This window comes from Streptomyces sp. NBC_00483, assembly GCF_036013745.1.
Lineage (GTDB): Bacteria > Actinomycetota > Actinomycetes > Streptomycetales > Streptomycetaceae > Streptomyces.
On sequence record NZ_CP107880.1, the window covers coordinates 9,635,480 to 9,692,179 of the forward strand.

General features: G+C 70.8%; 51 protein-coding genes. 22 read left to right on the forward strand and 29 right to left on the reverse strand.

Annotated elements, in window-relative coordinates:
* Positions 1-6 precede the first annotated feature (6 nt).
* Genes OHA73_RS43075 through OHA73_RS43085 form a run of 3 tightly spaced genes read left to right on the forward strand, consistent with a single transcriptional unit; the run spans position 7 to position 3,569 of the window.
* Positions 7-579: a helix-turn-helix domain-containing protein gene (locus tag OHA73_RS43075; protein WP_266724624.1), complete on the forward strand. Its 573-nt coding sequence runs from the start codon at positions 7-9 to the stop codon at positions 577-579.
* 51 nt (positions 580-630) lie between these two features.
* Positions 631-2,070 (forward strand): NAD(P)/FAD-dependent oxidoreductase, encoded by a 1,440-nt coding sequence (locus tag OHA73_RS43080; protein WP_327658109.1) that lies wholly within the window; start codon positions 631-633, stop codon positions 2,068-2,070.
* The gene (locus OHA73_RS43085; RefSeq protein ID WP_327658110.1) at positions 2,067-3,569 is read left to right on the forward strand and encodes a peptide MFS transporter; all 1,503 of its coding nucleotides are present in this window, start codon (positions 2,067-2,069) and stop codon (positions 3,567-3,569) included. The genes OHA73_RS43080 and OHA73_RS43085 overlap by 4 nt, the downstream gene beginning before the upstream one ends.
* Before the next feature lie 18 nt (positions 3,570-3,587).
* Here the strand turns inward: OHA73_RS43085 and OHA73_RS43090 are convergent, their stop codons facing one another.
* Positions 3,588-4,454, reverse strand: coding sequence for a helix-turn-helix transcriptional regulator (locus OHA73_RS43090; RefSeq protein ID WP_327658111.1), 867 nt, complete (start codon positions 4,452-4,454; stop codon positions 3,588-3,590).
* A 139-nt stretch (positions 4,455-4,593) separates the two neighbouring features.
* Between OHA73_RS43090 and OHA73_RS43095 the strand changes: the two genes are divergently transcribed.
* Together OHA73_RS43095 and OHA73_RS43100 are read left to right on the forward strand one after the other, a co-directional pair.
* Positions 4,594-5,430, forward strand: coding sequence for an SDR family oxidoreductase (locus OHA73_RS43095; protein ID WP_327658112.1), 837 nt, complete (start codon positions 4,594-4,596; stop codon positions 5,428-5,430).
* 28 nt (positions 5,431-5,458) lie between these two features.
* Positions 5,459-5,869, forward strand: coding sequence for a (R)-mandelonitrile lyase (locus tag OHA73_RS43100; RefSeq protein WP_327658113.1), 411 nt, complete (start codon positions 5,459-5,461; stop codon positions 5,867-5,869).
* A 21-nt stretch (positions 5,870-5,890) separates the two neighbouring features.
* Here OHA73_RS43100 and OHA73_RS43105 read toward each other — a convergent pair whose 3' ends face one another.
* Positions 5,891-6,862, reverse strand: a complete 972-nt coding sequence (locus OHA73_RS43105; RefSeq protein WP_327658114.1) for a 2-hydroxyacid dehydrogenase — start codon at positions 6,860-6,862, stop codon at positions 5,891-5,893.
* A 181-nt stretch (positions 6,863-7,043) separates the two neighbouring features.
* Here OHA73_RS43105 and OHA73_RS43110 point away from each other — a divergent pair, with 181 nt between their 5' ends.
* Positions 7,044-8,360, forward strand: coding sequence for an MFS transporter (locus tag OHA73_RS43110; protein ID WP_267073408.1), 1,317 nt, complete (start codon positions 7,044-7,046; stop codon positions 8,358-8,360).
* 63 nt (positions 8,361-8,423) lie between these two features.
* Complete coding sequence (locus tag OHA73_RS43115; protein WP_327658115.1) at positions 8,424-9,176, forward strand: IclR family transcriptional regulator; 753 nt, start codon at positions 8,424-8,426, stop codon at positions 9,174-9,176.
* 12 nt (positions 9,177-9,188) lie between these two features.
* Here OHA73_RS43115 and OHA73_RS43120 read toward each other — a convergent pair whose 3' ends face one another.
* The 10 genes from OHA73_RS43120 to OHA73_RS43165 form a co-directional block, all read right to left on the reverse strand.
* Positions 9,189-9,878, reverse strand: coding sequence for an SRPBCC family protein (locus OHA73_RS43120; protein ID WP_327658116.1), 690 nt, complete (start codon positions 9,876-9,878; stop codon positions 9,189-9,191).
* Entirely contained in the window at positions 9,869-10,408 is a 540-nt protein-coding gene (locus OHA73_RS43125; RefSeq protein ID WP_267073405.1) for a (2Fe-2S)-binding protein, read from the reverse strand. Before OHA73_RS43125 ends, OHA73_RS43120 begins: the two co-directional genes overlap by 10 nt.
* Positions 10,405-12,798, reverse strand: coding sequence for a xanthine dehydrogenase family protein molybdopterin-binding subunit (locus tag OHA73_RS43130; protein WP_327658636.1), 2,394 nt, complete (start codon positions 12,796-12,798; stop codon positions 10,405-10,407). The genes OHA73_RS43125 and OHA73_RS43130 overlap by 4 nt, the downstream gene beginning before the upstream one ends.
* 17 nt (positions 12,799-12,815) lie before the next feature.
* Positions 12,816-13,664, reverse strand: coding sequence for an FAD binding domain-containing protein (locus OHA73_RS43135; protein WP_327658117.1), 849 nt, complete (start codon positions 13,662-13,664; stop codon positions 12,816-12,818).
* Complete coding sequence (locus OHA73_RS43140) at positions 13,627-15,066, reverse strand: MFS transporter (protein ID WP_266724646.1); 1,440 nt, start codon at positions 15,064-15,066, stop codon at positions 13,627-13,629. The genes OHA73_RS43135 and OHA73_RS43140 overlap by 38 nt, the downstream gene beginning before the upstream one ends.
* Positions 15,067-15,247: 181 nt before the next feature.
* Positions 15,248-16,006 carry a maleate cis-trans isomerase family protein gene (locus OHA73_RS43145; protein ID WP_327658118.1) on the reverse strand — a complete coding sequence of 253 codons (759 nt, stop codon included), beginning with the start codon at positions 16,004-16,006 and terminating at the stop codon, positions 15,248-15,250.
* Positions 16,007-16,084: 78 nt separating this feature from the next.
* Positions 16,085-17,530, reverse strand: a complete 1,446-nt coding sequence (locus OHA73_RS43150) for an alpha/beta fold hydrolase (RefSeq protein ID WP_323187358.1) — start codon at positions 17,528-17,530, stop codon at positions 16,085-16,087.
* Between the two features lie 4 nt (positions 17,531-17,534).
* Positions 17,535-18,185 (reverse strand): isochorismatase family protein, encoded by a 651-nt coding sequence (locus OHA73_RS43155; RefSeq protein ID WP_267073401.1) that lies wholly within the window; start codon positions 18,183-18,185, stop codon positions 17,535-17,537.
* 60 nt (positions 18,186-18,245) lie between these two features.
* Positions 18,246-19,517 (reverse strand): FAD-dependent monooxygenase, encoded by a 1,272-nt coding sequence (locus OHA73_RS43160; protein WP_267073400.1) that lies wholly within the window; start codon positions 19,515-19,517, stop codon positions 18,246-18,248.
* 40 nt (positions 19,518-19,557) lie between these two features.
* Complete coding sequence (locus OHA73_RS43165) at positions 19,558-20,589, reverse strand: hypothetical protein (RefSeq protein ID WP_266724654.1); 1,032 nt, start codon at positions 20,587-20,589, stop codon at positions 19,558-19,560.
* 357 nt (positions 20,590-20,946) lie between these two features.
* Between OHA73_RS43165 and OHA73_RS43170 the strand changes: the two genes are divergently transcribed.
* Entirely contained in the window at positions 20,947-22,161 is a 1,215-nt protein-coding gene (locus tag OHA73_RS43170; protein WP_327658119.1) for a beta-ketoacyl-[acyl-carrier-protein] synthase family protein, read from the forward strand.
* A 58-nt stretch (positions 22,162-22,219) separates the two neighbouring features.
* Here OHA73_RS43170 and OHA73_RS43175 read toward each other — a convergent pair whose 3' ends face one another.
* On the reverse strand, positions 22,220-22,984 hold the full coding sequence (locus OHA73_RS43175; RefSeq protein WP_327658120.1) for a class I SAM-dependent methyltransferase: 765 nt from the start codon (positions 22,982-22,984) through the stop codon (positions 22,220-22,222).
* 27 nt (positions 22,985-23,011) lie between these two features.
* Positions 23,012-23,629: a DUF1707 SHOCT-like domain-containing protein gene (locus OHA73_RS43180; protein ID WP_327658121.1), complete on the reverse strand. Its 618-nt coding sequence runs from the start codon at positions 23,627-23,629 to the stop codon at positions 23,012-23,014.
* A 129-nt stretch (positions 23,630-23,758) separates the two neighbouring features.
* On the opposite strand from OHA73_RS43180, the gene OHA73_RS43185 reads away from it, so the two are divergent.
* Positions 23,759-24,400, forward strand: coding sequence for a maleylpyruvate isomerase family mycothiol-dependent enzyme (locus OHA73_RS43185; RefSeq protein ID WP_327658122.1), 642 nt, complete (start codon positions 23,759-23,761; stop codon positions 24,398-24,400).
* A 72-nt stretch (positions 24,401-24,472) separates the two neighbouring features.
* Here the strand turns inward: OHA73_RS43185 and OHA73_RS43190 are convergent, their stop codons facing one another.
* The 3 genes from OHA73_RS43190 to OHA73_RS43200 form a co-directional block, all read right to left on the reverse strand.
* A complete protein-coding gene (locus OHA73_RS43190) occupies positions 24,473-25,855 on the reverse strand; it encodes a phosphatase PAP2 family protein (RefSeq protein ID WP_443063187.1) in 1,383 nt (460 codons plus the stop codon).
* 141 nt (positions 25,856-25,996) lie between these two features.
* The gene (locus tag OHA73_RS43195; RefSeq protein ID WP_327658638.1) at positions 25,997-26,635 is read right to left on the reverse strand and encodes a GntR family transcriptional regulator; all 639 of its coding nucleotides are present in this window, start codon (positions 26,633-26,635) and stop codon (positions 25,997-25,999) included.
* A gap of 71 nt (positions 26,636-26,706) precedes the next feature.
* Positions 26,707-28,212, reverse strand: coding sequence for a chlorohydrolase family protein (locus OHA73_RS43200; protein ID WP_327658123.1), 1,506 nt, complete (start codon positions 28,210-28,212; stop codon positions 26,707-26,709).
* A 264-nt stretch (positions 28,213-28,476) separates the two neighbouring features.
* Between OHA73_RS43200 and OHA73_RS43205 the strand changes: the two genes are divergently transcribed.
* The 6 genes from OHA73_RS43205 (at position 28,477) to OHA73_RS43230 (ending at position 35,733) form a co-directional block, all read left to right on the forward strand.
* Positions 28,477-29,514, forward strand: coding sequence for an ABC transporter permease (locus tag OHA73_RS43205; RefSeq protein WP_323187368.1), 1,038 nt, complete (start codon positions 28,477-28,479; stop codon positions 29,512-29,514).
* A 42-nt stretch (positions 29,515-29,556) separates the two neighbouring features.
* Positions 29,557-31,299 carry an ABC transporter substrate-binding protein gene (locus OHA73_RS43210; RefSeq protein ID WP_266724666.1) on the forward strand — a complete coding sequence of 581 codons (1,743 nt, stop codon included), beginning with the start codon at positions 29,557-29,559 and terminating at the stop codon, positions 31,297-31,299.
* 6 nt (positions 31,300-31,305) lie between these two features.
* Positions 31,306-32,307, forward strand: a complete 1,002-nt coding sequence (locus OHA73_RS43215) for an ABC transporter permease (RefSeq protein WP_266724668.1) — start codon at positions 31,306-31,308, stop codon at positions 32,305-32,307.
* The gene (locus tag OHA73_RS43220) at positions 32,307-33,365 is read left to right on the forward strand and encodes an ABC transporter ATP-binding protein (protein WP_327658124.1); all 1,059 of its coding nucleotides are present in this window, start codon (positions 32,307-32,309) and stop codon (positions 33,363-33,365) included. The genes OHA73_RS43215 and OHA73_RS43220 overlap by 1 nt, the downstream gene beginning before the upstream one ends.
* On the forward strand, positions 33,362-34,450 hold the full coding sequence (locus OHA73_RS43225) for an ABC transporter ATP-binding protein (RefSeq protein ID WP_327658125.1): 1,089 nt from the start codon (positions 33,362-33,364) through the stop codon (positions 34,448-34,450). Before OHA73_RS43220 ends, OHA73_RS43225 begins: the two co-directional genes overlap by 4 nt.
* Positions 34,451-34,518: 68 nt before the next feature.
* Positions 34,519-35,733, forward strand: a complete 1,215-nt coding sequence (locus tag OHA73_RS43230) for an amidohydrolase (RefSeq protein ID WP_327658126.1) — start codon at positions 34,519-34,521, stop codon at positions 35,731-35,733.
* A 76-nt stretch (positions 35,734-35,809) separates the two neighbouring features.
* Here the strand turns inward: OHA73_RS43230 and OHA73_RS43235 are convergent, their stop codons facing one another.
* Both OHA73_RS43235 and OHA73_RS43240 read right to left on the reverse strand, forming a co-directional pair.
* Positions 35,810-37,045: a metal-dependent hydrolase family protein gene (locus tag OHA73_RS43235; protein ID WP_327658127.1), complete on the reverse strand. Its 1,236-nt coding sequence runs from the start codon at positions 37,043-37,045 to the stop codon at positions 35,810-35,812.
* 9 nt (positions 37,046-37,054) lie between these two features.
* Positions 37,055-38,470 (reverse strand): MFS transporter, encoded by a 1,416-nt coding sequence (locus OHA73_RS43240; RefSeq protein ID WP_327658128.1) that lies wholly within the window; start codon positions 38,468-38,470, stop codon positions 37,055-37,057.
* A 188-nt stretch (positions 38,471-38,658) separates the two neighbouring features.
* Between OHA73_RS43240 and OHA73_RS43245 the strand changes: the two genes are divergently transcribed.
* Both OHA73_RS43245 and OHA73_RS43250 read left to right on the forward strand, forming a co-directional pair.
* The gene (locus OHA73_RS43245; RefSeq protein ID WP_327658129.1) at positions 38,659-39,540 is read left to right on the forward strand and encodes a MurR/RpiR family transcriptional regulator; all 882 of its coding nucleotides are present in this window, start codon (positions 38,659-38,661) and stop codon (positions 39,538-39,540) included.
* A 148-nt stretch (positions 39,541-39,688) separates the two neighbouring features.
* Positions 39,689-39,865, forward strand: a complete 177-nt coding sequence (locus OHA73_RS43250; RefSeq protein ID WP_327658130.1) for a hypothetical protein — start codon at positions 39,689-39,691, stop codon at positions 39,863-39,865.
* A gap of 29 nt (positions 39,866-39,894) precedes the next feature.
* Here the strand turns inward: OHA73_RS43250 and OHA73_RS43255 are convergent, their stop codons facing one another.
* From OHA73_RS43255 to OHA73_RS43280, 6 genes are all read right to left on the reverse strand, one after another.
* Positions 39,895-40,215, reverse strand: coding sequence for a DUF6191 domain-containing protein (locus OHA73_RS43255; RefSeq protein ID WP_267073388.1), 321 nt, complete (start codon positions 40,213-40,215; stop codon positions 39,895-39,897).
* 117 nt (positions 40,216-40,332) lie between these two features.
* On the reverse strand, positions 40,333-42,366 hold the full coding sequence (locus OHA73_RS43260) for a glycoside hydrolase family 31 protein (protein WP_327658131.1): 2,034 nt from the start codon (positions 42,364-42,366) through the stop codon (positions 40,333-40,335).
* A 44-nt stretch (positions 42,367-42,410) separates the two neighbouring features.
* Positions 42,411-43,247 carry a carbohydrate ABC transporter permease gene (locus OHA73_RS43265; RefSeq protein WP_327658132.1) on the reverse strand — a complete coding sequence of 279 codons (837 nt, stop codon included), beginning with the start codon at positions 43,245-43,247 and terminating at the stop codon, positions 42,411-42,413.
* An 8-nt stretch (positions 43,248-43,255) separates the two neighbouring features.
* On the reverse strand, positions 43,256-44,215 hold the full coding sequence (locus OHA73_RS43270) for a carbohydrate ABC transporter permease (RefSeq protein ID WP_327658133.1): 960 nt from the start codon (positions 44,213-44,215) through the stop codon (positions 43,256-43,258).
* A 20-nt stretch (positions 44,216-44,235) separates the two neighbouring features.
* Complete coding sequence (locus OHA73_RS43275) at positions 44,236-45,462, reverse strand: sugar ABC transporter substrate-binding protein (RefSeq protein ID WP_327658134.1); 1,227 nt, start codon at positions 45,460-45,462, stop codon at positions 44,236-44,238.
* A 104-nt stretch (positions 45,463-45,566) separates the two neighbouring features.
* Entirely contained in the window at positions 45,567-46,568 is a 1,002-nt protein-coding gene (locus tag OHA73_RS43280) for a LacI family DNA-binding transcriptional regulator (protein WP_327658135.1), read from the reverse strand.
* A gap of 265 nt (positions 46,569-46,833) precedes the next feature.
* On the opposite strand from OHA73_RS43280, the gene OHA73_RS43285 reads away from it, so the two are divergent.
* Entirely contained in the window at positions 46,834-47,697 is an 864-nt protein-coding gene (locus tag OHA73_RS43285) for an ArsR/SmtB family transcription factor (protein WP_443063188.1), read from the forward strand.
* 50 nt (positions 47,698-47,747) lie between these two features.
* Here OHA73_RS43285 and OHA73_RS43290 read toward each other — a convergent pair whose 3' ends face one another.
* Positions 47,748-48,509, reverse strand: coding sequence for a class I SAM-dependent methyltransferase (locus tag OHA73_RS43290; RefSeq protein ID WP_266724685.1), 762 nt, complete (start codon positions 48,507-48,509; stop codon positions 47,748-47,750).
* A gap of 130 nt (positions 48,510-48,639) precedes the next feature.
* On the opposite strand from OHA73_RS43290, the gene OHA73_RS43295 reads away from it, so the two are divergent.
* From OHA73_RS43295 to OHA73_RS43310, 4 genes are all read left to right on the forward strand, one after another.
* Positions 48,640-51,180 carry a PEP/pyruvate-binding domain-containing protein gene (locus tag OHA73_RS43295; RefSeq protein WP_327658136.1) on the forward strand — a complete coding sequence of 847 codons (2,541 nt, stop codon included), beginning with the start codon at positions 48,640-48,642 and terminating at the stop codon, positions 51,178-51,180.
* A 61-nt stretch (positions 51,181-51,241) separates the two neighbouring features.
* Positions 51,242-51,607, forward strand: a complete 366-nt coding sequence (locus tag OHA73_RS43300) for a hypothetical protein (protein ID WP_327658137.1) — start codon at positions 51,242-51,244, stop codon at positions 51,605-51,607.
* Between the two features lie 99 nt (positions 51,608-51,706).
* Positions 51,707-52,960, forward strand: a complete 1,254-nt coding sequence (locus OHA73_RS43305; protein ID WP_327658138.1) for a MalY/PatB family protein — start codon at positions 51,707-51,709, stop codon at positions 52,958-52,960.
* A 136-nt stretch (positions 52,961-53,096) separates the two neighbouring features.
* Positions 53,097-53,393, forward strand: coding sequence for a WhiB family transcriptional regulator (locus OHA73_RS43310; RefSeq protein WP_267073742.1), 297 nt, complete (start codon positions 53,097-53,099; stop codon positions 53,391-53,393).
* Positions 53,394-53,414: 21 nt separating this feature from the next.
* Here the strand turns inward: OHA73_RS43310 and OHA73_RS43315 are convergent, their stop codons facing one another.
* The 3 genes from OHA73_RS43315 to OHA73_RS43325 all read right to left on the reverse strand — a co-directional run bounded on the left by OHA73_RS43315 (position 53,415) and on the right by OHA73_RS43325 (position 56,498).
* Positions 53,415-53,855: a VOC family protein gene (locus OHA73_RS43315; protein ID WP_266724692.1), complete on the reverse strand. Its 441-nt coding sequence runs from the start codon at positions 53,853-53,855 to the stop codon at positions 53,415-53,417.
* 80 nt (positions 53,856-53,935) lie between these two features.
* A complete protein-coding gene (locus OHA73_RS43320) occupies positions 53,936-54,358 on the reverse strand; it encodes an AraC family transcriptional regulator (protein ID WP_327658139.1) in 423 nt (140 codons plus the stop codon).
* Positions 54,359-54,440: 82 nt separating this feature from the next.
* A complete protein-coding gene (locus OHA73_RS43325) occupies positions 54,441-56,498 on the reverse strand; it encodes a TerD family protein (protein WP_443063245.1) in 2,058 nt (685 codons plus the stop codon).
* Positions 56,499-56,700 lie beyond the last annotated feature (202 nt).

Consider the following 56,700-nt stretch of genomic DNA (forward strand, 5'->3'; position numbering starts at 1 on the left):
CCGGCCATGGCGAACGATCACTCCGGCCCCCCGGCCGAGGTCGGCGCACGGCTGCGCCGCCGCAGGAAAGCTCTCCATCTCACCCTGAAGGAAGTGGCTGAGCGGACAGGGCTCACGGAGGGGTACCTCTCGCAGGTCGAGCGCGATCAGGCGAACGCGAGCGTGCGCACGCTTCAACGGCTGTGCGAGGTACTGAAACTGACGGTGGGTGACCTGTTCGACCAGGCGGGGAGCGCGGCCGGGCCCGTCCTTCGGTTCCGTGACACCCACGGGATGTCGTTCGGCAAGGGTGCCACGAAGATCAAGCTCACCCCCGGGGCCTTCGACCATCTCGAAGTCCTCCTCGGTCACTTCACGTCCGGTGGCTCCACGGGCGTCGAGCCGTACACGCACGGCAGCTCGGAGGAGTTGCTGCTCGTCCTGACCGGCGAGGTGGACGTGTGGGTGCGCGGCCAGCACCACCGGCTGTCCGCCCTCGACTCCATCCACTACCGCAGCAGTGACCCCCACCGCGTCGCCGAGGCCACGGGCACCGACGAGGCCAGGGTCCTGTGGGCGATGGCACCTCCCACCTACTGAGCGCCCACTCAGCGCCCACTGGGCGTACGCACGTGCACGAAGGAGTCACCGATGACCGCCTACCGCAACGGCGAGATATCGCACTGGATGCAGGCCTCCCGGCCTTCACCGGCCGCGGGCACCCCGCCTGAACGCGACGACCAACTACCCGACGGGACACAGGACTTCGTCATCGTCGGCGGCGGTCTCACCGGCCTCTGGGCCGCCTATCACGCCGCTCTGGAACACCCCACCGCGAAGATCACCGTCCTCGAGGCCGAAGAGGTCGGCTACGGAGCCTCCGGGCGCAACGGCGGCTGGCTCTCCCCGCTCATCCCCGGCAACCGCGCCGTCTACGCGAAGGCCGCCCGCAAGCGGGGCCAGGACGGCGCCGCCGCCGTCGCCGCGTTCCAGCGCGCGATGGACGGCGCCGTCGACGAGGTCCTCCGCGTCCTCGACAAGGAGGGCATCAAGGCGGACCAGCAGCGCGGCGGACACCTGCGCGTCGCCACCACCCCCGCCGCGATGAAGCGCCTCGAACTCACCCACGCCGCCGACCTCGCCAACGGCTACCGCGCCGACGACCTCCAACTCCTCGACGCAGAAGCCGTCAAGGAGCGCATCGCGATCGGTCCCGCGCTCGGCGGCCTGCACAATCGCACCACGGCGCGCGTCGGCCCGGCCAAGCTCGTCCACGGGCTCGCCGACGTCGTGACCGCCAAGGGCGTACGCATCCTGGAGTACACCCGCGCCACCCGCATCGCACCCGGCGCCGTCACCACACCCCGCGGAACCGTGCGCGCCACCACCGTCCTGACGTGCCTGGAAGCGTATTCGGGACAGGTCGAGAGCGACGTCCCCGCGCTCGGCGCCCGCGAGGTCATCCCGGTCAACTCCTCGATGATCGTGACCAATCGGCTCCCCGACGACGTGTGGGAGCGGATCGGCTGGGAGGGGCGGGAGTGCCTGGGCGACGCCGCCCACACCTTCGTCTACGCCCAGCGCACCGAGGACGGCCGCATCGCCATCGGCGGCCGCGGCACGCCGTACGCGTTCAACTCCGGCATGCCCGGTGAGGGCCGCGTGGACGCCCGCACGGTGCGCACCCTGAGCGAGCGGATCCAACTCTTCTTCCCCGACGTGCGGTTCACCGTCGACCACGCCTGGCGCGGCGCGATCGGAGTGACCCGCGACTGGTGTGCCGGAGTCACCTTCGACCCGGCCACCCGCATCGGCGTGGTCCGCGGCTTCGCCGGACACGGGGTCACCGCCACCCAACTCGCGGCGCGCACCCTCCTGGACCGCGCCGAGGGCCGGGACACCGACCTCACGCGGCTGCCGTGGAACGACCACGACTCGGGCCGCTGGGAACCCGAACCGCTGCGCTGGATCGGCGTCCACGCGATGTACCGGCTGTTCGGCGTCGCCGACCGCTGGGAGGAGAAGCGGCACTCCCACAGCACCTCGCTCATCGCCCGCGTCGGTTCGAGATTGGCAGGACTCAGCGAATGACCGGAACTCCCGTGCCCGACACGGCACTTCGCGAAGACGGCGCACGCCGGGATGCGGCCGATGAGCGGTCCCTGCGGCGCGGCCTGTGGAGCATGGCCTTCACCGAGCTGTGGGAACGCTATTCGTTCTACGGACTGCAGGGCATCCTCTCCTTCTACCTGCTGTACAAGGTGGCCGACGGCGGCCTCGCCCTCGACCCGGCCGTCGCCTCGGGCATCGTCGGCGCGTACGGCGGCGCCGTGTACCTGTCGCAGATCCTGGGATCCTGGCTGGGGGACCGGCTCGTCAGCCCCCGGGACATGGTGCTGTACGGCGCCGTGGTCATCACCGCCGGACACGTGGTGCTCGCGTTCGCCGCGGGTGTCACCGGACTCGCGGCCGGACTGGTGTGCATCGTGCTCGGCACCGGCGCGCTGAAGACGAACATCACCTCGATCGTGGGCTTCGTCCTGGACCAGCACCCCGACGAGCGCTACCGCGATGCCGGATTCACGTACTTCTACATGGCCATCAACATCGGTGCGGTGGTCGGCCCGCTCACCACAGGGCTGGCGCAGAACGAGCTCGGCTTCCACTACGGCTTCGGGCTCGCCGCGATCGGCATGGCCGGCGCGCTCGTCCAGTACCTCCTGTCGATGAAGCACCTGCCCGCGCGGGCCCACACCGTCAACAACCCGCTCCCGGCGGGCCGTCGGCCACTCGCCGCGCTCGTGGCAGTGGGCTTCCTCGCGGTGGTGGGCGGCGCCGTCGGCGCCGGGCTGCTGCGGGCGGAGAACCTGTCCACGGTGGTGACTGTGGCCGCGCTCGTGGCCGCGGCCGTCTACTTCCTGACCATGACCACCTCGAAGGCGGTCAGCCGCGACGAGCGCCGCCGCGTCCTCGGCTATCTGCCGCTGTTCCTGGCCTCCGGTATTTACTTCGGGTTCCTCTTCCAGAAGTTCACCGCGATCTCGATCCTCATCACCGAGCGCATCGATCTGCACATCGGCGGCTGGACCTTCCCCGTCGCCTGGATCACGACGGTCAGCCCGCTCGCGGCGGTGCTCATCACGCCGCTGATCGCCCGGCTGTGGACCCGCCTCGGGGAGCGCCAGCCAGGTCCGGTGACCAAGGTCGCCATCGGCCTTACCCAGATCGGCTGCGCCTATCTGTTCCTGCTGGTGCTGTCCGAGGCCACAGGAAACGCGCAGATCCCGCTGTTCCTCATCCTCGTCTTCATGGCGGCGGCCGGTTCTTCGGAGGTCTTCGTCGGACCCATCGGCCTTTCCCTGGCCACCCGGATCGGCCCGAGCACCTTCCGCTCCCAGATGGTCGGTCTCAACTTCCTTACACTCGCCCTGGGTTCATCCCTCGCGGGCCTGCTCGGCCAGCTGTTCACGGCGATCGACAACGCCTCGTACTTCACCATCACGGCCGTGTGCGGCATCGGGATCGGGCTCGCGCTGATCGCCACCCGCAAGCCGCTGGGCCGGCTGCTGAACGCGGGTCTGGAGAGCTGACCGGCGTGCCTGGTGTCCCTACTGCTCGACGGACGTCTCCGGCGTCGCAGCCCACGCCGCGAGCAGCTGCAGCTTGTCGTGGTCCGGGGTGTTCGGCGCGCTGCTGTACGCGGTGAGGGTGAGGCCCGGCTGGGCGGGGAGCTCCATGGCGTCGAAGTCGAGGGTGAGCTCGCCCACGACGGGGTGCCGGAAGGACTTGCGGCCGGTGCGGTGCAGGCGAACGTTGTGCTTCGCCCACGCCACGCGGAACTCGTCACTGCGGGTGACGAGCTCGCCGATCAGGCCGGTCAGACCGCTGTCGCCGGGCGCCCGACCGGCCTCGGTGCGCAGCAGCGACACCGTGGTGTTCACGGACTCCTCCCACTCGGGGAAGAAGTCGCGCCCGGCCGGGTCGAGGAACTGGAAGCGGGCGATGTTGACCGGCTCCCGGGACGCGTCCGCGTAGAGCGGGCTGTACAGGGCGCGGCACAGCGGGTTCGTGGCGAGGACGTCCAGGCGGCCGTTGCGGATGAAGGCCGGGCAGTCGCTCATGGAATCCAGCACGCGCACCACACTGTCCGGCAGCGGCCCGCGGCTGCGCTTGGTACGGCGGGCCGGGCGCTTCGCGGCGGCGCGCGCCAGGTCGTACAGGTGCGCGCGCTCGGCGTCGTCGAGCTGGAGCGCGCTCGCGACGGAGTCGAGGACCTCCTCGGAGGCGCCGGCCAGATGGCCGCGCTCCAGGCGCACGTAATAGTCGATGCTCACCCCCGCGAGCAGCGCGACCTCCTCGCGCCGCAGCCCCGGCACGCGCCTGTTCCCGCCGTACGCGGGCAGGCCCGCCTGCTGAGGGGTGATCTTGGCGCGGCGGGAGGCCAGGAACTCGCGGATGTCGCTCTCGGTGCTCACGTTTCCAGGCTAAGGCGGGATGTGCGCATGTGGGGGGTCCTGTCAGTACCTGTAACGGCAGACCCTTCTCCACTCCGGTGACCTGCGGTTTCCTCGATATCGGCAGCTACGCAGGAAGAACAGCCACAGGAGCAGCAGCATGACCAGAGTCTTCTTCATCACCGGCGCGGGCCGTGGCCTCGGCGCCGACATCGCGCGCCGCGCCCTTGCCGCGGGACACCAGGTCGTGGCCACAGGCCGCCGGCCCGAGCGCGTCGTCGAGGCGCTCGGCGGCGAGCAGGACAACCTGCTGGCCACCGCCCTCGACATCACCGACCCCGAGGCCGCCGAGCGTGCCGTCCGCGCCGCCGTGGAGCGCTTCGGGCGCATCGACGTGCTGATCAACAACGCGGCGAACTTCTACGCCGGGTTCTTCGAGGAGCTCAGCGACGCGCAGGTCCGCGCGCAGATCGAGACCAATCTGTTCGGCCCGATGAATGTCACCCGCGCCGCCCTGCCCGTGCTGCGCGCCCAGCGCTCCGGGCACGTCATCACCATCTCGTCGCTCGCCGGCGCGATCGGAGTCGACTTCTGCGTGGCGTACTCCGCCGCGAAGTTCGGAGTCGAGGGCTTCATGGAGAGCCTGCGCCACGACGTGGAGCCGTTCGGTATCCGCACCACCATCGTCGAACCGGGCTTCTTCCGCACCGAGCTGCTCGTCGACGCCTCCACCACGTACGCGGAGGGCTCCATCGACGACTACGCCGAGCGCACCGCCGCCACAAAGAAGCAGTGGGAGTCCATGAACGGGCAGCAGTCCGGCGACCCTGCGAAGCTGGCGGATGCCCTGCTCAAGGTGGCCGACCTGGAGGAGCCGCCGCTGCGCTTCGTCGCGGGCGACGACTGCCTCGCCGCCGTCGAGGCCAAGGCGAACGAGCTGCTCGCCCAGGTGGCGGCCTCCCGCGAGCTGGGCTCGGGCCTCGACCACACCTCCTGATCCCACGACGACCGCAAGGAAACGCGCCATGGAACACATCACCAGCACCCCCACCGTGAAGACCCCCGCCGAACGCTTCACCGGCGATGTCTACCTCAACCTCATCGAGGCCCCGGCCGCCCCCGCCCACCTCGCCGTCGGACACGTCCGGTTCACCCCCGGCGCCCGCACCAACTGGCACTCCCACGCCAACGGGCAGACCCTGCACATCACCGACGGCGTCGGCCTCGTCGGCACCCGCGAGGGACACGTGGTGCGCGCGAGCGCGGGCGAGACCATCAAGTGCCCGCCCGGCGAGGAGCACTGGCACGGCGCCACCGACACCACGTTCATGGCGCACATCGCCATCGTCGTCGGTGACTCGGGTGGCGATGGCACCACCTGGCTGGAGCCGGTCACCGACGAGCAGTACGAGAGTGCGCTGGGAGCGACCTCCTGATAGCGGACTTCACGTCCCCGTCTACTCCATCGCGTTGACCAGAGGTTCGCCGCTCGCCCAGCGGCGCACCTGGTCGACGATCAGGCGCTCGGCGCGCGGCCGGAACGTCGCCGAACCGCCGCCCACGTGCGGCGTGATGAGGACGCCCGGCAGCGCGCGCAGCGGGTGGTCGGCGGGGAGCGGCTCGGGGGACGTGACGTCGAGGGCCGCGCGGAGCCGGCCGGTGCGGGTCTCGGCGAGCAGCGCGTCGGGGTCCAGGGTGCGGCCGCGGCCGATGTTGACGACAAGCGCGTCGTCGGGGAGCGCGGCGAGCTCGGCCGCGCCGAACAGGCCCACCGTGGACGGGTTCTCGGGCAGCACGAGCACCGCGATGTCCACCTGCGGCAGCAGCTCCGGCAGGTCCGTGACCGCGTGCACGTCGCTGTCGGGGCGGGCGCGGCGGGCCACGCGCACGACGGTGGCCTCGCACGCGAGCAGGCGCTGTTCGAGCGCCGCACCGATCGACCCGTAGCCCACGATCGCCACCCGCGAGTCCGCGAGGGAGCGCGTGAAGTGCGGCTCCCAGCGGCCCCCGTCCTGGTCGCGCACCCACCGCGGCAGGTCACGCTGCGCGGCGAGGGTCAGCGCGAGGGCGTGCTCGGCGGCGCTCGCGTCGTGCAGCCCGCGCCCGTTGTGCAGCGCCACCCCCTCGGGCAGCAGCGGCCGCAGCTTCTCCACGCCCGCGCTCAACGACTGCACGGCGCGCAGCCCCGTGAGCTCGGGGAGCAGCTTCGTGGCCTCGGGCGTCGCGTACGGCATCACCCAGTAGCCGATCCGGGCGAGCTGCTCCGCGTCGAGCCCGAACGGTGCCACTCCGTCCCACACATGGACGCGCACGCCGTCCGGCCAGGGGCCGTGCGCACGGTCGAGACCGGGCCAGGGCACCAGCACATCGGGCGCCTCGGAACCGGGTCCGGTCCGGTCGGACAGGTGGGTGGAGTCATGGCTGGGCATACATGCACCTTTCCGGGCGGCATCGGCCGAAGCGCGGCAAATCACGGATCCGCCAAGGCTGTTGACCTGGCGACGCGTCGACCCTAACGTCTTTCCGTCCCACAGAACACTTTCCACCCCACGGAAAATTGCCTCGGGAAAGTGTCTCGGAAACCCTCACGGAAAACAGGAGGTGTGACGGATGACAGCGACGTCGTCCCGCGCCGCACGCGGCAGTGGATTCTGGTCGTCCACGCGGACCAAGCGCATGATCCCGATCGCGTTCGTCACGTACTCGCTCGCCTACCTGGACCGGTCGAACTACTCGATCGGCTCGGCGGGCGGCATGGCCGATGACCTCAACATGTCCAGCGGCATGGACGCGCTGGTCGCCGCCTCCTTCTTCCTGGGCTACTTCTTCTTCCAGATCCCCGGCACCATCTACGCCGAGCGCCGCAGCGCCCGCCGCCTCGTCGCGTACTCGACCATCGCCTGGGGCGTGCTCGCCGCCGTCCAAGGCATGTTGCACAGCCCGGCCATGCTGGTGGCCGTCCGCTTCCTGCTCGGCGTGGTCGAGGGCGCGGTCATGCCGTCCATGGTGATGCTGCTCGGCCGCTGGTTCACGCAGCGCGAGCGCGGGCGCGCCAACACCTTTCTGATCCTGGGCAACCCGGTCACCGTGATGTGGCTGTCCGCCGTCTCCGGGCTGCTCATCGAGGCCACCAGCTGGCGCGAGATGTTCATCATCGAGGGCTTCCCTGCCGTGCTGTGGGGCCTGCTCTGCCTCAAGATGATCAAGGACCACCCCACGGAGGCCACGTGGCTGCCCGAGAGTGAACGGGCCGAGCTCGACGCGGAGTTGGCGAAGGAGCCCACCGTCGCCGTCGCCCGCACCGCCGAGTACCGCAAGGTGCTCTCCTCGCGTCCGGTGCTCATCCTGGCCGCCCAGTACTTCTGCTGGTCGATCGGCGTGTACGGGTTCGTGTTCTGGCTGCCCTCGATCATCAAGGAGGCGTCGGGCCAGGGCATCGGCGCCACCGGCCTGCTCTCGGCGGTCCCGTACCTCTTCGCCTCGATCGCGATGCTCGTCAACTCCCAGCTCTCCGACCGCAGTGGCAGGCGCGGCCTGGCGATCTGGCCCTGGCTGGTGGTCGCGGCCCTCACGCTGTACGGCTCCTACCTCGCGCACTCCTCGTTCGCGATGTCGTTCGTGCTCCTGATCGTCGCCGGCCTGTGCCTGTACGCGCCCTACGGGCCGTACTTCGCGCTCGTCGCCGACCAGGCGCCCAAGAACGTCTCCGGAGCGGCCATCGCCCTCGTCAACTCCTTCGGCGCGCTCGGCTCGTTCGTCGGCACGTACCTCGTCGGCTGGATCCGCGGCAGCTCCATGGGTGACATGGGCGCCTTCGCCGTCATGGCGATCGGCACGCTGATCTCGGCCGCGCTGATGGCCTTCGTACGACGGCCCGCGGCGCTCGAAACACCGGCTGCCAAGGTCGGCGAACAGCACGCCACGTAAGCTTCGGCAGCGAACAGACAAGCAACTCGGCGACGAAGGCACAGGTGGGGGCGGGCGTGAACCATGAGCGATGACATGCTCGGCCGCGGGCTCAGGCTGCTCACCACGCTCTCCCGCCACCCCGAGGGCCTCGGCGTCAGCGCCGCCGCGCGCGCCGCGCAGCTGCCGGTGAGCAGCGCCCACCGGCTGCTCGCCCGGATGACCGAAGAGGGCTTCGTCGTCCACGACTCCAGCGCACGCACCTACGCCCTGGGGCTGCGCGCCCTGGAGCTGGCGCACGGCTTCCATCGGACGCCGGCCGGGTTCAACCATCTCCTCGGCCCCATGCGGCAGTTGGCGGAGCGCACGGGCCTCGTCGTCATCGCGGGCATCCTCGACGGCGACCAGGTCCTCCTCGTCCGCTCCGTGCAGGGCAGCCAGCACCTGCAACTGCGCAGCGACGAGGGCACCCGCAACCCCTGGCACGCCACCTCGCTGGGCAAGGCCCTCGTCGCGGCCCGGCCCGAGGCCGACCAGGAGCGCCTGCTGGCCGGTCCGCTGCCGCGCAGCGCGCCCAACACGCTCAGCGACCCGGACGAGCTGCGCGCCGAACTGGCCCGCGTCCGGGAGCTCGGCTGGGCGGAGGCCGAGGAGGAGAACGAGCGCGGGGTCCGCTCCATCGCCGTGTGCGTCCCCGCCGCCGACCCGGACGGCGGGCCGCCTCAGCTCGCCCTCTCCCTCGGCGCCACCGTCGTCCTCACGGGCCGCGAGGAACTCCACGACATGGTTCCGCTGTTGCAGACGGCGGCGCGGGAGGCGGCGGCGTACGGCAGGTGACCGTCGTACGGGTCACCCTTGCCGGCGCAGGTCCTTCACGCGCAGGTCCTTCAGCTGGGCCGACTGTGCCCGCAGCTTGCCGAACAGCCACCCCTGGACGAGCCCGACGGCGAGACCCGCTGCGGCCGGGCCGTACTTGGCCAGGAGCGGTCCCGCGACCAGCGACAGACCGTCGAGTTCGGCGGGTGCGGTGGGAGTCCCGGTGGTCGCGGCCTTGGGCTGTGCCGTCGAGACGGGGGCGGCACCCGTGGCGGACCCCTGGTCGAGCAGCAGATTCCCGAGGTTCTGCGCGAACTGCTGAAGGATCCGGTCCGAGACCGTGGCGATCGCGCCCTTGCCGAACTGGGCCAGCTTGCCGCGGATCAGCAGATCCGTACTGAGCTCAAGACGTGCGCCCTCCGGGGCCTCGCCGATGTCCAGGACCACCTCGGCCTCGGCGTCACCGTTGCCGTGGGTGTCGGCGCCGCTCGCGTGCACGCGCAGCCGGCGCTTCTCCGCGTCGACCTCCAGGAACCGCACGGTGCCCGCATACGCGGCGCTGATCGGTCCCACCTTGACCTTGACCGCGCCCCGCCAGGCATCGCCGTCCCGGCCATCGAGGGCCGCGCCCGGCATGCAGGACGCCACCTTCTCCACGTCGCTGACGAGCGCGAACACCGCGTCCGGGGCGGCGTTGACGACGACGGTGTTGGTCAGCTGCATGCTGTCTCCTCGATTGCGGTGCAGGTCTTGGCGCAGCCGGCGCGGCGGGCCGTGGCGCAGGAGTCGATCGCCTCGACGATGGTCTGGTAGCCGGTGCACCGGCACAGGTTGGCGGCCACGACCTCCCGGATCTCCTCCTTGGTGGCCTCCGGACGCTCGGCGAGGAAGCCGTCCGCGAGCATCAGGAAACCGGGTGTGCAGAAGCCGCACTGCAGGCCGTGGTGTTCGGTGAACGACCGTTGCAGATCGTTGAGTTCACCGGTCGCCGGGTCCGCGAGGGACTCGACGGTACGTATCCGGGCGCCCTCGGCCTGCGCGGCGAACATCAGGCAGGCCCGCGCGGGCCGGTCGTCGACCAGGACCGTGCAGGCCCCGCAGATGCCGTGCTCGCAGCCGACATGTGTGCCGGTCAGACGCAGATCGTGGCGGAGTACGTCGACGAGGGTGCGGCGCGGCTCGGTGATCACCTCGTGCTCCTCGCCGTTGACGTTCAGGGTGAGCAGGAGCAGGTTGTCCGGGGTGGTGGTCATGAAGTGGGCTCCAGGTTCAGGGCGCGGTGCACCGTCTCCGGGGTGATGGGGGTGTGGTCGAGTTCCACAGCCGTCGGCCGCAGCGCGTCGTTGACGGCGTTGAGGACCGCGGCGGGCGCGCCGATGGTGCCGCCCTCGCCCGCGCCCTTGGCGCCGGTCTCGTTGAACGTGCACGGCGTTTCGAGGTGGTGGATGAGCACGTCCGGGATCTCGTGGGCGGTCGGCACCTTGTAGTCCATGAAGCTGGTCGCCGACGGCTCGCCCTGCGCGTCGTACGTCACCTGCTCGAAGAGCGCGCCCGCGATGCCCTGGGCGATGCCACCACGGCACTGCCCCTCCACGACCTGCGGGTTGATGGCGACGCCGCAGTCCTCGACGCACACATAGCGCAGGATCTCCACCTGCCCGGTGCCCTGGTGGAGTTCGACGACGACGGCGTGGGTGGCGTTGGAGAAGGTGCCGTCGTTGAACACGTCGAAGGTGGCGGTGGCGCTCAGTCCCGGCTCGATGTCACGGGGCAGCAGGTGGGCGCGCAGATACGCGATGTCGGCCAGCTCCTCGTACGTGAGGAACGCGGGGTCACTGCCGTCCTTGCGCCGCACGCCGCCGCGCGTCAGCTCCACCTCGGCCGGCTCGGTCTCCCAGAGCGCCGCCGCGATCCGGCACAGCTTCTCGCCGAGCTTGGCGGCGGCGATCCGTACCGCGCTGCCGCCGATGGTGACGGAGCGGCTGGCGAAGGTGCCGTAGCCGTACGTGACGCGGTCGGTGTCGCCCTGATGCAGCTTCACCTTGCCGAGTTCCAGGCCGAGTTCGTCGGCGACGATCTGCGCGAACGTCGTCTCGTGGCTCTGCCCGTGGCTCATCGTGCCGCTGGTGACGGTGACCGCTCCGCTGGTGTCCATCCGCACCTCGGAGATGTCGAAGCCGGGGACGACCTGCATCTTGCGCTGGGCGAAGGCCGTGGACCCGTATCCGGTGCGCTCGCTGAAGCAGGAGTAGCCGATGCCGAGGTACCGGCCCTCGGCCGCCGCGGCCGCTTGCTTCTCGTACCAGCCCTCGTCCTTGACGAGCCGCTCGCACAGGTCGAGCGACTCCAGGTAGGAGCCCGGGTCGTACGTGATGTTGTTGACGCCCGTGTACGGGAACTCGGTGATGACGTTGCGGCGACGGATCTCGACCGCGTCGAGGCCCAACTCGCGTGCGGCGCGCTCGAAGAGACGCTCCATCACCATCACGTACTGCGGACGGCTCACTCCGCGGTACGGGGCGGTGGGCGCCTTGTTGGTGGTGACCGCACGGCCGCGCACCCGGTAGGCGGGCACCTTGTAGACGCCGGGCATCTCCGCCGAGGCCATCAGCGGCTCGATGCCCGCGGTGAACGGGTAGCAGGAGTACGCACCCATGTCGCACACCACGTCCGCGTCGAGCCCCAGGATGTGCCCGTCCGCGTCGAAGGCGGCCCGCACGTCGTAGTGCTGCTCGCGGGCGAGGAACGACGCGGAAAGCGCGTCCTTGCGGTCCTCGATCCACTTCACGGGCCGGCGCAGGCGCAGCGCGGCGGCTGCCGCGGCGATCTCCTCGCGGCCCACGACACACTTCTGGCCGAAGCCGCCGCCCATGTCGGGCACCACGACCCGCACCGCCCGCTCGTCCAGGCGCAGACACCGGGAGGCCACCGTCCGTACCTGGTGCGGTACTTGGGTGCAGGTGTTGAGGACGAGCTGTTCCTCCCGGTCGTCCCAGTGGGCGACGGCCCCACGCGTCTCCAGGGGGAGCGCGTTCTGCCGACCGGTCCGCGACTCGACATGAACGACACACTCGGCGGCGTCGAAGACCTCGTCGATGCCCTCCGTGGCGAACAGGGAGACGTCCACCAGGGTGTTGCGCGTGGCCTCCTCGTGGACGAGCGGGGCGCCGGGCGCCAGGGCCTCGTTCTCGGAGGTCACCGGGGGCAGCGTCGTGTAGCGGACCTTGGCCGCCTCCAGGCCGTCCTCCGCGGCGTACGCGTCGCGCGCCACCACGATCGCGACGGGCTCCCCGACGTAGCGCACCCGGTCACGGGCGAGCACCGGCATGGCCGTGGGCACGAACTCCGAGCGGGGGCGGCCGAGTTCGGCCGTGATGTCCGTCAGCTCCAGGTCCTCGGCGGTGAAGGCCGCGACCACGCCCGGCACCTCACGCACCGCCGTCAGATCGACGGAGGCGATCTCGCCGTGCGCGACCGTGCTGCGCACGAACTGGGCGTGCAGCATGCCGGGCAGCGCGATGTCGTCGACGAACCGGCCGCGCCCGGAAAGGAGTCGCGGGTCCTCACGGCGTGCCACCGACCGCCCGGTCAACCGCCCCTTGTCGTCTGCCGGGTGTGTCTTCGGCGCATCCGGACGCGTCATGGGCGAATCGGGGTGTGTCATCGGCTCATCGCCTCCTCACAGGCACGCAGGACCAGCGTGCGGACAAGCTGCTTGCGGTAGTGCGCGCTGCCCGAGGCGTCCGACGGGGGCTCGACGGCATCGGCCGCCGCCTCGGCGCAGTCGGCGAAGGTGCCTCCGTCCGCGAGCACCGCCTCCGCCTCCGGCACCCGGACCACCGAGGCCGCGACCCCGCCGAGCGCCACCCGGCCGCCGTGCACCGAGCCGTCGGTGACATCGAGGTCCACGGCGGCGGACACCAGCGCGAAGTCGCCCTGGCGCTCGGCGAACTCGGTGAGCGCGGCGTGCGGGGCCGGGCGCGGGAAGACGACCTCGACCAGCAGCTCGTCGGGATCGAGCACGCTGGTGTAGTAGCCGAGGAAGAAGTCCCCGGCCGCGACGCGGCGCTCACCGCGTGGCCCGCGGGCCACGAACTCCGCCCGGAGCGCGAGCGCGAGCAGACACCACTCGGCGGTGGCGTCGGCGTGCGCGATGCTGCCGCCGATCGTGCCGCGCGTCCGGATGGGAAGGTGCCCGATCCACCGCATGGCCTCGCGCAGCACCGCGAACTCGCGGCCGAGCACACCCTCCGGGTCGCTCTCCACCGTGTGATGGGTGGTGAGCGCCCCGATGTGCAGCGCACCCGTGGTGTCCCGGTGCATGCCGTCGAGTTCGCGCAGGCCGCCGATGTCGACCAGGTGGCCGGGCCGCGCGAGCCGGAAGTTCATCATGGCGACCAGGCTCTGGCCGCCGGCGATGACCTTCGCGTCATCGCCGAGCTCGGCCAGGAGCCGGGTGGCGCCGTCGACGTCACGAGCCCTGTGGTAGCCGAAGGGGGCTGGTTTCATGGTTCTCCTGGTCTTCCTGGTTTTCCTGTCGCGGGGATGGCCGGCCGCCGCCGTCGTGGTCCGTGTCGTCCAGCTCCCGGCCCTTCGTCTCCGGCGCCGCCACGGCCATCCAGCCGACGGCGAGGAGCACGGCCGCGCCGAGCACCGCGAACGTCAACGGAAGGCCCAGCAGGGGCCACAGCACCGAGCCGAAGAACAGCGGGGCGAACCCGGTGAGTGCCCGGCTGACCGAGGAGGCCCAGCCGAAGCCACTGGCCCGCAGTTCGGTCGGGTACAGCTCGGAGACGTACGCGTACAGGGCGGGGATGGCGAGTTGGGCGAGGAAGCCGAACACGCCGATGGTGATGACCGAGCCGGTCGGCATGTCCCGCACGATCGCGAAGATCACGAGGGCGAGCGAGGCGACCGGGGCCGAGACACCGATCAGCCACTTGCGGCCGACCAGGTCGACCAGGGCCGTCGAGACGAGGACGCCGATGATGCCCACGCCGCTCATCAGCGTCGTGCTCATGAAGGCGGCCGTGTCACCCTGCCCCTCCTCCTTGAGGATCGACGGCATCCAGCTCAGCGCCGCGTAGTAGACGAGCATGATGGTGGCGAACAGCAGCCAGGCCGCCGAGGTGATGCGCGGGCTGAACGACCAGATGTTGCGCAGCTGTTGGGCGGCCGCGGCCACCCCGCGCGGACCCTCGTCCGGTACCGGCTCGGGGATGACGTACGGCTCGACGGGCGCGCCCGTGCGGGCCACCAGGTCGTCGATGACGGTCCGTGCCTCGGCCTCGCGGCCCTTCTTCGTCAGGTAGATGGGTGACTCGGGGATGCCGCGGCGCGCCCAGAACAGCAGCAGCGCGGGCAGCACCATGGTGGCGAGCATCCAGCGCCAGTTGCCGTCGAGGGACAGCATGCCCGTGGACACGAGCCCGCACAGGGTCACCCCCACCGGCCACCAGGCGTCGAGCGCGGTGAGGACCCGGCCCCGGTACTTGCGCGGCGAGAACTCGCCCACCAGCGCGTAGTCGACCGGGATGCAGCCGCCGAGCCCGACTCCCGCGAGGAACCGCAGCAGCAGGAAGACCGGGTACGTGGGGGAGAGCGCGCCCAGGACCGAGAACAGGGCGAAGATCAGCAGGGTGACACTGAACGCCTTCTTGCGGCCGATCCGGTCCGCGACCGCGCCCCAGGCGATGGCACCGACGGCCATGCCCACCAGGTTGGCGGTGGCGACGAGCCCTCGGGCACCGAGGGACAGGTCGAAGTGCTGGCCCAGGAGCGGCATGAGGAAGCCGTTCAGGGCGATGTCGTACGCGTCGAAGAGGTAGCCGAGACCTCCGATGATGAAGATCTTTCCCTGGACGTTCCATCTCCAGGGGAGATCCTGAACGATCTGATCGCCTGTTCTCACGTGCGCTCCACAGGGTCGTGTCGGGGACGAACTGCGACGGGAGGTGCCTGAGTTGCTGATGAGGCGGGGGAGCGGGCGGTGCGGGTGCTTCGGGGGAGACAGTCAGTGCGCGGACTGAGGTAATCCGAGCACGTACGAATTTGCTTGGCAAGGGGTCGCGCACGGAGTTAACACGGCGGTTTCACGGCGCGGTCGGTCCGGCCAGCAGGCGGCCCGCGTTCGGCGCCAGCGGCGGCAGGCCCAGCTCGGACAGGATCCGGTACGCCGTGGCGGTGGCCGCCGACAGGACCGGGAGCCCCAGCTCGTCCTCGACCGGCTGGATCGCCGGCAGGGACGGCATCTGTACGCAGGCGGACAGCACCAGCGCGTCCGCGTCGCCGAGCTTCAGGCGCTTGTAGTGCTCGCGCAGGTCCTGCGGGTCGAGCCGGGCGACGGCCAGGTTGTCCGGCACCTCCAGGCTCAGCGCGTCCACCACCTCGACGCCCGCGTCCTCGATGTAGTCGGCGACCTTCTGGGTCAGCGGCTTCATGTAGGGCGTGACGATGGCGACCTTCTTGGCGTCGAGCGCGGCGATCCCGTCGAGCAGTGCGCCGGCGCTGGAGACCACGGGGACCAGTGCCTCCTGGGCGCGCAGCACGTCCTTGATCTCGTCCTCGGCCGTGCAGTGGTGGCCCGGGCCCTGCGCCATGATGGCGACGAGGCAGGCCGTCGCCACGACGTCCGGCCGGGCGTCGGCCAGCTCCAGGACCGCGCGCTCCGTCTGCGCGTTCATCGCCCGCAGCTCTTCGGGGGTGACGTGCTTCATGCGCATCCGGCTGCTGTGGAAGACGAAGCGGTCCTCCGGGGAGACGGCCTCGCGCGCCCGCATCAGGCGGGGGAGTTCGGTCTCCATCGTGAGGTTCGAGCTGGGGACGATCATCCCTATGTGATGGTCTGTCATGATTCGCTCCAGGTTTTTGGGCATGCTTGATGAGGGCGGGGGCCTGCATGTCCTCTTCGGGCGGGTCGGTGGCGGAGGTCAGTGCTGCTGACCGAGCCGCTCCCAGTGGTCGGCGAGCACCGCCAGGTGCCGCAGGACGTCGGCGCGCTGCTCCGCCGGGATCGGCCGCAGTAGCTCCTCGTCCAGCTTGCGGGCCCGCAGGTTCGCGTCGTGCACGGTGGCGCGGCCCTCCTCCGTGAGGTTGAGGAGCTTGCGCCGCGCGTCGGCGGGGGAGGGGGCGCGGGACAGCAGGCCCCGGTTCTCCAGGCGCCGGGCGACGTCGGCCATCGTCGAGGTGTCGAGCGCGGCGAGCGCGGCGATGGAGCGCTGGTCGCAGCCGGGGTTCTCGCCGATGATCTGCAGGACGGCGAACTGCGGCCCGGTCAGCGTCGCGTCGACGTCGTGCAGCCACGCGGCGAGGTACGCCTGGTACAGCCGGCGGGCCAGGAAGCCCGGCGCGTGGGTGAGTTCGTCGGGCGCGGCGACGTCGTCGGCCTGGCTGGGGGTGGAGGGCGAGGTCATGGCACCGCTGTCGTGTGGAGGGATCGAGTGGGCCTCCGGCTCCGGGGAGAGGGTCTGCCGCAGCGCGGTGCGCAGCAGGTCCAGGGCCGTCGCCGGGTTGTCCCAGAAGACCATATGTCCCGCCGCGGGGATGCGAACCATGCGCGCCGCCGGGTTCGCGGCGGTGGCCTCCGCGGCGCCCTCGGCGGTGACGACCGGGCTGTCGGCCCCGTACAGCAGCGTCGTGGGGCCCGGCACCTGGGGCCACCAGGCGAAGAAGTCCTCGCTCTCGAAGCCCCGGTGGGCGCGCTCGATCGCCTCCAGGCCGCAGCTGGCGAGCCAGCGGGCCCGCAGCTCCAGCTCCCGGCGCGGCCACGTCGGCCAGAAGCCGCCGACCTCGTCGGCATCCGTGCCGCGCTGGGCTTGCGACAGCTGGCGCGTGAACGCCGCGAGCGTGGTCGGGTAAGGCCCCCGGCTCGGGCCGCTCATCGGCGGGTCCACCAACAGCGTTCCACCGAGCGGGACATGGCTCCGCACAGCGGTGGCGGCGGCGATCCGGGCACCCATGGAGTGTCCGAAGAGCACGGGGTCCGCCAGCTCCAGCTGCTCGATCACGGCTTCCGTGTCGGCGGCGAGGGCGTCGAGCGAGTGGTCCTCCGCGTCGTCACTGAGGCCGCGGCCGCGGATGTCGAGGACCAACGGCCTTGCCAGGTCCGTCAGTTCACGGGCGACGAAGTCCATGGTGATCGCCGGGCTGGTGATGCCGGGCAGGATCAGCAGGGGGACGCCTTCGCCGCCGTAGTCCAGCACGTGCAGCCGCACGTCCCCGCTGCGGGCCCAGCGGCTGACGGCCGGGATGTCGGCGAGGTCCGCGAGGCCGGGCTGCGTCAGGTAACGCTCCGGCCGTCGGGCCTCGCGGTCCTGAGCGGCATCCTGTCCGGCATCCTGCGCGGCATCTCGTGCGGCTCCGGAAGACGCGTTCATGATCTCAAACCCCCTTCGTCGTCAGGTACTTCACCATGTCCTCGTGGCCCACGACATCCCCGTACTTGGCCTGGATGTCGAAGAGCGCCGCCTCATGCGGCCCCGCGGCCCGGTCGCCACAGGCCTCGGCGGGCACGAGGACCGGCCAGCCGTACTGCACCGCGTCCACCGCCGTGGCCCGCACACAGCCGCTCGTCGTGGCGCCGCAGACGACCGCCGTGTCGCAGCCGAGGCCGGTGAGCAGGGAGGCCAGCGCGGTGCCGAAGAACGCCGACGCGCCCTTCTTCACGATGAACTGGTCCCCCTCCTCGTACGGCAGTCGGGGGTCGAGGGCGACGGCCTCGCCGCCTTCGCGCAGCGCCCGCATGCCGGGAGCCTTGGCGAGCCAGGTGACCGCGTCGCCCTCGGCCTCGGCGGCCGTGTAGGCGATGACCGTCCACACCACGGGTACGCCGCCGGTGCGGGCCGCGCGCACCAGCTCCGCCGTGGCCTCGACGGGGGCGGTCAGATCGCTGCCGGTGGTGAAGCCCGGCTCGGTGAAGCCGCGCGTCAGGTCGACCACGATCAGGGCGGGACGGTGGCCGCGGGCGACGGCGGCGCCGAACCCGGCGCGTTCGTAGACGCGGTCGGTGGCGGGGTCGTACGGGGTGGGCACGGGACCTCCAGGGCGCGGGATCTGGCCAGGGATCGGCTCATCTGGCCGGGGGGAATCGGCTCAGTGGTGGTGGCGGTAGGCGAAGGACTCGTCGTCGGAGGTGTCCAGCGGGGTGCCGCGCCACAGCCAGTCGTAGGACACGTCGGACTCGCCGTCGTAGCGCTCGCCGAGCTTGGCGTCGCGGGCCTGCTGCTCCGGACCGTCGGGGAAGCGGTAGAAGACCTGGTTGCGCAGCGAGGCCTGCTGCACCATCCCGGCGTGCCGGGCGCGGCGGTTGACGTACCGCTGCAACGCGCCGGGGATCCCCTCGCGGGTCACCGCGCCCAGCTCCTCGGCGAGCACGGCCCCGTCCTCCATGGCCTGCGAGGCACCCTGCGCCTGGTAGGGGAGCATCGCGTGGCAGGCGTCGCCGAGAAGGGCCACGCGGCCGTCGACCCAGTTCGGGTCGCGGCGGCGGTGGTAGAGCGGGAAGCAGGTGATGTCGCCCTTGGCCTTGGCGAGCATGGCCGGCGCGCGGTCGTCCCACTCCGCGTAGGCGTCGACGAGCATCTCGGTAGTGCCGGAGAAGGTGGTCTTCTCGCCGTACTCGTCCTTCCACGGGACGCAGCCGACGATGTTGAGCCACTCGCCGCCGCGGATCAGGTAGTGGACGAGATGGCGCCCGGGCCCGTACCAGATGGTGCTCTGGTAGCGGTCGAAGAGGAAGCGGGTGGCCGGGTCGGCGTGCAGCAGCTCGCCGGGTATCAGCGTGCGGAAGGCCATGTCGCCGGAGAAGACCAGGGTGTCCTCGGCGCCGATGAGGTCGCGGACGCGGGAGTGGATGCCGTCGGCGCCGACCAGCACGTCGGCCTCGTGCCGGGTGCCGTCGTCGGTGACCGCGACGGGACGGTCCGGGGACGTACGGTCGAGTTCCACGACGCGCGCCCCGGTGACGATCTCGACGGCGGGCCCGGGGCCCAGCGGGTCGGTGCACGCGTCGAGGATGGTGCGGTGCAGATCGGCGCGGTGGTAGTGCCAGTAGGGGGCGTTGAACTCCTCCTGGACACGGCGGCCGAGCGGGGTGAGCCCGATGATGCTGCCGTCCTGCCAGCGGCGGCGCACCTGGTCCTGCGGCTCGGTGCGGATGGCCTCCAGCTGCTTGCGCAGGCCGAGCCGCATCAGGACCCGGCTGGCGTTCGGTGCGGTCTGGATGCCGGCGCCCACCTCGCCGAGTTCGGCGGCCTGTTCGAGGACGGTGACGCGCAGTCCCTTGTGGCGCAGGGCCAGGGCGGCGGTGAGGCCGCCGAGACCGCCGCCGACGACGGTGACTTCGTAGGACTGGCTGAGAGGCAAGACTCCTCCAGGGATGCTGCGTTGGGGTGGGGGACCGGGCTCAGCCTTCGACGAGGTGTCCGCCGGTGACGACGTCGGTGCCGTCCAGGCTGACGGTGCAGCCGCGCATCGCGATGTCGAGGTGGGCGTAGGAATCGCGCTGGAGGTGCGGGTGCGGACCCGTGGACCAGAGGAAGTTGCCGGCGAAGGCGCGGGCGTCCATGCCCATCAACTCGTCCTTGCCGTACATCGCGGTGGCGAACCAGTCGGCGGACTTCATCAGGCCCCAGCCCATGTGGGAGAGGCTGCGGGCCCACTTGTCGTGCGAGTCCTCGAAGAAGGTGTTCAGCAGCTTGGCCTCGGCGCCGCCGGTGACCTCCTGGATGTGGCCACCCGAGACATGGAGCGTGACGGGACGCTGGACGTACTCCTTGAACGGCAGCAGGATGTCGCCCTCCGCGAGCACGATCCGCCCGTCGGAGATCTCCGGCCAGCACAGCACCATGGTGCTCGGCCAGTGGTCCCAGCGGCCCGGGTCGTCGGCGAAGCCGGTCTGGAACTCCGGGTGGGAATCGGCCAGTTGGACCGTCAGGTCCGTGCCGGCCTCGGAGGTCACGCGCATGACGGAAGACGTACGGACCCGGTCCACGCCCTCCTGGACGCGCACCTTGTCCTGCTCGTTCGGCAGGTTGCGGATGAGGACGTCGGGCGCGTCGCAGACGAAGATGATGCGGGTGCCGGTCTTGAGGATGTCCTGTTGCAGCGGGGCGTGGATGAAGCCCTCGCGGGTCAGGTCCACGACCAGGTCGGCCGCCTTCAACAGCTCCTGCGCGGCAGTGTCGTTGAGGACGGATACGAGGCCGGGCCCTGCCCCGGTGTGGGTGCTGGGCAGCGGGGCCGGGCTGCCGCCGGGCACCGTGGCGGACACGACGTGGGCGCCGAGGCTCTTGGCGGCCCCGAACGCGGCGGCGACGTAGTCACCACGGCTGCCGGGCTCGGAGAGCACGACGACGTGCTCTCCCTCGCGGACCTTGCACAGCTGAAGTTCACGGGTGAAGGCGTCGAGGACGTCGACGGACGAGAAGTCGAACATCGGGTGTTCCTCCGGGAGACGAGCGCGGACGTACTGGGCACGTGCGGATGGTGCGGAGGGTGCGAGGGCATGCGGGATCACCGCGGCGGACGCCGTACGGGGGCGCCACCGGGGGTTCTGGCGAACCCGCCTGCCGAGATAATCCGAGCACGTACGATCTGGGAAATCAAGGGGCGGGTGGCGGGGGTGGGTGCGCGGGACGGTGTGGGCGTGCAGGGAGGTGGTTGTGGTAACCCGACAATGTCTCGCGGTGGAATCGGTCGACTCCTCGCCTGATGGGCCTGCTGCTGGCTGGCAAGATCGCAGGGAGGTCAGATCGGCAGCTATGTAGCATCTGAACAATGCAAGGAGGCTCGGGTGACTGGGAACGGTCATGTGCAGGTGACGGGCGTCGGCGCGATGACGCCGCTGGGAGCCGATGCGCCGACGACGTGGGCGGGGCTGCTGGACGGCACGTCGGGGGTGCGGCTCCTGGAGGAGGAGTGGGCCGCGGAGCTGCCCGTGGGTGTCGCGGCCGGACTCACCGTGGACCCGGCGTCGCTGCTTCCGCGGCCCGAGGCCAGGAAGCTGGACCGCGGTGAGCAGATGGCCCTCCTCAGCGCGCGCGAGGCATGGCAGGACGCCGGCGCCCCGCAGGTCGAGCCGGAGCGGCTCGCCGTCGTCATCGGCACTGGGACCGGCGGTGTGCTCACCACGCTGGGGCAGGACGACATCTTCGAAGCCTCCGGGATCCGCCGACTTTCACCCTTCACCGTCCCCATGCTGATGCCGAACGGGCCCGCGGCCTGGGTGAGCATGGACCTGGGTGCGAAGGGTGGCGCCAGGACCCCGGTGAGCGCGTGCGCGTCCGGGGCGGAGGCCCTCGCCATGGGGCAGGACCTGATCCGCGCCGGGCGGGCGGACGTGGTGGTCGCCGGTGGTGTGGAGGCGTGCCTGCACCCCTTCACCCTGGCGGCGTTCGCCCAGATGAAGGCCCTGTCGACGCGGTCCGACGACCCGGAGGCGGTGTCCCGCCCCTTCGACGTCGAGCGGTCCGGGTTCGTCATGGGCGAGGGCGCGGGCATGATGGTGCTCGAACGCCCCGAGTTCGCGCGGGCCCGCGGCGCACGCGTCCACGGCATGCTGGCCGGCAGCGCCGTGAGTTCGAGCGCCGACCACATCACGGCATCCGACGCGGACGGCCAGTCCTTCGCCATGGAACTGGCGCTGCGCGACGCCGACGTGACTCCGGCGGACATCGGGGTCGTGCACGCCCATGCCACGTCCACGGAGTCCGGTGACGTGGCGGAGGCCGAGGCGATCGGCCGCACGATCGGCAGGCACGCCGCGGTCACGGCGACCAAGTCGATGACCGGTCACATGCTGGGAGCGTCCGGGACGGTGGGCGCCATGGCCGCGTTGTTCGCGCTCAGGGACGGGGCGTTGCCGGCCACGCGCAACCTCGACACACTCGACCCGCGCGTGGACCTGGACGTGGTCTCCGGTGAGCGGCGCTCCGGGCAGTGGTCGGCGGCGCTGGCCAACTCGTTCGGGTTCGGCGGGCACAACGTGAGCCTGGTCTTCACGGGCTGACATCGGCCTGGTCTTCACTGGCTGACGTCAGTCCGGTCCTCACCGGGCGAGGAAGGTCCTACACACCGGCGCGGGCGACGAACAGCGGTTGGAAGAAGCCGGTTTCCTCCGGCGCTCGCCATGCGCGGTCGACGAACCCGGCTTCCGCCGCGAGCCCGGCAAGCCGCTCCTGACCGAGCGCCCAGTAGGAGGTCCGGCGCACCCGGACCCGCCAGTCTTCCCTCGCGTCCGGGAGGAGCTGGAAGTGCTCCAAGTCGTAGTGCTCGCCGTCGTCCTGCCAGTGCCAGAGCTGAAAGGTGACCGTCCGCCCCTCCTCGGAGCGGTGGACCTGCGGGGGCATCGACGCGGGGTGCTCGCGCAGCAGGTCCTCGTACGGGCGCGTGCTGGCCAGCAGCAGTCCGCCGGGGCGCAGTACGCGGCGCATCTCGGTGAGGCCGGTGCGTACGTCCTGCTCGGTGAGCAGGTGCGGCAGCGCGTTGTCGGCGCACACGACGACGTCGAACCGGCCGTCGGTGAAGGGGAGTTGCCGCATGTCGGCGGCGGCGGTGTGCAGCGGCAGCCCCCGGCTGGAGGCCTCACAGGCGGCGCGGGCCGTGGCGCGAGGGCTGATGTCGGTCCCGGTGACGCGGTGTCCGTGCAGGGCCAGGCCGATGGCCTGCGTGCCGATGCCGCAGGAGCAGTCGAGTACCGCGGCGCCCTCCCGGCCGATCACGGCGTCCAGGGCCGCGCCCTGCCGCCGGGCGCTCGCGTCCCAGTCCGGGTAGATCAGGTGGTAGTCGTCGGCCAGTTCGTCGTAGAAGCGCGCCACGGTGGGTTCGGACATGGCTGGAGGGTACCGGCGCCGTGCGCGTCACTTCTTGTTTCTGAGCCACTGCCCGAATGTCCGGCGCGGGGGACGGACCACCACGCTGCCGTGGGTCTTGTGGCCGACGAGCTCGATGCGCAGGGTGACAGGCACGTCCGGATCCCCGGGCCTGTGCCGCTGCTTGACCTTGCAGTGCGCCAGTTGCAGGGCGTCGGTGTCGACCACGATGCCCGGCTTCGTGATCAGCATCAGCCGCTTCCCGGTCATCGACGAGTCGATCACCAACGTGTCGTGGGTGAGCACGGCGTCGGTGAAATCGAGCGTCACCGCGCAGAAGGTCACCGCGAGTTCCAGCCTGCGCGGCACCACCCAGCGCCCCCGGCGTTCGATGGCGCCGCTGTGCGCCTGCTCGATCCGGACGACGTCCTTGGTCTCGGTCGCGGGCCGCAAGTCGGCGGTGAGCGGCGCCAGTTCGGCCAAGGTCCGCGCCGACAGGGCGACCTCGAGGCGCTCGTCCAGCTCCTCCGCCGTCAACAGGCCGTCCCCCGCCGCGACGCGCAGCACGTCCACGATCCGGTCCCGGTCGGCGTGCGAGGCCCGCAGCTCGGGCGACGATGGGCCGGCACCGGAGTCGCCCCCGGCGGGCGAGATCTCTCCCGACATGTTTCCCTCCTGGCGGCGGCCGTGGGTCGGTCGCCTCTGCTCCACCCGTGGCACCGTACCGTGGGCACCGCCTGCCGAGTACCGCGTGCCGAGTACCGCCCCTCCCGCCCGTGACAGGAGACCTTTCCCATGGCCGACACTGCCGATCCGGTCTGGAGCCTGATCCATCAGGAACGCGCCGCGCTCGCCGCCGACCTCGACGCGACGACGACTGCCCAGTGGGCGACGCCCTCGCTGTGCGCCGGGCTCAGCGTCCGTGAGGTGCTGGCGCATCTCACCGCGGGCGCGAGCCTCAACGCGGTGCGGTGGCTGGCCGGTGTGATCCGCTGCCGGTTCGACTTCGACAAGCAGGTCGCCGTGCGGCTGGCCGAGCAGTTGGGCGCGAGCCCCGCCGAGACACTGGAGCGGTTCCGCCGCATCGTCACCAGCACGACGAAGCCTCCCCTGCCCGTGATCGCCATGCTGGGGGAGACGCTCGTGCACGGGGAGGACATCCGGCGGCCCCTGGGGATCCGCCGCGCCTATCCGGTCGAGACGGTGACGAGGGTCGCCGAGTACTACCGGGGCACGGACCAGGTGGTGGTGGCGAAGGGGCGTATCGGCGGGCTCGAACTCGTCGCCACCGACGGCCCCTTCGCGACCGGCACCGGGCCATTGGTCACCGGCAGCACCGTGGCCCTGATGATGGCGATGACGGGACGCGCGGCCCACTGCGACGACCTGAAGGGCGACGGGGTCGAGGTGCTGCGCGGGCGCTGCGGGGGTGCGTGAGGCCGTAGGCCGGCCTCACGCGGCGGAGAAGGCGGCACGTACGTCGCCGACGTGCCGCACCCTGAACAGCCGCTACGCAAGCTCCGGTTGAGGGTCCGCCGTGCCCGCCTTCGGCAGGGGCGACGGCGGAGGCGGAGGCGTGGCCTGCGCGCTCCACTGCCTCGTCGTCCGTACGTAGAGGAGGACCACGGAGCCCGTCAGCACGAGCAGCAGCGGGCCGAACGCCCAGGGGTGTGCGGCCATGTGCGTCGGGAGGTAGCGGTAGGACACGAGCAGCATCGTGAGGACGGCCGCCCCGTAGCTCGCCATCAGCGTGGCCCGGCGGTCCCAGCCGCGGGAGAAGGCGCGCATCGACGCCTCGATGGACAGGGCGAAGACCGTCCCGGCGAGCAGGTCCACGCCGTAGTGGTAGCCGAAGCCCAGGGTCGCGGTGAGGGTCCCGACCAGCCAGAAGGTGCCTGCCCAGCGCATGGCGCGGGAGCCCTCGCGGGTGTGGATGAAGAGCGAGATGGCCCACGCGGTGTGCAGGCTGGGCATGCAGTTGCGCGGGGTGATCTCGTCGAACGGGAAGGGGTGCGGGGCGCCGATCGCCGGGAGGGTGTTCGGCCAGATGTCGGCCACCGCCCAGTGGCCGCCGTCGTGGCCGAAGGCGTACAGCGGGCCGACGACCGGGAAGATCATGTAGATGGCCGGTCCGAGGAGGCCGATGGCCAGGAAGGTGCGCACCAAGTGGTGGGCGGGGAAACGGCGTTCCGCCGCCACGTGGCGCAGCTGGTACAGGCCGACGAGGGCGGCGGCCATGGGGAGTTGACCGTAGACGACGGTGAGGAGGCCGCTGCTGATCGGTGAGGTGGCCTCGACGAGGTGACCGACCAGCCACGAGGGGTTGGCGAGGGCGTGATCGGCGGTGGCCACGTACTGATCGAGCACCGTCGGGCGGGTCTTGGACGTGATGAGGAGCCAGGTGTCGCCCGTCTTGTGGCCGAAGACCAGAAGAAGGCCGAGGCCCGAGCCCTTGAGGAGGACCGATCTCTCCCGGCCGGTGCGGCGGGCGAGGCCGAGGACCGCGACACCCAGGATCACCCACAGCGCGCCGTTGCCGAAGTTCATGTCGGCGCCGACGATCAGCCGCACGAGCCAGAACACGATGTCGATGCCGACCGCCGCGCAGACCGCGATCAGCCGCTGCCGCCAGGTGAGCACCACCATCGTGAGCGCCAGGCCGCCGTAGAGCAGCGGGCCCGAGTGCGGCGCGAAGATCACCTCTTGGGCCTCTACGGTGATCGGCCCCGGCTGCCCGTAGCGGCGCGCCACGAACTCCAGGGCGATGTGGAAGCCGAGCGTCGCCAGGCCGGCCGCGATCCACAGGAGGGTGCGCGGCTGCCGCCAGGCGGGCGGCCGGCGCTCGGCGCCGCGCTGGTGCGGCAGGGACAGGGGAGGTGGTGTGGTCTTCAATTGTCCGACTTGGTGGCTTGGTTCCGGCTGCGGGCAACTGCGACGATCTGGATGATCGTCGCAGTTCGAACATGCTAACGGGGCGCAGGCCGGGTAGGTAGAGGCACGTCCTGCACTAGGCCCTGATCCAAACGACATGCCCTACTCCGCGGGCAGCACCTTCGCCAACGCCCGCAGCACCGGCTCCCGTCGGATGTCGATGTGCGCGTAGGTGAGCGCCTCGGCGAGACGGGGGCGGCCGTCGCCGATCGCCCGGCAGATCTGGTCGTGCTCGGTGCGGTGCTGCGCGGCGCCGTGCTCGGTGGCCGTGAGCCGGAACAGCCAGTGCATCAGGCCGAGCGAGCGCTGGAACGAGGACTGGAGCAGCCGGTTGCCCGTCATCGTGATCAGCTCGGCGTGGAAGGCCGTGTTCGCGGCAGCGATACCGGCCTGGTCCTCGCTCCGGGTCGCCGCGTCGGCCTCGTCCATCACGGCCCGCAGGCCCTCGTGGCCGCCGCCGTCCGCGACGATCTCGGCCGCCCGGCGCGCCGCGAACACCTCCAGGCTGAGGCGCAGATCGAAGAGTTCCTTGACGTCCCGGAGGGTCAGGCGGCGCACGCGGGCGCCCCGGCGCGGCTCCAGCTCGACGAGGCCCTCGGCCGCGAGCCGCATCAACGCCTCGCGGACCGGGACCCGCGAGACACCGAGAGCCTCCGCCAGCTCGCGCTCCCGCAGCCGCGAGTCGGGCGGGTACGCGCCGGAGTGGATACCGGCCCGGATCAGCTCTTCCGTGCGCTCCACCTGCGAGGCGGTCCCGGCCCCGGCTCCAGGTCCGGTCCTGGTCCCGGTTCCGGCGCGTTCTGCGGTGAGTGTCACGCGGGCGACTCGCTCTCGGGCGCGGCGGAGCCGGGCGCGCGGAACGCGGGGAACGTCGGCGGGAAGAGCGCCTCCGTGTCCCGGCGCTCGGTGTCGCGTTCGCTGTAGGCCGCGCGCATCTTCTCGAACAACGCCTGGGCGCTGCGCGCCAGTTGCGGCAGGTCCGTGCCGGGCAGTGCGCCGTCGACCAGGACCGGGTTGCCCGCGACGACCGAGTTCGTGGCCTGCCGGGCCGTGCCGTTGAGCAGGAACGTACGGACCGGGTCGTCCATGACACCGTCGCGGATGTCGTCGAGGGAGAACGCGACGAGGTCCGCCTGGGCGCCGACGGCGATCCGGCCCAGGTCCTCGCGGCCGAGCGCGCGGGCCCCGCCCAGGGTGGCCGCCTCCACGTAGTGCTCGGCGGGCGCGGCGTCCGTGCGCCCCTCGGCGATCTTCGCCAGGTGGACGCCGACGTCCATGCCGCGGATCAGGTCCGGCGGGAAGGAGTCGGTGCCCAGGCAGAGGTTGACGCCGGCCTCGCGGTAGGCGCGGAACGAGTGCAGCATCTCGCTGTAGCGCAGCGACGTCTGCGGGCAGTGGATCACCGAGATGCCACGGGCGGCGAGCAGCGCCAGGTCGCCGCGGTCCTCGCCGTGGACGGCCGGGTGCCGGTCGAGCAGCACCGTGTGCGGGATGAGCAGGTTCTGGCCCAACAGGCCGTGCTTGTCGAGGAGTTCGAGCGGCGTCAGGCCGTCGTGCCGGCGCTGGATGATCTCGCGTTCGGCCAGGCCCTGGAGCGCGTGCAGCCGGATCAGGGTCCCGCGTTCGCGCGCGATCCGGGCCGTCTCGACGAGCAGCTCCTCGGTGAGCGTCTCGATGCGGCAGGGCAGCAGGACGCCGGTGAGCAGGGGGTCGTTCAGCTCGTCGAGGTGGTCCAGGAAGCGGACGGCGTCGCGCAGTCCAGTGCGGCCCTCCTCCTCGTCGAAGGCCACATCGCGGGTGCCGTCCTGCAGGACGACGTTGACCCCGGAGCGGTAGGCCGGGCCGAGGTAGCCGCGCAGGCCGATACGGCGCGCGGTCTCCGCCATGTCGACCAGCTCTTCGTAGGGCTCCGCCCAGCGGCTGTGCACCTCGGAGGCGATCGGCATGAAGGTGGTGATGCCGTGCAGGGCGAGCTGGGCGAGCGCGTACTCGCGGATGGTGGCCCGCTCCTGCGGGGTGAACACGTCGTGGCGGCGGTGGGTGAAGTAGTCGAGGGACCACTGCAGTCCCTTGCCCCGCTCGGGCCCGGCCCAGGAGTCGAGGACGAGGTGGTCGACGTCGGTGAGCGCGTCGAGGTCGATGAGGCCCGGCATGACCAGGGACTCGCCCAGGTCGCGCTCCTCGTCGACCTCGCCCTCGTACCGCGGTCCGACGTAGATCACGGTGTCGTCCTGCCACACCACCTCGCCGTCCCGCAGCAGCGCGTGGCCGCCGTCCTGGTGGGCGAGGACGTGTCGGGCGCGCCAGCGGGTGCGCATAAGTGCCTCCTGGGGTGGGGGTGTTGCGGACGTGGGTGATCGTACGGGTTGGTATACCGGCCGGGAAGGTGGTGCTCGCGGAAGTGTCATCCGGGTGTCGGAGGGGCGTGAACGGCTGCCAAAATGTCCCGTGATGCGGCTTAGTTTGGGCGGTCGGTATACCAAGATGCGGTTACCCCTATCGCCGCCCGGTGGAGTTGGTATACCGTCCCGCCAACCTTCCCCCTTGCGCCGAATGGATCACGCGACGTGACGGATTCCCCAGTGCTGCCCGCTCGGTCGCCCTCCGGCGCCGACGGTGAAGCCGCGCCCAACTCGCCCTCGGTGGCGTCGACTTCGGCACCGCCTGTCGTTGCCGCCCGCTCCCTCATCGGCACCGCCTGGCTGCGCATCCGCCGCAGCCGGATCGCTCTCGCCGCGCTCGCCGTGGTGGTCCTCATGATCCTTTTCGCGGTGCTCGCCCCGCTGCTCACCGCGATCGAGGGCCAGGACGCGTACACCACGAGCACCAGCCCGGACGTCCTGGACGACTACGGCACGCCGGGCCTGCCGCTGCCCTACTACCGCTATCCCTCCGGCGACCACTGGCTCGGACTCGAACCGGGCCTCGGCCGCGACATCTTCGCGCGCATGGCGCACGGCGCCCAGGTCTCCCTGATCATCGCGCTGCTGGCGACCGTCGTCTCCGTCGTCCTCGGCACCGTCCTCGGCGCCGCGGCCGGCTACTTCGGCGGCAAGGTCGACATGGTGATCAGCCGGGTCATGGACCTCTTCCTTGCCTTCCCGCACCTGCTGCTCGTGCTCTCCCTGACGCCGATCCTGCAGTCCCGGCTCGGTGACACGGCGCTGGGGGACGGGAGCCTGCTGCCGATCGCCTCGCTCGTGATCATCCTCGGCTTCTTCGGCTGGGCCTATCTCGCCCGCGTCGTACGCGGACAGGTGCTGTCCATCAGGGAGCAGGAGTTCGTCGAGGCCGCCCGCGCCTACGGCGCCTCGCACCGCTCGATCATCCTCAAGCAGATCGTGCCCAACGTGATGGGCGTGGTCCTCGTCTACGCCACGATGATGATCCCCACCAACATCACGGCCGAGGCCGCGCTCTCGTTCCTCGGCGTCGGCGTCAAGGACCCCACCCCGTCCTGGGGCCAGATGCTCAACGCCGCCCAGCAGGGCAACTGGTACCTCACCGACCCCTGGTTCCTCGCCGTACCGGCCGGCGCCCTGGTGATCACGGTGCTCGCCTTCAACCTGCTCGGCGACGCCGTCCGCGACGCCCTCGACCCCAAGTCCTCCCGTGGCTGACCGCGTTCGCGTTCGGACAAGCCAGGAACAACAGGAGCAGCAGTGAATCGACGCACCGTGGCGGCTCTCGCCCTGACGGTGACCGCCGGGATGGCTCTCACCGCCTGCGGCGGCGCCAAGCCCGCGCCGGGCTCGGGCTCCCGCGCCCCCGCCGACGCCTTCGACCCGGTCAAGGTCGGTGACGGAGACACCACCAAGGGCGGCAACGTCAACGTCCTGATGTCCACCGACTTCCAGACCCTCGACCCCGGCAACAGCAACTACGTCCAGACCGCCAACGTGGGCCAGCTCTACTACCGCACGCTCACCATGGCGAAGGAGGAGGCCGGCAAGCCACCGAAGGTCGTCCCCGACCTCGCCACCGACCTCGGCAAGGTCTCCAAGGACGGGCTGACCTGGACCTACACCCTGAAGAAGGGGCTGAAGTTCGAGGACGGCAGGCCCATCACGGCCAAGGACGTGAAGTACGGCGTCGAGCGCACCTACGCCCGCGACGTCTACACCCAGGCGCCGCAGGAACTGAACGCCGCCCTCTCCGACGACGGCTACAAGGGCCCCTACGCCAAGGGGGCGGCCGGGGACTTCAAGGGCATCGAGACACCGGACGACCGCACCGTCGTCTTCAAGCTGAAGCAGCCGTTCGCCGAGTTCCCCGCCCTGGTCTCCCGCTCCAACACCGCACCGGTGCCGCGCGCCAAGGACACCAAGCTCGACTACACCAACCACCCGGTGTCCACGGGCCCGTACAAGATCGAGTCGTACCAGCGCGGGCGCGCCATGAAGCTCGTCCGCAACAAGCACTGGGACCCGGCCACCGACCCGAACCGCAGTGCCCTGCCTCAGACGTTCACCTTCAGCCTCTCCACCGCGCAGTCCACCATCAGCCAGCAGCTGCTCGCGGACTCCGACCCCACGGCCATCACCCTCGACAGCGCGGGCGGGCTCCAGGCGTCGGACGCGGCCAAGCTCGACCAGCCGAGCATCGCCCGGCGCACCGCGTCCGGGATCATCGGCTGCACCGACGTCCTCGACTTCAACACCGAGACCATCAAGGACCCGGTCGTCCGCAAGGCCCTCGCGCTCGCCATCGACCGCAAGGCCATCCAGCTCCAGTACGGCGGCGCCCGCTTCGGCAAGCTCACCCAGTCGTACATCAACCCCCAACAGCGCGGCTACGTAAAGCAGCACACCGACCTCGACCCGACGGGCCAGCCCAAGCTGGACGAGGCGAAGAAGCTGCTCAAGGGTCGCTCGTACCCGAAGAAGCTCGTCTACGGCTACGCGGACGCGACACCCCGCTTCAAGAACATGGGCACCTCGCTCCAGGAGAACCTCAGGCAGCTCGGCATCGACCTCGAACTGCGCCCCATCCCCGCCGCGAACTACTTCACCACCCTCGCGGGCAAGGCGATGCCGGACCTCGCCCGCAGCGGCTGGTGCGGCGGCGCCGACAGCGGCTCGGTGCGCACCACCATCGACCCCAACCTGGGCCCGAGCGTCGACGGCAAGACCTTCGGCTTCTCCAACATCCCCCGCTACCACGACCCGGAGATCTCCAAGGCCATGTACGCGCTGCGCGGTGAGAACGGTACGAGCGAGGAGCTGGGCCGCAAGTGGTCGACGCTCTTCGACCGCGCCATGCAGGACTATCCGCTCGTCCCGCTGATCAGGAACGTGACGCGCAGCGTCGTCGGCTCCGACATCCGGGGCGCGCAGGTCGGCTACTTCTTCGGAGGCATCGACCTGTCGACCGTCTCCGTCGCGTCCGGCCCGGGGAAGGGGTGACCTGACATGCTCGCCTTCCTGACGCGGCGCCTGGGCGCCACCGTCGTTCTGCTGATCGTCATCAGCTTCGTCACCTTCACCCTTTTCCAGTTCGGGCCCGCCGACCCGGCGGCCGCCGCCTGCGGCCAGGAGTGCACCCCCGAACGCGTCGCCGAGGCGCGCGTCGCCCTCGGCATGGACAAGCCGTTCCTCACCCAGTACGTGAACTACATGTCGGGCCTGTTCCACGGCCGGATGATCGGCGCGCCCGGCGCCGAGACGCTCTGCCAGTGGCCCTGCCTCGGCAAGTCCTTCCAGACGAACGAGGACGTCGCCGCCGTCCTGGAGCGCGCCCTGCCGTACACGGTGTCGGTCGCCGTCGGCGCCATCGTGCTGTGGACCGTCGCCGGAGTCACCCTCGGCACGCTCGCCGCGCTGCGCAAGAACAAGCTCACGGACAAGCTGATCGTCGGCGCCGCGTCCATCGGGGTCTCGCTGCCGATCCCCGTCACCGGACTGCTCCTGCTGCTCGTCTTCGTGTCGACCTTCGACGTGCTGCCGTTCACCACCAACGCCATCACCTCACCCTTCGGCCCGGCCGGCTTCGACGGCTGGTTCCTCAACTACCTGCTGCCGTGGGTCGCGTTGGCGGTGCTGTTCAGCGCCCAGTACATCCGCGTCACCCGCAGTTCCATGCTGGAGACCTTCGGCGAGGACTTCATGCGCACCGCCCGCTCCAAGGGCCTGTCGAAGGCAGCCATGGTCGTGCGGCACGGCGCCCGCGCCGGACTGACCCCGGTCGTCACCATGCTGGGACTCGACATCGGGCTGCTGCTCGGCGGCGCCGTGCTCACCGAGCAGATCTTCTCCGTGCCCGGCGTCGGCTTCACCGCCGTCCGCGCCGCGCAGGCCGGCGATCTGCCCGTGACCATGGCGATCACGCTGCTCGCCGCCTTCTTCATCATCGTCGCCAATGTCGTCGTCGACGCCTTCTACGCCGTCATCGACCCGCGAGTGAGGGCCGCCTGATGACCACCTCTTCCTCCGGTGCTTCCTCCGGCTCTTCCTCTGGTTCTTTCTCCGGTGAACCGCTGCTGCAGATCAGGGATCTGCACGTCGCGTTCCCCACCGACGACGGGCTCGTGCACGCCGTCAACGGCATGGACCTCACCCTCGCCAAGGGCGAGACCGTCGGTCTCGTCGGCGAGTCCGGCTCCGGCAAGACCGTCACCAGCCAGGCCCTGATGGGGCTGCTGAAGGAGACCCGCGCCCAGGTCGGCGGCGAGATCGTGCTCGACGGCACCGACCTCAACACCCTGTCCGAGCAGCGGATGCGGGCCTGGCGCGGCAAGAAGATCGCCATGATCTTCCAGGACCCGCTCTCCGCGATGCACCCCTTCCACGCGGTCGGCGACCAGATCGCCGAGGCGTACCGGGTCCACAACAAGGTGTCGAAGCGGGCCGCGCTCGCGGTCGCCGTGGACATGCTGGGCCGCGTCGGCATCCCCGACCCGAAACGGCGGTCCCGCGCGTACCCGCACGAGTTCTCCGGAGGCATGCGCCAGCGCGCGATGATCGCGATGGCCCTCGTCTGCGAGCCCGAACTCCTCATCGCCGACGAACCGACCACCGCCCTCGACGTCACCGTCCAGGCGCAGATCCTCGACCTGCTCGGCGAACTCCAGCAGGAGACCGGCACCGCCATCGTCATGGTCACCCATGACCTCGGTGTCGTCGCCGAGGTCTGCCACCATGTCGCCGTGATGTACGGAGGGCAGTGCGTGGAGCGGGGGAGCGTGCGCGAACTGTTCCGCGACCCACGCCACCCGTACACGCAGGGCCTGCTCGCCTCCATGCCGACACTCGGCGACGACGGCGAGCGGCTGCGCCCCATCCCCGGGTTCCCGCCGTCGCTCACCGCGCTGCCCACCGGGTGTCTCTTCGCGGACCGCTGCCCGCAGACCCACCTCGTGCCGGGCGACCTGTGCCGCAGCGAGCGTCCCGTGTTCCTCGCGAGCACCGGCGCCGATCACCCCTCCCGGTGCCACCAGGAGAACCTCGCCACCGCCGAGGAGGCCGCGCGATGACATCAACCTCTCCCGAGACCCCGCCCTCTGCCGAGACCCCATCCTCTGCCGGGACCCCGCCCTCTGCCGAAACTCCGGCCTCTGCCGGGACCCCGCTGCTCGAGGCCGAGGGGCTGACCAAGCACTTTCCGGGGCGGGGCGGACTGCTCGGCCGGGGCGGCGCGCCGGTCAAGGCCGTCGACGGTGTGAGCTTCTCCGTCGGGTCCGGGCAGACGCTCGGCCTGGTCGGCGAGTCGGGCTGCGGAAAGTCCACCACCGGGCGGCTGCTGATGCGCCTCCTCGATCCCACCGCCGGGACCATCCGCCTCGACGGCCGGGACCTCGGCTCGCTGAACCGGGCCGAGGCCCAGGAGTACCGGCGGCAGGTCCAGATGGTGTTCCAGAACCCGTCCTCCTCCCTCAACCCCCGCCAGTCCGTCGGCAGCGCCATCGCCGCCCCGCTGCACGCCCAGGGCATCAACCCGCCCGGCGGCGTCAAGGCGCGGGTGCGCGAGCTGATGGACCGCGTCGGCCTGCGCCCCGACCACTACAACCGGTTCCCGCACGAGTTCTCCGGCGGCCAGAAGCAGCGCGTGGGCATCGCGCGCGCCCTCGCCCTCGAACCCCGCCTCATCATCTGCGACGAACCCGTCTCGGCCCTCGACGTCTCCGTGCAGGCGCAGGTGGTGAACCTCCTCCAGGACATCCAGGCCGACACCGGTGTCTCGTACGTCTTCATCGCCCATGACCTGTCCGTCGTACGGCACTTCGCGGAGCGGGTCGCCGTGATGTACCTGGGCAGGATCATGGAGAGCGGGCCGACGCGGGAGGTCTTCGACGACCCGCGCCACCCCTACACCCGTGCCCTGCTCTCGGCCGTCCCGCAGCCGGACCCGGACGCCGACCGAAGCCGCAGAATCCGCCTCAGCGGCGACCTGCCGACCCCCGCGAACCCGCCCTCTGGATGCGTTTTCCGTACGCGCTGCCCGCTGCGGCCGACCCTCGACGAGGCCGAACAGGCGCGGTGCGCGGGCGAGTTGCCGCCCATGGCGGGTGCCGAGGGCCCCGCATGCCACTTCGCGGACAGGGCCCTCGTGACCCACTGACCGAGCCGCACACACCATCCCCACGACCCCCACTTCTGGCATCACCGAACAGAAAGAAGTCGCACCACATGCTCATCCGTGACGTCCGCCCCTGGGGCGGCGAGCGCAGTGACGTACAGCTCGACGGCGCCCGCATCGCCGCGATCCGCCCGCACGACCCGCAGGCCGAGTCCGTCGGGGACGTCGTCGAGGGCCGCGGCCGGCTCCTCTTCCCCTCCTTCAGCGATGTGCACGTCCACCTGGACTCCACCCGCATCGGCCTGCCGTTCCGCCCGCACACCGGAGGCCCCGGCGTGTGGACGATGACGATGAACGACCGCGAGAACTGGCGCGACGCCGAGGTCCCGCTGAACGAGCGGGTGGCCGGAACGCTGGAGCGGATGATCGCGCGCGGCACGACGCGGGTGCGTTCGTACGCGCAGGTCGACGTCGACTGCAAGCTGGAGAAGTTCGAGGCCGTGGTCGCGGCCAAGGAGAAGCACGGGCACCTCGCCGACGTCCAGATCATGACGTTCCCGCAGGCCGGCATCCTGCGAGAGCCGGGGACCGAGCAGTACCTGGAGGCTTCGCTCAAGGCCGGTGCGGACGTCATGGGCGGCATCGACCCGTGCACCCTGGACCGCGACCCCAAGGGCCACCTCGACGTCGTCTTCGGGCTCGCCGAGAAGTACCAGGTCGAGGTCGACATCCACCTGCACGAGCCCGGTGAACTCGGCGTGTTCTCCACGGACTTGATCCTGGAGCGGGTCCGCGCCCTCGGCATGCAGGGCAAGGTGACGATGTCGCACGCCTACGAGCTCGGCTCCGTGAACGAGTCCACCAGCCGCCGCCTCATCGACGAGTTCGCGGAGCTGGACATCGCCATGGCGACGGTCGCCCCCGCCGGCCGCGGCCACCTCTCGCTCGTCGACCTCACCGAGGCGGGCGTCCGCGTCGGCCTCGGCGAGGACGGACAGCGCGACTACTGGAGCCCGTACGGCAACTGCGATCTCCTCGACCGCACCTGGCAGTTGGCCTTCACCAACAACTTCCGCCGCGACGACCACATCGAGATGGCCCTGGCGGTGGCGACGATGGGCGGCGCCTCCATCATGAGTCACGACGTGCCGCGCCTCTCCGGTGTCACCGACCGCCCGGGCCTCGCGGTGGGCGACCGCGCGGACCTCGTCCTGGTCGACGGCGAGACCCCGTCCAGCGCGGTCATGGACCGGGGCAAGGACCGCACGGTGCTGCACGACGGCCGCGTCGTGGCCGAGGGTCTTGAGCTGGTCGCCGGGGTGTGACACGTGGCGCGCGGGGGCCGGCCGGTGTGTGCGGCCGGCCTCCGCGGCTCTCTGCGCTACCGGACCGGGCGACTCGCTACCGGACCGGACGCCCGCCCTGTACGACGGCGACCTGATGCCGCGCGGGGTCGGCCAGCGCCGCGATGTCGGCGAGCGGATCGCTGTCGAGGACCAGCAGATCGGCGCGGGCCCCGGCGGCGAGCGTCCCGATCTCCCCGCTCATCCCGAGGAGTTCGGCGGCGACTGACGTCGCGGACCGGATCACGTCGAGCGGCTTCTGCACCTCCGAACGGATCCGGAACTCCTCGTTCTGATGGCGGTGCATGCCCCCGAGGAGATCGGAGCCGTACGCGATCCGGGCCCCGCCGCGCGCAGCGCGTTCGAGGGCGCCGAGGCCCGCCCCGAGCACGTCGTCGACCTTGCGCCAGCTGTCCTCGGAGAGCCCGAACTCCCGTCCCTCCTTCTTGAGCGCCCAGTACGTGACCAGCGTCGGCACGAGGAACGCGCCGTGCTCCGTGAGGAGTTCGACGCTGCGGTCGTCGATCAGGTTGCCGTGCTCGATCGACCGGACACCTGCCTCCAGGGCCCGGTTGACCGCGCGGGCGGTGTACGCGTGCGCGGCGACGTACCGGTTCGCGGCCTCCGCCTCCTCGACGGCGGCGCGCAGTTCGGCGGGGGAGTACTGGGTGGAGTCGATGCGGTCGGTGGGCGACGCGACACCGCCTGAGGCCATCACCTTGATGTGGTGGGCGCCCTTGCGCAGTTCGTCGCGGGCCGCGACGCGTACGGCATCCTCGCCGTCCGCCACCCGTCCGTGGTCGGCGCAGCACGGGTGCTCGTCGTGGTGCCAGCTGCCCGCGTCGCGGCTGTCGCCGTGGCCGCCGGTCTGGCTCAACGCCTTACCGCCGAAGGCCAGTCGGGGGCCGCGTACGAGACCTTCCTGCTGCGCCCTGGCGAGTCCGAAGTCGGCACCCGCCATGTCGCGGACCGTGGTGAACCCGCGGTCGAGCATCTCGCCCATGATGCGGGACGCCTGCGCGGTGACATAGCTGGCCGGAGTGGTGGCCAGCGAGCCGAGCGCGGCGGTGAACGCGGTCACGTGGACGTGCGCGTCGATGAGGCCGGGCAGCACGAACCCGCCCTGTACGTCGAGGACTTGCGCGTCGTCCGGCCGGTCGGCGCCCTCCTCGGATATCCGGCCGTCGGTACAGAGGAGGTCGCCCTCGCGCCAGGTGCCGGACTCCAGGTCGAGGAGGTGGGCGTTGCGTACAACGAGAGCGTCACCGGTGTGCGGCGAAGGGGTGTTGGTCATGGTGCGGGATCACTCCTTGGTTGTGGGTGCGGTTGCGGGTGCGGGGGAAGCCGGGGAGGTGACGGGGGCGCCGATGTCCTCCAGCGAGCGGTTGGCCGTGGACAGGCCGAAGGCGAGGGTGACCACGACTCCGACGGCGAGCACCGCCGTCGTCATGCCGAAGACACCCGCGAAGCCCGCGCCTGCGGCCATCAGGCCGATCACGGTGGGCGCGATGATCGACCCGATCCGGCCGAACGCGCTGGCCAGACCGCTGCCGGTGGCGCGGATCCAGGTCGGGAAGACCTCGGGCGTGTACGCGTACAGACCCGCGTAGGTGCCGTTGAGGAAGAAGGACAGCACGGCGCCGGACACCGTGATGGCGACCGGTGTCGAGGTCTGGCTCAGCCAGTACGCGGAGAGGGCCGAGCCGGTGAGGTAGAGCGCGATGGTGTGCTTGCGGTCGAGGCGTTCGCTGAGCCAGGCGGCGGAGAAGTAACCGGGCACCTGGGCCGCGTAGATGATGAGCGAGAACGAGAAGCTCTGGGTGACGGTGATGCCGCGCTGGACGAGCAGCGTCGGGATCCAGGAGAAGAACCCGTAGTACGAGAAGGTGATGACGAACCACATCACCCAGGTCACGCCCGTGCGCTGGGCCATCTTGCGCGACCACAGGAACCGCAGGCCGGTCCAGACGCTGGGTGGCGCGGTCTCCTTCGAGGCGGGCGCGACATCGGCGTGTGTGTGCTCGACCGGCGGCAGTGGGCGGCCGGTCGACTTCTCCACGCGGCGCTCCAGCTCGGCGACGACCTCCTCGGCCTCCGCGTGCCGCCCCCGCTCCAGCAGATAGCGCGGCGACTCCGGCAACGCACGCCGCCACCACAGCAGCATCACGATGGGCACCGCCGTGACGACCTGGGCCCAGCGCCAGCCGTCCGCCCCCAGCGGCACGATGAACCGGCCGATGAGCGCGGCGGCCACGAAGCCGAAGGAGAAGAACCCGGCGAGCGCGCCGACGAACCAGCCGCGCCGCTTGGACGGCACGAACTCCGACAGGAACGGGGCGATGATCGCGCTCTCGGCGCCGGTACCGGCCCCGGCCAGGACGCGGGCGCCCATGAAGACGGGGAAGTTCGGGGCCGCGGCGGCGACCAGGGTGAAGACGACGTAGAACGCGAGGGCGTACATCATCACGCGCTTGCGGCCGATGCGGTCGCCGAGGATGCCGGCGATCGCGGCACCGAAGAGATAGCCGAACGGCGAGGCCGAACCGATCAGGCCGAGCGCGCCGTTGGCCAGGTGCCACAGATCCTGGACGCTCGGCAGCAGGAACGCGACCACGGCCGCGTCCATGCCGTCGAAGGTGTAGCCGAGCCCGCCGATGAGCAGCAGGAGGTAATGGGGTCTGGACAGCGGGAGTCTGTCCAGGCGAGCGAGGAGGGACATGGGCGGATCCTCGAAGGTGTCGGGGGCGTCCTCGGGGTGTCGGGGACGCGGGGGACGTTCACCGCCCACGCAAAGTAGATTGCGTAACGCTGTTTCCGCAACGATCTTTGCGTTACGTTCCGGGAACGTAGAGTCTGGGCGTGCGCCTCACTCGGAGGTGCCGGGCGTCCTCTACAGCGGAGTTGTGTGTGCACGGCGAACTGGCAACCTGGCTGCGCGATGCCACCCCGGCCCGCGGGCTGCGCCCCAAGGCCGCCGCGATCGTGGACTTCCTCGTCTCGCAGCCCCAGCAGGCGGCCTACGCCTCCGTCGCCGACGTCGCCCGCCGCGTCGGCGCCAACCCCGCCACCGTGACCCGCACCGCCCAGGCGCTCGGCTACGGCGGCTGGCCCGATCTGCAACGGGAGTTGCGGGCGCGCTATCTCTCCCACCTCAGCGCCGCCCAGGTCAACGCCGCGCACCGGGAGGAGGGCGGGACATCATGGGCCGGCTCGCTCAGCCGCGACCAGGAGAACCTGGCCCAACTGGCGGCCCACGCCGACGACGAGGCGGTCGCCCGGATCGCCCGGGCCATCGCCTCCGCCCGCCGCACCCTTGTCATCGCCGCCGGCAGCTACGCCTCCGCGGGCACCGCCCTCGCCCACAACGCGCGCCTCGCCGGATATGACGTCCGGCTCGAGGCCACCGGCGGCGCGGACCTGGTCAACTCCGTCGCGGCGCTGGGCCCGGAGGACCTCCTCATCGCCATCTCCTTCTGGCGCCTCTACCAGAGCACGGTGACGGCGGCCGAGGACGCGAGCGAGCGCGGCACACGCGTATTCGTCATCACGGACGCGGCCAGCCCCCCACTCGCCGCCGCGGCGGAGGACGTCCTACTGGCCCCCGCCGAAGGCACGTCCTTCTTCCCCTCCCTCACGGCGGGCCTGGCCCTGTGCCAGTCCATCGTCGCCCAACTCGCCACCCTCGACCCCGACCGCACGGCCACGTCGGTCGCGGCGGCGGAGGAACGCTGGGTGCGGTACGGGGTGCTGCACCGGGCGGCGACACTGAAGTGGGACGGGGGGCGCTAGCGAACGGGGAGGGTTGGTGGCTCCGTGCGCTTCGTCATCGAACCATGGTGGCAGCGGGGGCCGTCGGCGTCGTGAGTGTGTGGCACAGCACGTCCGTTCCGGAGCAATTCGCGTGCTGATTGTCAGTGGCGCCCACTATTCTCTTCACATGATCCCCACACCCGAGCCTGGTCCCGCCCGGTCCGCCGAAGAACTCAACGAGCGGATCCGTGACCTGATGCTGCGCTCCGGTGGTCGGTTGAGTGCCGAGCAGCGTCGGGAATACGAGGTGCTGGTCGCGGAGTGGGCGGCGGCCGAGCGTGGCGGCATTGTGAAGGCGGCGTAGGGAGGTGCCTCGGGTGCCTTGGGTGTCGGCTATCCGTGGGCGCGGGGGAGTCGGACGACCGCCGTTCCGCCGTCCAGATTGACTGTCGTCCTGTTCGGCGGCGCCCCGTCGTCCTCGTTGTCCGGCATGACCAGCGCCGACTGCCGTTCCTTGAGTTCGTGCTGCTTGCCGGGCGACAGCGCGCCGTGCAACTGCTCGAACCCGGTGGCCGAGACCTGACCGTGCCGCGTACCGGGGCGCCACGGCAGCACACCGGCCCGGCCCGCGCGCAACAGCAGCTGGTCGACGAAGGCCAGCAGCGTCAGCACGATGACCAACCCCGGCAGTGTCATGAAGAAGACGAACTCCATGACACTCACAACTGGCGGCGGGCGTTCAGAGTTCCCGGGAGAGCTGCGGGCGGATGGTGAGTATGTGCTGGGCGTGGCCGACGGGCCCGGTGGTGTCATGGAGGACCGATCAGGCGGTCAGCCGGCGATCGGAAGCTCCGCGTCGTCGCGCAGCAGCAGCGGGATCCGGCCGATCGGGGCGTCGATGGTGTGCCGGGCCCCGGCGGCATAGGAGACACCCGTCCAGGCGCAGCGCCAGCGTGCCCCGGCCGGCAGGTGGACCTCGCGGGCCGTGGCCCCCGCCTCCGTGACTGGGGCGACCAGCAGGTCCGGGCCGAGGAGGAACGCGTCGGACACGTCCCAGGAGGTCGGGTCTTCGGGGAATTCGAGGAAGAGGGGGCGCATGGGCGGGAGGCCTTCGCGGGCGGCCGTCGCCATCTGCTCGGCCACATACGGGCGGAGCCGTTCGCGCAGGTCCAGGTAGTCGCGCATGATCGCGTACGCCTCCTCGCCGTACGACCAGACCTCGTTGGGGCCGCCCGTCATCTCGCCGCCCAGCGGGAGCCACGGCAGGCGGAAGCCGTGCAGGCGGAAGATCGGGCACAGGGCGCCGAACTGGAACCAGCGGACGAGGACCTCGCGGTAGGCCAGGTCGTCCGGGTCGCCGCCGTGGAAGCCGCCGATGTCGGTGGTCCACCAAGGGATGCCGGACAGGCCGATGTTGAGGCCCGCGGCGATCTGGGCGCGCAGCGCGGGGAAGTCGGTGCCGATGTCCCCGGACCACACGGCGGTGCCGTAGCGCTGGCTGCCCGCCCATGCGGACCGGGAGAAGGACATGCCGTCGGTATCGCCGGAGTCGGCCATGCCCTCGTGGAAGATGCGGGCGTTCTCGCGCGGGTAGAGGTTGGCGACCTCCGCGCCGTGGCCCGCGTGGTAGCGGAGGTTGGCGGGGTGGCCCGGCTTCATCTCGGGTTCGCAGGCGTCCAGCCACCACAGGTTGATGCCGAGCGACTGGTAGTTCTCCCGCACCTTCGACCAGACGTAGTCACGTGTCTCGGGATTGGTGGGGTCCCAGAAGGACACCATCACGCGGTGGTCCGCTCCCTTGTCGACCCACGTCGCATGCGCGGCGGTGCCGTACTCGTTGGCGGCGAGCAGTCCGCGGCGCTCCATCTCGTCGTAGTTCTCGGACGACCGGTTGACCGACGGCCAGACCGAGACCATCAACTTGACGCCGAGCTCGTCCAGTTCACGCACCATCGCGGCCGGGTCGGGCCACTCGGCCGGGTCGAACCTCCAGTCACCGAGCCGCGTCCAGTGGAAGAAGTCCGCGACGATCACCGACATGGGCAGCCCGCGCCGCTTGTGCTCGCGGACCACGTCGAGGAGTTCGGCCTGGGTGCGGTAGCGCAGCTTGCACTGCCAGAAGCCGGTGGCCCAGTCGGGGAAGTCGGGCGCGTGGCCGGTGGCGTCGGCGTACGAGCGCAGGATGTCGGCGGGCCGCTCGCCCGCGGTGATCCAGTAGTCGATCTGGCGGGCGCTGTCGGCGACCCAGCGGGTGTGCGTGGCGACGAACTCCGAGCGGCCCACGGCCGGGCTGTTCCACAGGAAGCCGTAGCCGCGGCTGGACAGTGCGAACGGGATGGTGATCTCCGTGTTGCGCTGCACCAGGTCGAGGACGGTGCCCTTCTGATCGAGCAACCCGTGCTGGCGCTGCCCGAGACCGTAGACGCGTTCGTCCGCGAACGCCTCGAAGCGCTGTTCAAGGCGGCTGTAGCCGTGACCGGCCGGGGTGTATGCGCGGCTGCCCGGCCACCAGAAGTGTGCGGGCCTCTCGGCGAGCAGCTCGCCGCCGTCCTCGGTGCGTACGAAGCGCAGCAGACCGTCGACGGTGATCTCGGCGGTGATCCGGCCGTTGACGAGGCGGGCCGGTGGCACCGGGTCGGTGGGGGAGCCGAGCCCGTTCTTGAAGACCGTCAGACCGGTGAGGTCGGGGACGGTGATCTCGGCCCTGGTGGCGGGCCGGTCGAGCAGGGCGCCGGGAATGTCGTCGCGCAGCGGGCCGAGCGCGGCGCGCACCCGCACCGAGTGCTCGCCCCAGGGCTCGACGCGCAGCGTCTCATGGCCGCCGTGCCACTCCAGGCCGCCGTCGTGTTCCCGAAAGGTGTTCAACGTGCTTCTCCAGTAAGTGAGTTAGATGGGGTCCGCGTACGGGGTCAGTCCTTGACCGAGCCGCCCGTGACGCCGACGGCGATGTACCGCTGTGCGATGACGAGGAGGATCGCGGCCGGGATCGACGCGAGCACGGCCGAGGCCATCAGCGCGTTCCAGTCGGTGGCGTTGGCGCCCATGAAGCGGTAGATGCCGACGGTGACCGGGGTGACCGCTTCGCGGGACGTGAGGGTGATCGCGAAGAGGAAGTCGGCCCAGGAGAACAGGAACGCGAACAGTCCTGCGGTGATCAGCCCGTTGCGGCTCATGGGCAGCACGATCCGCAGGAACGTCCGCCAGTGCCCCGCGCCGTCGAGCGCCGCGGCCTCGATGACCTCGCCGGGGATGTCGCGCAGTTGGGCACGCAGCAGCACCGCGGCGAACGGCACCGACAGGGTGGACTGGGCGAGCATCAGGCCGATCGTGTTGTTGAGGAGACCGAGCTCGCTGTAGAGCGTGAAGAAGGAGTTCGCCTTCACGATCCCCGGCACCATCTGCACGATGAGCAGCACGAACAGCATCAGCGCCGCCCAGCGCAGCCGGAACTTCGCGAGCGCCCAGGCGAGCGGCGCGGCGAGTGCCAGCGTGAGGACGACATTTCCGCAGGCCACGAAGAGGCTGATGACCAGATGGCGGCCCTGGGTGTCGAAGGCGGCCCGGTAGCCGTCCAGGGTGGGCTCCGTGGGGAACCACTTGGGCGGGATGCTCAGGAGCGCCTGCCCGGGCTGCAGCGAGGCGTTGACCATCCAGTACAGCGGGAAGAGGAACGCGGCGACCAGGACCAGGGCGAACACGGTGTGTCCCCAGGCCGATCCCCGGAAGCGGGTTTGTGCGGTGGGCATCTCGGTCCTCACCTTTCGGACTGCTCGGCGCGCACGGCCCGCAGGTACACGAGCGCGAAGACCATGGCGATGACGATGAGGACGTTGCTGACGGCCGCTCCCTGACCGAACTGCAGGTTGGTGAAGGAGAGTTGATACGACCAGGTGGAGAGCAGCTGCGTCGCGTCGGCGGGGCCGCCCTGGGTCAGCACCATGACGACGTCGAAGGCCTTCACGGTGTAGATGAGGCCGAGCATCAGCACGACCGCGGAGACCGGGCGAAGGAGCGGCCAGGTGATGTGCCGGAACTTCCCCCAGGCGCCCGCGCCGTCCAGCGAGGCGGCCTCGTACAGCTGCGGCGGGACGGACTGCAGACCGCCGTAGAGGATCACCATGTTGAAGGGGATGCCGATCCAGACGTTCGCGATGACCACGGCCGCCATGGCGTGATCGGGGCTGACCAGCCACGGCACCGGGTCGCTGACCAGGTGGAGGCTCAACAGGACCTGGTTGACGACTCCGTAGTCCTGGTCGAGCAGCCAGCGGAACACCGTGCCGGAGACGAGGAGCGGCAGCAGCCACGGCAGCAGGAGCAGGGCGCGCAGGACGGAGCCGAGCGGGAAGCGGCGGCGGAAGTAGAGGGCGAGCGCGAGGCCGAGGGCGAACTGGGCGACGAGGGAGGCGACGGTGAAGACCACCGTGTGCCACAGCGAGGCGCCGAACAGGTCGTCGGTGAAGATCGCCGTGTAGTTGGCGAGCCCGTTGAACGGGGCGTCGCCGTCGTAGAACGACGTGACCGTGTAGTCCTGGAAGGACATCACCACGTTGGCGGTGATCGGGTAGCCGAAGAAGAGCAGCAGGTAGAGGACGGACGGTACGTAGAAGCTCATCCGGGCCAGGCGTGTGCGGCGGGCGGCCGCGCGGGCGTCCGGGGTCGGTGGCGTCGGGGCCGCGGCCGGGGCGGCGGGCCTGTCGACAACGGTGGTCATGGGTGTGGCACCTCGCCTGGTCAGTGGTCGTCGACGGCGGAACGGGCGTCGCGTTGCGCTGCCTTCAGGGCACGCGCGGGGCTGAGCGTCCCGGTCACGGACTGGTGGAGCGCGGTGTACAGCGCCTCGGACACGGCCGGGTAGACGGTGCCCAGTTCGGTGGTGCGCGCTCGGGCGGCCGGGACCCCCGCGACGAAGGGCGCGAGATCCGGCTGCCGCTTCACCAGGCGCTTCGCTACGTCGGGTCGTGCGGGCACATCGGCGCGCAACCGGGCCCAGTCGTACATGTTCCGCGGGCTCAGCACGCAGTCGAGAACCTCGGTGGCCTTGTCCTGGCGCTCGCCCTTGGGCACGGCCCACACCTCACCGCCGAGCGGGGTGACGGGTGTGTCACCGCGCTCGGGCACAGGGAGCGGCACGACGCCGTAGTCGAGGCCCTTCTCCGCGTCGAGGGCGGCCAGTTGCCAGGACCCGTTGACCATCATGGCCGCGTGCCCGCCGATGAACTGCTCGGCGACATCGGACTGCTGCCAGTTGAGCGCCGACTTCGACACCGAACCGTCGCCGAACAGGCCGGACCAGTACGTCAGTGAGTCGACGGAGGCCTTCGAGCCGAGCCCGTCCAGATCGCCGCCGTTGCCCCACAGGAACGGCTCGTACTGCCAGCTGCCCTCCTCCGTGCCGACGGCCGACAGGGCGAGTCCGTAGCGGTGTCGCTCCGTCAGTTCGGCCGCGGTGTCCCGGAGTTCCTTCCACGTCGTCGGAGGTTCGAGGCCCGCCTTCTTGAAGACGGCCTTGTCGTAGAAGAGGGCGAGGCCGTTGACACCCGGCGCGACGCCGTAGAGCTCCCCGTCGTACGTGCCCGCCTCGAGCACGCTCTTGTAGAAGCCGGCCGTGTCCGTCCGGCCCTTGAGCGGCAGCAGCGCCCCGGTCGAGGCGAGCTTGGGCAGGTCAGGGTTGTCACTGAGGACCAGGTCCGGGAGTGTGCGGGCGGCGCCGTCCCGCAGCAGTTTGGGGACCAGCTGGGCGCGTGGCATCACCTCGCGCACGACATGCACGCCGGTGGCGCGGCCGCACGTCTTGAGGATCTCGGTGAGCGCGGTGTTGCCGGGCTCGGCGGTGTAGTAGTCCGCGACGGTGAGGGTGTTCGGCGGGGTCTCTGCGGTGATCAGGCCGCAGCCGCCGAGCGTCGCACTGAGTGCGAACGCGGCACAGGCGGCGGTGGCTGCGCGGATACGGGTGGACACGAGGGGCCCTTCTGGGGGTCGGGGGACGGTGGCTCGGAGAGCGGTGGGGCATGGTGAGTGACGGCATGCCGCCGAGGCAGGCATGTCGTTTTCCCTGTGGGGGATCAGGCGGTTCGGCCGGGAGCCGGTGGAGGTGCGGTGCTGGCGCGGACGGTGAGTCGCGGCTCCAGGAGTACGGGGGTGGGCTCGGCGGCGCCGCTCATGCGGTCGATGCGGGAGATCAGCAACTCCACCGCGCGCTCGGCGAGTTGAGCGGCCGGTACGGCGATGGACGTGAGTGCCGGGGTGCCCGCGGTGGCCACCGCGTCGGAACCGAGCACGACGAGCGACATGTCCTCGGGCACGGCCCGCCCGAGACTGCGCAGCAGCGGAGCCAGGTGCGGGGTGGCCGCCTCGTTCTGGACGATCAGCGCGGTGGCGTTCGGGCGTTCCTGGAGCGCCCGGGTCAGCGTGCCCGCCGTGCTGTCCCAGTCGCCGTCGACCGCGCGGTGGGTGAGGCGCAGATCGCGGGCGACGGCGCGTTCGACGGCCCCGTTGGCGGTGCGTACGGCGAAACCGGTGCGGCGCCGATAGGCGGCGTCCGGCGCCCCCAGAAAGATCGCCTCGCGGTGTCCGAGGTCGGCGAGGTGGTCCACGCACCGCACGCCGGCCGCGTGGAAGTCGAGGTCGACGCAGGCGAGTCCGGCCGGATCGCGTGGCAGGCCGATGAGCACGGCGGGCACATCGAGTTCGCGCACCGTGTCCAGGCGCGGATCGTGGATGCCGATGTCCATGAGGACGAGCCCGTCGAGGAGCGCCGCGTCCAGAACGCCGTGTTCGGCGTGGTCGGTCAGGAGCAGGACGTTGCAGTTCCGGCCGCGGGCCGCCACGCTCGCCGACAGCATGAACTCGGCGAGCAGCGGCCGGTGGGCCCCGTCGTCGACCCGCACGGCGAGCCCGATGGTCCGGGAGCGCGCGGAGGCCGGGCGCCGGTAGCCGAGCGCCGACATCGAGTCCAGGACACGGCGCCGCGTCGGCGCCGAGATGGGGCGCTTCCCGCTGAGCACGTACGACACGGTGCTCGTGGCCACACCCGCGTGCTGGGCCACGTCCGTGATGCCGACCATGGTCTGCGCTGCCTGTCTCTGTCGAATGCCCCGGTCGAATCGTTTCGATGAGGGCCTGAGCCCGTGATCGTCCCTGTGATCGCCGGTGGGGAACGACGGTGACATTAGGTCGGCGGATCTGGGGCGTCCAGAGCGGGGCGGCCGGTTCGACGGATTTCGACGAGGGATAACAGGCTGGTCACAAGGGTCGCCGACCCTCACCGATTGACATGCAGCCGAACGGCTGCCTATCGTCGATGGCGAGATAAGGCAGCCGATCGGCTGCATGTCGAGTCGACCGGAAGAGGGCACGACCCCCGTGGACGCGATATTCAAGGCGCTCGCCGACCCCGGGCGCCGGCGGCTGCTCGACAGCCTCAACGACCGGGGCGGGCAGACGCTGGGCGAGCTGTGCGGGGAGCTGGACATGGCCCGGCAGTCGGTCAGCAAGCACCTCGCCGTCCTGGAGGCCGCGGGTCTGGTGACGACCGTGCGTCGGGGTCGCGAGAAGTTGCACTACCTCGACGCCGCGCCCCTCAACGCGGTCGCCGACCGCTGGCTCAGCCGCTACGACCGGCATCGCGCCGGCGCCCTCGACGACCTCCGCACCGCATTGGAAGAGGAACCCCCCATGAGCAACGCCACCGCCGGCGGCCCCGCCGCCGTAGAGCCCTTCGTGCACACCAGCTACATCCGCACGACCCCCGAGCGGCTGTGGGAGGCGCTCACCTCGCCCGCCTTCACCCGCCGCTACTGGGGCGTGGCCTTCGAGACCGACTGGAAGCCCGGCTCGCCCATGGTGTGGCTGGAGGGCGACGGCCGCACCGAGGATCCCGAGCAGGTCGTCCTGGAGGCCGACCCGCCGCGCCGCCTCGCCTACACCTGGCACACCTTCACGCCCGCGTGGGCGCAGGCCGTCGGCGTCGACGAGGAGCTGCGGCAGCGCATCGCCCGAGAGAGCCGCTCGAAGGTGTCCTTCGATCTCGAGGCGATGGGCGAGACCGTGAAGCTCACCGTCGTCCACGACGGCTTCGACCCCGACAGCACCGTCCGCACGATGATCGGCGACGGCTGGCCGGCCCTGCTGTCCAGCCTCAAGACACTCCTGGAGACCGGGGAGCCGCTGCCGGAGCCGCAGGCGCAGGGCTGAGCGCGGGCGCCGACGTCGGCCCCGGACCGGACCGGGGCCGACCGCTCGGGTCAGGGGCGGCGGGCCACCAGAAGATCCACCACGTAGCTCTCCTCTACGTCCCCGGAGGGGAACGCCTCGGCGAGGCGCTCGCGTTCACGGGCGAGGAACGCGTGCCGGTCGCACTCGTCGAGGACCAGGAAGGCGGACCGGCTGCCGATGTTGGCGAGATGCGTGTCGCGCGGGACGGTGCGGGTCCAGGGCAGGTGGCGCCGTGCGACCCGCAGTCCCGTGAGGCCCGCCAGGCGGATGGCGTCGCTGTCCGAGGGGCGTGCGGCGGGCTTCGGAGTCGCTCCGCAGTGCCGTGCCATGCGCGTGTGCTGGTCGCGGATCCACGGCACGTCGAAGTCCGTCGTGTTCCACCAGATCGCCAGCGCGCCGCCCGGCCGCAGCACCCGCAGCGCCTCGGGTACGGAGTGTGCGGGGTCGGTCCACTGCCAGGCCTGCGCGTAGGTGATGAGGTCGCGGGAGGCCTTTGCGAGCGGCAGAGCGTTGCCGTCGCCGCGCACCACCGGCACGCCCGTGACTCGCTCGCGGCACTCACATGCCATGGCCTCACCCGGCTCCACGGCGATCACCTCGGCGCCCCGGTCCCGCAGCAGCGCGGTGGCGATCCCCGTGCCCGCGCCGACATCCGCGACGCGGGCGCCCGCGAGGTCGTTACCCGTGAACTCCTCGATGGCGTCGAGGAGTTCGGCCGGATAGGAGGGGCGGCTTGTCGCGTACTGGCCTGCGGCCTTGTCGAACGACAGGGCGCGTGACGTGGTGCTCATCCCCGCATTGTCGCGCATCGGCCCGGCCGGGTGCGTTGACGCGTCGCCCTTATTCATCGCATGATGAATAAGGGCACGGTCCGGCGTCACCAGACGCGCCGGGCGGTCACCGCAGGCAGGAAGGAACGTCATGCCGCTCGTCCTCGACCTCCGTTCCATCGACGCGACGATGCTCGCCGCCGTCGGCGGCAAGGCGGCCAACCTCGGCGAACTGACCAGGGCCGGGCTTCCCGTGCCGCACGGCTTCTGCGTCACCACGGACGCGTACCGGACGCTCTCGGTGACGGACGGCCTCGCGGGTCTGGAGTCCGACAAGGCGCGCCGGCGCATCCTCGAAGCGGAGGTGCCGGGCGAGCTCGGGGACGCGATCCGCGCCGCGTACGCGGGACTTGGCGACGACGCGGCCGTCGCGGTGCGCTCCAGTGCCACCGCAGAGGACCTGCCGTTCGCCAGCTTCGCGGGGCAGCAGGACACGTACCTGAATGTCGTCGGGGCGGACGCCGTCCTCGATGCCGTACGCCGCTGCTGGGCCTCGCTGTGGACCGACCGTGCGGTGAGCTACCGGGAGACCAACGGCATCGACCACGGATCGGTCCAACTCGCCGTCGTCGTCCAGCGGATGGTGGACTCGGCGGTGTCCGGCGTGCTGTTCACCGCCAACCCCGTCACGGGCAAGCGGGACCAGGCGGTCATCGACGCGAGCCCCGGCCTCGGCGAGGCCGTCGTCTCCGGAGCGGTCAACCCGGACCACTTCGTCGTCGACGGCCAGGAGATCGTCGAACGGAAGCTCGGCGACAAGCGGTTCCTCATCTGCTCCCTGGCCGGAGGCGGCACGGAGAAGGTCGACATCGGCGAGAACCCCGCGCCGTGTCTCACCGACCGTCAGATTCTCCAACTCGCCGCCCTCGGCGCCAAGGTGCAGGCGCACTACGGGAGTCCGCAGGACACCGAGTGGGCGATCGACGCCCGGGGCGCCCTGCACCTCACCCAGTCGCGGCCCATCACGACCCTGTTCCCGGTGCCCGAACACGCCGAGGGCGACTTCCGTGTGTACTTCTGCTTCAGCCTCGCCCAGGGCCTGGAACGGCCGATCACCCCGGCCGGGCGCGCCGCGATCCGGGAGATCGCCGGGGCCGCCGGCCGGATCATCATCGGCGACCCGGGCTCGCAGGGCTGCACCGAGGCGGCCGGACGCGTCTTCATCGACCTCACCAACGTCCTACGTAGTAGGACGGGAAGGGCCTTCTTCCCGCGCGTACTCGACGTCATGGAGGCCCGCTCGGCGCACGTCCTGCGCGGCCTGTACGACGATCCGCGCCTGGCTCTGACGAGCACCTCACCCTGGCCCGCGATCCGGCGAGTGGCGCGCCTCGCCCGCAGGTTCCACGCTCCCTCCACCGTGCTGCGGGCACTCGCCAACCCGGAGGCGGCGGTGCGGCGCGCACGGCGCACGGAGGCGCGCGTGCTGAAGGCGGCCGAAGCGAGGTCCGTCGAGGGGGCCCTGCGCGACTGCGTGATCCCGGTGCTGCCCACCGTCGCCCCGACCGCCCTGGTCGGCTTCGCGATGCTGGGCCTCGCCGGCCGGCTCGTCCGCACCGAACCCGGCGAGCTACAGACGGTCCTGCGCAGCCTCCCGAACAACGTCACCACCGAGATGGACCTCGACCTGTGGAACCTGGCACGTACGATCCGTGCCGAGCGGGACGCCATGGACTCGTTCCAGGAGGCCAACGTCCAGGAGCTGGTGGCCCGTTACCGCGCCGGTGAACTGCCGCCGGTCGCGCAGGACGGGCTCCGCGCCTTCCTGGGCCAGTGGGGCCACCGCGCCGTCGCCGAGATCGACCTCGGCCTCCCGCGCTGGTCCGACGACCCCACGCACATCATCGGCGTCGTCCGCAACTACCTGCGCCTGAATGACCAACAGGCCCGGCCCGACGCCGTGTTCGCGCGCGGAGCGGCCGAGGCCGAGGCGATGATCGAGCGGCTCGCGCGGCGGGCCAAGGGCCGCGGCCGACTCGTCCGGTTCGCCCTGCGTCGCACCCGGCTGCTGGCGGGACTGCGCGAATACCCGAAGTATCTGGCGATCACGCTTTTCGGCTCCCTCCGCGCTCGCATCGCCGAATGCGGAACCGAACTGCACGCGCAAGGGCGCCTCGACGCCGCGCAGGACGTCTTCTTCCTGGACTTCGAGGAGATGCGCTCGACGGACGGGGACCTGCGCCCGACGGTCGCCGTACGCAAGGACGAGTACGAGCGGGAGATGCGGCGCCGGCACATCCCGCGCGTCCTCCTCTCCGACGGAACGGAACCCGAAGCGGCCGCGCGGACGGTGCCCAGCGCCCCCGGTGACCTGGTCGGCACCGCGGCCTCCGCGGGCGAGATCACCGGGCACGCGCGCGTGGTGACCGATCCCGTCGGCGCGCACCTGGAGCCGGGCGAGATCCTCGTCGCCCCGTCCACCGACCCCGGCTGGACCCCGCTGTTCCTCACCGCGGGCGGTCTCGTGATGGAGATGGGCGGCGCCAACTCCCACGGCGCGGTCGTGGCCCGCGAGTACGGCATCCCGGCCGTGGTCGGCGTGCCGGACGCGCTGACGCGGATCGAGACCGGTGACGTGATCACGGTGGACGGCAGCGCGGGGGTGGTGCGGGCGCGCCGACAGGGCGCGTAGCCGCGGCACGGCGCCTATCCTGGAAGCCACCGCGCGGTCATCCGGGGGGAAGGGGCGGTAGATGAACTGGGTTTGGGCGATCCTCATCTTGTTCTGGACAGGAGCGTTCGCCTGGGTGGCGGACACCGCACGCGGCGCGCTGCGCAGCAGGCACGAGCGGAGGTTGGAGCGGCTCGAGGCCGCCAAGCAGGCGCGCCTCGCGGTGGAGGCCGCGAACAAGCCGCCAGAGCCGGTCTGCGGCTGCGCCCACCACCTCGCCAAACACGACAAGACGGGCCGCTGTCACGAACGCGTCGAGGTCCCCACGGCCTGGGACGAGAACAAGAAGCCGACCCACTACGAGGCGGGTCAGTGCAACTGCCAGCAGTACGTGGGGCCCCAGCCGCTGTCCCAGGTCTACGCGGAGGAGCTCACGGACCGGATCTAGATCCGGTCGTGGCTGATGGGCCGGATCTGGATCCAGTCGTGGCGGATGAGCCGGAGCTCGATCCAGTCGTGGCCGAGGGACCGGATCTAGCATCCAGTCATGGCACGAGACACGGCACCAGAAGCAGACACCTCCGCCTCCTCCTCCGCCTCCATCTCCGCTTCCTCCTCCTTCGACACCGTCGTCGACCGCACGCGCTCGAATTCCATGAAGTGGACCTTCGCCGACTCCCTCCTGGCCCCCGACGAGGCCGCGGCCGAGCCCCTGCCGATGTGGGTCGCGGACACCGACTTCAAGGCCCCGCAGGCGGTGCTCGACGCACTGCACGACGCCGTCGACCACGGAGTCCTCGGCTATCCCGGCGGCGCGACCGGCGGCTATCTCGACGCCGTGGTCAACTGGCAGGCCAAGCGCTTCGGTTGGGAGATGTCGCGCGACTGGGTGGTGCCGGCGGCAGGTGTCATCACCTCCCTCAAGACCATCGTCCAGGCCTTCTCCGCGCCCGGCGATTCCGTCCTCGTCCAGCCGCCCGTCTACGTTCACTTCCACGAGGACGTACGGCTCAACGGCCGCCACCTCGCGTACGCGCCGCTGGAACGCACCGAGGACGGCTACCGGTTCGACGCCCGCACCTTCGAAGCCGCCATCCGCCCCGACACCAAGCTGTTCATCCTCAGCCACCCCCACAACCCCACCGGCAACGTGTGGACCGAGGACGAGCTGCGCACCATGGGCGAGATCTGCGCCCGGCACGGTGTCCTGGTCGTGTCCGACGAGATCCACCAGGACCTGGTCCTCAACCCGGCCAGGACACACATCCCGTTCGCCTCGCTCGGCCCGGAGTTCGCCCGCGCCAGCATCACCTGCACGGCCCCCAGCAAGACGTTCAACCTGCCCGGTCTGCAGTGCGCGAACATCCTTATCCCCGACCACCGACTGCGCGAGGACTTCGCCCGCCAGTACGAGCGCAATGTGTTCCCGCTGGTCAACGTGCTGGGCATGGTCGCTGCCGAGGCGGCGTACACACACGGCGAGCCCTGGCTCGAGGAGTTGCTCGGCTATCTGCGCGGCAACCACGAGCACTTCGCGAAGGCGGTCCACAGCGCCACCTCGAAGCTGCGCGTGCTGCCCGCGGACGCGCTCTACCTGGCGTGGATGGACTGCCGGGGCCTCGGGATGGACGCCGAGGCGCTGGACAGGTTCATGCTCACCGAGGCGCGCCTGTGGCTGGACCGGGGCCAGAAGTTCGGGGGCGAGGGCCACGGCTACATGAGAGTGAACCTCGGCTGTCCGCGCTCCACGGTGGACGAGGCGATTCGCAGGCTCGGAGACGCGGTGGCCGGGCTCGGCTGACGGCCCGAAACCGCCGGTGACTCACCGTTCAACTCCTGGTCATGGGCTGCCTGTTGAGGATCTATGGCGTACGGTCGCCAATCGCACCTGAGACAGACCGAATTTGCCAGGAGCAAGGGAGCGAAGGGTGACGGACATCTTCAACTCGTGGTGGGACAAGGCGGCGTGCAAGGCCACGGACCCCGAGGACCTGTTCGTGGAAGGCGCGGCGCAGTCCCACGCCAAGCGGTTCTGCGACACGTGCGTGGTCAGGACCGAGTGCCTGGCGCACGCCCTGGACGAGCGCATCGAGTACGGCGTCTGGGGCGGCGCCACGGAACGTGAACGGCGGGCCCTGCTGCGCCGGCGCCCCACGGTCACGTCCTGGCGCAACCTCCTGGAGGCGGCCCGCGCGGAGCACGCGCAGGACGGCCGCCACGTCAGGGCCTCGTGAGGTCCGGGGCGCCGCGCGCGGTCAACTCCGCCCGGGATCGAATGCGAGCACCTGCGTCAGTCGGATGTTGTTGCCCGAGGGGTCCCGGAACGAGGTGTCGATGCCGTACGGCTGCTCGGTCGGCGGGTCGTTGAACGCGACGCCCCGTGCGGACAGCTCGTCGTAGGCGGCCTTGCAGTCATCGGTCTCCAGGAACAGCGTTCCGCCGGCCCCCTTGGCCACCAGCTCCGACAGCTGGACGCTGTCCTTCTCGTCGAGCATCGGCGGCCGGGGCACCGGCATCAGCACGAGCGCGGGCCCCTCGCCACCGGGCGGCCCGACACACAGCCACCGGAAGGCCCAGGACTCCATGGTCACGTCGGCCCGGACCTCCCAGCCCAGTTTCGTGGTGTAGAAATCGAGCGCCTCGTCCTGGTCGTGCACCCAGAACTGCGCATTGGCAATCTTGATCGTCGTCGGCATGTCGGTCCTCGCGCCTCACTCATCGGCTGTCCTGCTCCGGGACGCGGATCGTCCCGACACCGACGACGCTAGGCACCCGGTCAGCCGCTGTCTTCTCGAAACGTGCGGTTCCGCGGCCGTCCGTAGGCCATCGCGACGCACCGGGGGATGCGCACATGACGCGCGGCGGGAGGATTCGCCGCCCGGTACGCCTGCGGGGTCACCCCGTACATGCGCCGAAAACTCGTCGTGAACGACCCGATGCCGCGCAGCCCCACCGCGACCCCGACATCGGCCACCGTCCAGTCCGTGGCCAGCAGCAGATGGGCGGCCCGCTCAAGCCGCCGGGTCAGCAGATACTGATGCGGCGACTCCCCGAACGCGGCCTTGAAACACCGACTGAAATGCGCGGGCGACAGCGCGGCCGCCGCCGCAAGATCCCCCACCGTGAGCTCCTCCGCGTACCGCGCATCCGCGAGATCACGGGCGCGGAGCAGATGGCGGGAGGGCGGGACGTGGGGCACGGGTCCATTGTGCGGGGTGCGGGCGCCCGACAGCCCGGTGGAGCGGATCCACCGGGCGAAGCCGGCGAGCGACCTGGCCCTGCTACTCGTCGTCGGCGGCCGGACCCGGCACCGGACGCCGTCTGGTCTGCATGCGATCGAGGTGGGTCACCACCGACGCGTGGAACTTGTTGACCGCTTCGTCGACGCTCCGGATGAATCCGGATTCCGTGTTGCCCCGCTGCGTCCCCATGCCCTTGAACAACGAGAGCCGGAATCCGGTGATCTTCGCAGCGCCGCCCGGCAGCAGGTCGCCGGGTTCGGGCCGTAGCCGTTCCAGAGTTCCCCGTGGCCCTCCACCGTCCCCCTCGACCAGGGTCTCGATGTGCAGATCCGCCGGTGCCTCGGAGAGCTCCCGGACGATCCGCTTGGCCCAGGAGAGCGGGTAGCCGTGTGCCGGCGGAGCGATGTCGATGGACGTGCGGATCTTGTACGTGCGCAGGTCGGCGGCGACGGCGAGCACTCCGGGTGTCTGGTCGATGCGCAACTCGGCCCGGAGCCTGCCGTCCCGGCACAGCTCGTCGGCCATGCGGGTGCGGCGGACCACGGCGTCGGTGCCGCGCCGCGCCCGCTGCACCGGGAGCACCTTCCGTCCCAGCTCGCCGCCCAGGCCCAACGACACCTGGCGTACCAGCCGCTCCCAGCTCTCGACGGCCTCGAGTGCCCGGGGATCGCCCTGGCACAGGGTTTCGTCCTGGATCCCGTTGCGTACCGGCACCCAGGCCGGCCCCATGTTGTGGAAACCGTGACAGCCCGAGTTCTCGTGGTGCAGGTAATGCAGGAGCTCTTCCAGCAGCCAGGCGTGCGCCGGATTGCCGAGCCCCTCGTGCCGGAGCAGCATCTGGGCCTGGTGGGCGACTTCGGCCCACGACAGATGCCACAGGCCCACCTTGTTCTTCCGCCGCCGGTCGATCTTCACCTCGACCAGCGGGCTGCCTTCCAGAGCCACGTCGTTGGAGAGGGTGATGACCGCCTCGTAGCCCCTGCGGGCCGCGATGTCCGCGTAGGCCTGTACTTGCTCGGCCTTGAGGGGATTGCCGTTGGTCTTGGTCTCGACGAGTGCGGTCCAGAGTTTGCCGGCCCGCTCCACCCGGATGACACCGTCGGGCCGGCGGGGCGCATCGCCGTGGGGGAGAGACACCTCGGTGAAGGTCTCCATGCGTCCGGCGTGGGCGCCGAAGCCGGCGGTCAGCCGCCGACCGAACTCCGGCACCTGTGCCATCACGGCCAGCAGCACCGACGTGGCACGGGTCTCCCTGTCCCTGTCACTCTTCAGCGCGGACACGGGAAAGAGGCGCGCACCCGCCCAGGACTCGTTCTCCGCAAGGGACTTCTTGGGAATTCTGGGGAGCGTGACCTTCTTCTTCGAGGTGCGCGGGCGTGCGGCTCTCTTGACGGAGGGTGTCGGGGCAGCGGCCTCGGCCGACACGGCGACATCCGTGGCGGGCGTGGTCGGTGACTCCGGTTCGGGATCCTGTCGGGGCCGCTCGCCGACCGCGGGCTGGAGCGGTTCCACCGCCTCTTCCTGGGCAGCCGGTTCGGTCTCGACGGGCTCGTCGGCGTCGTCATCGATGTCCACGCCGTGATCCGATGCGAGGGCCGCGAATCCCGCTTCGTACCCTTGTCCCACGGCACGGAACTTCCACTCACCCGCGCGCCGGTACAGCTCCCCGAAGATCAGCGCGCTCACGGCGCCCGCGTCGTCGATCGCGAACCGTAGGAGGGGTTCCCCGGCTCCGTCGCTCAACGTCAGCTGCAGGGCGCCGAGTTCGTCGAACCGGGCGGACTCGTACCGGCTCGCCGTGATGAGGACCGTGGTGACATCGCTCGGAACGGCACTCAGATCGAAACTGATCCGGTCCTCGCTGCCCTCGCCCGTCGGCGTCTTGCCGAGCAACTGCACGCTCCCGTCCGGCGCGCAGGAGTTGTTGTAGAAGTAGAAGTCCTCGTCGCTGCGGACCTTGCCGCTGTCGTCCAGCAACAGGACGGAGACATCGGCGTCCCCTTCGCCGGTCGGGCTGACCCACCCCAGGCCGACGATCACCGAGTCGGCCTCCCCCTCGATCAGGCTCCCCAGCCCCACGTTCGCGCCCTTGACCATCTCGTACATTCGGCCTCCCCCTCGATCGTCCAGGTACGAGGAACCCCCCTCGCTCGCCGTCGACACATACGGACAAACGGTGAACCTGGCCTGGAGATAGTGGCCTGAATCGGGCGTCTGGAGCAAGGGTCGCGTGGGTGGCGCCGATGGCTCGTCACCGTGGCGTCCGCGCCCCACTCGATCCCCGATAGTTGAACACCGC

Bases quoted from the DNA above. Each gene is read 5' to 3' on its own strand.
- OHA73_RS43225 (WP_327658125.1), top strand. From the start codon at position 33,362: ATGACATCAACCTCTCCCGAGACCCCGCCCTCTGCCGAGACCCCATCC.
- OHA73_RS43115 (WP_327658115.1), top strand. From the start codon at position 8,424: ATGAGCGATGACATGCTCGGCCGCGGGCTCAGGCTGCTCACCACGCTC.
- OHA73_RS43265 (WP_327658132.1), bottom strand. From the start codon at position 43,247: ATGCCCACCGCACAAACCCGCTTCCGGGGATCGGCCTGGGGACACACC.
- OHA73_RS43180 (WP_327658121.1), bottom strand. From the start codon at position 23,629: ATGTCGGGAGAGATCTCGCCCGCCGGGGGCGACTCCGGTGCCGGCCCA.
- OHA73_RS43250 (WP_327658130.1), top strand. From the start codon at position 39,689: ATGATCCCCACACCCGAGCCTGGTCCCGCCCGGTCCGCCGAAGAACTC.
- OHA73_RS43185 (WP_327658122.1), top strand. From the start codon at position 23,759: ATGGCCGACACTGCCGATCCGGTCTGGAGCCTGATCCATCAGGAACGC.
- OHA73_RS43215 (WP_266724668.1), top strand. From the start codon at position 31,306: ATGCTCGCCTTCCTGACGCGGCGCCTGGGCGCCACCGTCGTTCTGCTG.
- OHA73_RS43080 (WP_327658109.1), top strand. From the start codon at position 631: ATGACCGCCTACCGCAACGGCGAGATATCGCACTGGATGCAGGCCTCC.
- OHA73_RS43095 (WP_327658112.1), top strand. From the start codon at position 4,594: ATGACCAGAGTCTTCTTCATCACCGGCGCGGGCCGTGGCCTCGGCGCC.
- OHA73_RS43220 (WP_327658124.1), top strand. From the start codon at position 32,307: ATGACCACCTCTTCCTCCGGTGCTTCCTCCGGCTCTTCCTCTGGTTCT.
- OHA73_RS43270 (WP_327658133.1), bottom strand. From the start codon at position 44,215: ATGACCACCGTTGTCGACAGGCCCGCCGCCCCGGCCGCGGCCCCGACG.
- OHA73_RS43145 (WP_327658118.1), bottom strand. From the start codon at position 16,006: ATGACAGACCATCACATAGGGATGATCGTCCCCAGCTCGAACCTCACG.
- OHA73_RS43255 (WP_267073388.1), bottom strand. From the start codon at position 40,215: ATGGAGTTCGTCTTCTTCATGACACTGCCGGGGTTGGTCATCGTGCTG.
- OHA73_RS43290 (WP_266724685.1), bottom strand. From the start codon at position 48,509: ATGAGCACCACGTCACGCGCCCTGTCGTTCGACAAGGCCGCAGGCCAG.
- OHA73_RS43305 (WP_327658138.1), top strand. From the start codon at position 51,707: ATGGCACGAGACACGGCACCAGAAGCAGACACCTCCGCCTCCTCCTCC.
- OHA73_RS43105 (WP_327658114.1), bottom strand. From the start codon at position 6,862: ATGCCCAGCCATGACTCCACCCACCTGTCCGACCGGACCGGACCCGGT.
- OHA73_RS43150 (WP_323187358.1), bottom strand. From the start codon at position 17,530: ATGAACGCGTCTTCCGGAGCCGCACGAGATGCCGCGCAGGATGCCGGA.
- OHA73_RS43120 (WP_327658116.1), bottom strand. From the start codon at position 9,878: ATGCAGCTGACCAACACCGTCGTCGTCAACGCCGCCCCGGACGCGGTG.
- OHA73_RS43230 (WP_327658126.1), top strand. From the start codon at position 34,519: ATGCTCATCCGTGACGTCCGCCCCTGGGGCGGCGAGCGCAGTGACGTA.
- OHA73_RS43300 (WP_327658137.1), top strand. From the start codon at position 51,242: ATGAACTGGGTTTGGGCGATCCTCATCTTGTTCTGGACAGGAGCGTTC.
- OHA73_RS43075 (WP_266724624.1), top strand. From the start codon at position 7: ATGGCGAACGATCACTCCGGCCCCCCGGCCGAGGTCGGCGCACGGCTG.
- OHA73_RS43125 (WP_267073405.1), bottom strand. From the start codon at position 10,408: ATGACCACCACCCCGGACAACCTGCTCCTGCTCACCCTGAACGTCAAC.
- OHA73_RS43175 (WP_327658120.1), bottom strand. From the start codon at position 22,984: ATGTCCGAACCCACCGTGGCGCGCTTCTACGACGAACTGGCCGACGAC.
- OHA73_RS43285 (WP_443063188.1), top strand. From the start codon at position 46,834: ATGTCGAGTCGACCGGAAGAGGGCACGACCCCCGTGGACGCGATATTC.
- OHA73_RS43240 (WP_327658128.1), bottom strand. From the start codon at position 38,470: ATGTCCCTCCTCGCTCGCCTGGACAGACTCCCGCTGTCCAGACCCCAT.
- OHA73_RS43135 (WP_327658117.1), bottom strand. From the start codon at position 13,664: ATGAAACCAGCCCCCTTCGGCTACCACAGGGCTCGTGACGTCGACGGC.
- OHA73_RS43325 (WP_443063245.1), bottom strand. From the start codon at position 56,498: ATGGTCAAGGGCGCGAACGTGGGGCTGGGGAGCCTGATCGAGGGGGAG.
- OHA73_RS43110 (WP_267073408.1), top strand. From the start codon at position 7,044: ATGACAGCGACGTCGTCCCGCGCCGCACGCGGCAGTGGATTCTGGTCG.
- OHA73_RS43280 (WP_327658135.1), bottom strand. From the start codon at position 46,568: ATGGTCGGCATCACGGACGTGGCCCAGCACGCGGGTGTGGCCACGAGC.
- OHA73_RS43235 (WP_327658127.1), bottom strand. From the start codon at position 37,045: ATGACCAACACCCCTTCGCCGCACACCGGTGACGCTCTCGTTGTACGC.
- OHA73_RS43130 (WP_327658636.1), bottom strand. From the start codon at position 12,798: ATGACGCGTCCGGATGCGCCGAAGACACACCCGGCAGACGACAAGGGG.
- OHA73_RS43085 (WP_327658110.1), top strand. From the start codon at position 2,067: ATGACCGGAACTCCCGTGCCCGACACGGCACTTCGCGAAGACGGCGCA.
- OHA73_RS43200 (WP_327658123.1), bottom strand. From the start codon at position 28,212: ATGCGCACCCGCTGGCGCGCCCGACACGTCCTCGCCCACCAGGACGGC.
- OHA73_RS43165 (WP_266724654.1), bottom strand. From the start codon at position 20,589: ATGTTCGACTTCTCGTCCGTCGACGTCCTCGACGCCTTCACCCGTGAA.
- OHA73_RS43315 (WP_266724692.1), bottom strand. From the start codon at position 53,855: ATGCCGACGACGATCAAGATTGCCAATGCGCAGTTCTGGGTGCACGAC.
- OHA73_RS43100 (WP_327658113.1), top strand. From the start codon at position 5,459: ATGGAACACATCACCAGCACCCCCACCGTGAAGACCCCCGCCGAACGC.
- OHA73_RS43295 (WP_327658136.1), top strand. From the start codon at position 48,640: ATGCCGCTCGTCCTCGACCTCCGTTCCATCGACGCGACGATGCTCGCC.